Below are 57,671 nucleotides of genomic sequence, written 5' to 3'. Positions count from 1 at the left end.
CAAGGTAAATATAGTGAAGCTTTACAAGTTTTTACAGAGGTGTTTAATACTCAAAAGGTCAAGTTAGGACCTGATCATCCCGATGCTTTAATAACTTACCACAATATGGCAGCAGTACTTTACAAACAAGGTAACTATAGTGAGACTCTAAGAATTCTTCAGGAGATACTCAACATTGAGAAGGTTAAGTTGGGGCCTGGTCATCCTAGTACTGTATTAACTAGCTGTAATATTGAGATAGTATCAAAGCAACAGGCAGAAACCCGGCTATCAGAGGAAACGGATGATAACCATGAAACTCATCTAAAAGATCTCACACTGGAGAGATAGAATAAGCTATTAACAATAGCTGATAATTACCGCCGATTAAGGTTGAGTCTATGATCCTAGTAGTTTCCTCGGGATGGCTTTGTAGCATCGCTGTCTATAATAATTAATTTTTTACGAAAAAAAAGTTGTTGCATACCAAAAATATCTGTGTTACTTATAGTAAAATTTACATAATACGGTAATAAAAATGAGAGAAATCGATCAAGAATTATTTGATGCTGTAGAAGAAGGTAATCTCAGTAAGGTTCGAGAGTGTCTTAAGAAAGGGGCTGATATTGGCACTGAAGATGATTACGGTATAACGCCTGTGGACTTTGCTAAGCAAGAGGGGCACAGAGAAATAGTTGGATACCTGTTATTTAGTACGGCTAAGATGCTTAGTGAACAGGGTAAATATAATAAAGCTCAGCAAGCCTATCAAGAAGCCCTTGATATTCAAAAAGTTGTTTTAGGTCCTAACCATTCTGATACTTTAGATACTCGTCATAATATGGCAGTAGTGCTTGAAAAACAAGGTAAATACAGTGAGGCTCTGGAAATATATCAGACAGTGTTTGATATTCAAAAGAGAAAAGATGTTTTAGGTCCTAACCATCCTTATGCTTTAATGGTTCGTCATAATATGGCAGTAGTGCTTTCCAAACAAGGTAAATACAGTGAGGCATTTAACCTTTATCGGGAAGTATTTGAAAAAAGAAAAGATGTTCTAGGTCCTGATCATCCCGATACTTTAGATACTCGTCATAATATGGCAGTAGTGCTTGAAAAACAAGGTAAATACAGTGAGGCTCTGGAAATATATCAGACAGTGTTTGATATTCAAAAGAGAAAAGATGTTTTAGGTCCTAATCATCCTGATACTTTAATGACTCGTCATAATATGGCAAGCACACTTGATGATCAAGGTAAATACAGTGAGGCATTTAACCTTTATCAGGAAGTACTTGAAAAAAGAAGAGATGTTTTAGGTCCTAATCATCCTGGTACTTTAATGACTCGTGATAATATGGCAGGAGTGCTTGAAAAACAAGGTAAATACAGTAAGGCTCTGGAAATATATCAGACAGTGTTTGAAAAGAGAAGAGATGTTTTAGGTCCTGATCATCCTGATACTTTAAGGACTCGTCATGGTATAGCAGTAGTGCTGAAAAACCAAGGTAAGTACAGTGAAGCTCTGGAAATATATCAGACAGTGTTTGAAAAGAGAAGAGATGTTTTAGGTCCTAATCATCCCGATACTTTAAGTACTCGTCATAATATGGCAGCAGTGCTTTTCGAGCAAAATAAATATAGTAAGGCTTTAAGAATTTTTCGGGAAGTACTTGACATTCAAAAGGCTAAATTAGGTCTGAACCATCCTGATACTTTATTAACTAACCGTAACATTGATGTAGTATTAGGGAGACAGAAAAGACAAAGGGAACAAAATAGTGATAATTACAAACCAAGAGCGGCTTCGTCAAGTAGCAAGCCAAAAGAAGTACAGTCAACGGATAGAGAATATAGGGACGAGGTAATTGAAAAGGTTAATAGCGTATTGCGTTCTTACGTAGATCGACCGTATGAATCTTTAGACATCCTGAATACATTATTGGAAAAAGCAAAAAACCGTTTAGGTTCTCGAGATTACTGTGTTTTAGGTATTCGTCACAGTATTGCAGTAGTGCTTGTCAACGCATTGGGGATAAATGATGAGGCTTTAAAGATCTTACAGGAAATACTAATTATTCAAAAGGAGGAGTTAGGTTCTGATCACCCTAGTACTTTGATAACTAGCAGGAATATTGAAATAGTAAGAGAGAACATGAGTATAAGGAGCCAAAGGAAATTGCAAAGTCAGGACGATAAATGTCCTATACAATCAACAAACTCTAACAAAGCGCAACAAGAAAAGTTTTTGCATAGTATTTCTAACGCGAATGTAATACGAGTAAAACAAGGTCTATATTGGCCTTCTTTTGAAGAAAGGAACGTTAAAATTGATGGTAAGTGTGTTGCTATCACTCGTGGGTTATCTCAGGCTTTATTATCACAGAGTGGTAAATCATTTTTAAGTAATTTAAAAACTTCAGCTAAAATTTATGAGCGTATAGCACAGGGTAAGCAGATATCTAAAAGGGAAGAAAGGGAAGCTTTTGCCTTAAGTAGGTTACTTAATAACTTTGAAGGACAACAAGATTCTGCTACAAACAGTTTACCTTCAAAATTAATTCATACTCAGGGTTATAAGACATTCAGTGAGCTTTCGAGTTATATAGCCGGAATTAAAGGTGACTTTGCTATTCATTTAGTAACAAATAATCACGTTGTTGCAATTTATAGAGTTGGTGACAGCTATGCTTATTTTGACAGCAATGCAGCGTTTGTTTCTGAGATAAAAAATGTTGAACAGCTTATGAAGGTTGTAGAAAAAGGAATAAAGTCTGCTGGCTATGAAATGAGCGAAAAAGGCTTTCTTGTTGAACACTTTGACGTTGCTAAAGCTAACAGTCAGTTATCCAATGAAGACAAACAAATTTTAGCAAAAGAAATAAAAACAGAACGTCAACTTTTAGCGGAGCAAGATAGGAAATTTGGTCTTATTAAGATTAATGGTCAAGAGATATCCAGAGTACAGTTATACGATTTTGGCACTAAAATTAGGATGGAGGGTGGTGTACCATTACTTATCAGCGCTGATATGAATCTAAGCAGCAAAAAATTTCAAGAGCACCTAGATAGAAAAGAAGTGAGTATGACAGCTAGGGATTATCTTGATAGTTTAAAGAATGGTCAGAATATGGAAGAAGTAGTGCAAGCAACTAAAGTAATTCCTTTTATAGGTTCAAGACGTGAAATTGAAGAAGCAGAGAAAACACGTAGGCTAAAACAATCTTTATCAGAGTTGGCTAAAGGAGCGGTTAATCACGTACTTGCTACTGTTGCTCTTACTAGTGTTAGTCAGTCAGAAACAAAAACTGGTGGACCTGTATCTGGTTTAAGTGGCGTGACAGTGGACGAGCATCTGAATAGAGCGCATGGGCATTAAGCAATTTCTTTTTGGAGTTGTTTTATTTCATCCACTGAGAGGCTGGTGATTTCAGCAATAACATCTCAAAATAACATAGGAGAAATGCTTAATAAGCGAGGTAAATACGAAGAAGCATCGAGAATCTTTCAACATACACTTGATGAAAGAAAAGGCGTTTTAGGTTCTGATCATCCAGATACTTTGGAAGCCTTTCAGGAAGTGTTTGAAAAAAGAAGAGATGTGTTAGGACCTGACCATCCCAATACTTTATTGACTCTTCATAGTATGGCAGTAGTGCTTGACAACCAAAGTAAGTACAGTGAGGCTTTCAGAATGTTTCGTGGAGTGCAAAGTACACCCAAAGCCTCAAATGCGATTGTAGAGTTGTCTCTGGCGTTCATTTTTTCTTTAACATTCCTTAAAGTTTTAAAATGTAAAAAATTTGAATATTTTCTCAGAATTGTGTATGATTATTAAAGAATTTATAGATGTTGCACGATAAGAAAGTAAACACGAAGGCATAGCGGAAGGTGAAAAACAGGCTAAAGACCCATTGCCTGAGCAAACACTATTGATAGTTCACCAAGTTGATGTATTATAAGCGTTAGCATGTCTATAGCAGGTAATATATGAGCTCTATCAGCAGTCAAGAAAAACAAAATATTATAAGTCACTTAGAGGAAGTTAACCGCAAGTTACAAGGCGAACGTGTAAACTTCAATAACAAAAAAGAATCTATAATAGTGAAACGTCGCAAACCTGCTGTTGAAGGAACGTTAAAGCATTTGAAAAATTCTTCCACCACTAATTGCAATATTATGATTGATGCAGAGACTGGGTTTGGCAAGACTTATGACATAGGATTGTGGAGTTATGTATTGACTCAAGCAGGATTCCATCACCTTATTGCAGTACCTAGTGATAATTTGGTTAATCAAGCTAAAGAGATGATAGGTAGTGCATTTACTGTAGATATTAAGACACCCAAAACTATGCAGGAAATTAAAGATACGCTGAGAACTGCTGAGCCTACAACAATTATAGTAACGCATGATCTACTTTTACGACAAGAGAACGATCGGAAATTTAAAGGTCGAAATGGTGAAAAACCTAAATTGTGGGTAAGTATTGATGAAGCAGACAGCATTAACAGGAAACAAGATTTTGACAATGTATGCGAACTTGATGAGGAATATCCTACAACTTACCTAACTGCAACACCAAAAAGAAGAATTTTAAACAGATGTAGAAAAATTATCAGCCCTATTAGATCAAGCAGACGTTGCATCGCAAACGTTGTTAGAACAGAGGGTGTTATTACAAAGACTAATAGAAAAGAAAAATTTATTCAGGCGTTAGTAATCAATGTTGCCGTTTATTCTGTATCTTTGTATACGTTATTTCCTGTTGTAAGGAATCATGTTATTGCATGGACTACAAAAATTGGTCTTATTACAAATCATTGGTTGAATTCTTTCTTGATTTTCTTCTTAGCAGATATAGTTTCTTCGCTTATTTTTCATGTTGTAATAATAATACCGCTCTTGTTTTTGATTGGAAAGATTACTGGTGTAGGGGTAAAGGCATTATTCTCAAGATTTGCCGCTAATCTAGCCAATTTAGTTGATAAAGAAAAATCTAGTCCAGCACATGGATATGTTGAAGAGTGCGAGGAGATTTTTAACTATAATAAACTTGTTGATACTGATGACTTGTTAACATCGGTAAGGTGGAATATACAAAGCCCGATTGGAGAAAACGCTCTAATTTTAGTAGATGATATAGATAGTATAATAAATCTTAATTTTGCGTTACAAGGCAATGGTAGATCAGTAAGTAAAGGTAATAAAATATATGAGCATCTTAATGATAATTTAGTACGTGAAGATGGTAAAATATATACTCGTTATAAAGTTTACGATAAATTTAAACCTGAGGGAGCACTGTACCGAGATTACAGACTCCAGTTACGTCAATCAAACTTTATAAACTGCATCAAAAAGCAACACCCAGGTCTAACACAAGAGCAGATATCTGAGTTAAAAGAAAAAGTGGATTTTAGTAATACCGCTAAATATTTAAAGTACAGAGTAATGCATTCAATAATCGACCTTACGTTATCATATTTAACAAAGCACGACAATATTGCTTTGGATAAACAAAGAAGAGATAACCTAGATGAGTTAGTAAAAGATGTGAGAAGTAATGCTATCACTTCTAGCAATCACATTATAAATTTTTTAAAGGAAAGGGGGTTTAGTGAGCAATTTGCTATAGACAAACTTTTACCACAAATAAAGACAACTATTAAGGCATTAGCTCGAAGTAACGATAAGCAATATAGGCTGATAGTGGATAACTGGCACTTAAGTAAAGAGTTACATGATCTGATAGAAAAGGAAAACGGTACATTACATGATCTCAACGATTTCTGTGAAAAAAATAAATGTATTTTTGCAAGAATGGGGAAAAATAATCTTGGTATTGATGAGGGGAGACCTTTTTTTAGATTATACGACTATGAAATTACGCCTGGCAAAGATAAGTGTAAGGCTGACTATTGTAGTTATGATCAGAGTGACTTAAATGCATTAGCTAAGCATGCGTTAACAACAATTGTGGATGGATCAAAAGGTCGTGGATTTGATAGTGAGTATAATCATATTGCATCGATATTTGTAGATTCGACTAGTCAGTTTAATAACCCAGCTGAAGTTCTACAAAATCTTGGAAGAAATAGAGAATTCAATGTTAGTAGGCAACCGTGGTTTTTTGCAGCTGCAGGCAAAGGAGCTGAACTGTTTATAAACAAGGTTTTAGCAAAGTTAAACAATGCACCGCGGGATTTCTGTAAGAAGCTTTTATTTCCTGCTGCCAACAGATATAATAAGCTAATAAAGAGTAGAATGGGAGTTGAGCTCGGAGAAAAAATAGAGGCTTATATTAGTGAAAATATAGATGCATTGGGAAACATTGATGCACAAAAATTAAAGGACTTCTGTGAAGATAAAGTAAGTAAAGCATATGAAAAAGTGCATGATATAAATGATTTTGACACTAAAAAGACAGAAAAGGATTTACGTGAGATTTTAAAAAGTGCAGAAAAATATCTTTGCTCGTGTGAGGATAGGATAAAAAACAATGGAAAATTATCCCTTATGAACAGGGGAATTTTTTTTGCTACGAGTATCATATTCAAAGCTGTTTACTACATATGGTTTGCTTTCGATTATGTAATTTTTATGGTTAAATCATGTACTTTGAATGAAAAAAACGATGGACAAAATGTATTAACATATGCTCATATAATAAAAAACTATAGCCTTGAGACCGTATTAAGGTCTGAAAAAATCCTTTATAAAGCTTTTGAAGCAGCTGAAGACACTCATCAAGATTGCAAAAGCAAGTCTTACTATATTTCCAACCATTCTGAGTGTATGGAAAAAATAGTAGATCTTTTTCAAAATAAAATTTATATTAACGCACTAGATAAGTTGTTTTCTCCATTCTTGCTAAAGAAAGAAGGTGATAGCCATTTGTTAACAACGCTAAATGCAATTTATCCTGATGAAATAGGTAATGAAGAAAAGCGGGGGAAAATTATCAATTTCAAAAATGATTTAAAGGAATTAAAACGCGAAGAATTAGTAAGAAAATACTGTCAAGGCAATACTTACCAGGATACTAATCTTTGTAAAATTGTAAAATGGATAACCGATATTAACAAAGAGGTTACTAAGTGCCAAGCTTATTACCATAGCGTGAATGAATTGATTAATGTTGATGAGCCAAGGTTAAAAACTGATCACCATTTGTTTAATATCAGAGTTGTATATAGCCAAGAAACACTTAGCAAGTCTTACAATAGACTTCGTTCTGAACATCCTAAATTGTTATTTTTTGCAAGATTAAATTGTTTAGCAAGATATATTATCGTTGTGCTTTTATTCCCATACCTACTTGGGTTTGTTACTCCAATAGGTTCTACCGTAGTAAGTATAGCACTTGTAACATTAACCATTTGTTATCCAGAAAAGTTCAGGGAGTTTTTATTTGATGGCAATATTCAAAATGAATCGTGTTCTGCAGTTAATGAACTAGATCTATTTAGTAAACAAGATGAAGTCAAGTGTGTGAGAGAAGCAGCTAATATGGTTGCCGCTACTAATTTGTCTTCAATTTTGGTGCAGCAACAGTCCAGAAAAGGACAAGAAAGTTGTCAAGAATATTGCTAATGTGGAAAGTCAAGTTAAAAATGACTTGAATAAAAACGTCAAACCTCTTACTACTAAAGATATCCTTTCACCAAGTACTAAATTTGTTAATCCCATAGTAAAATCACTTAGTGGAAAGGTATATGAAGATGGAGGATTTAAATTTGTATACGGAGGATGAAGTACTAAGTTATAGAATATAGGCTATGTTAGTGGATTCACCCGCTTGACAGGTTGTTTTTTTACTATACACTACCTTTTGAATAAAGTTTTAATATTCTATCTTAGGAGTAGAGTGTGCCAGTGGATGTTTTAGGGCAAGATTCTTTTACTAGAGCTTGGAAAAAAGGATACAAAGGTTCTGATGAAGGGTTTTCGAATACGATTAAGGGGATTATTGATGCAAATTGGCAATATGTGTGTCACCATCCATTAAAAACAACTGCAGTTATTGTTGGTACAATTTCAGTTGCAGCACTCACAGCTGCTTACTTTACTAGTCCAGCTTATGCAGGTTTTGTTAATACAACAGCACAGTCATCTTATGCTGGTATGGTGGCAGGAGTTAAAGGATTATATGCACTTGCAATGACTAATCCTGTATTTACTGGTCTGCTAGCTGCTGCAATAGTGGTAACTATAGGTGCTCTTATATACATGAATTATAGTAAAGCAAGCCAAATTGAGGAAGTAAAGAAAAAAATACTTGCTGGTTATGGAGATGATGAAGGTAAGCTTGAGATTGATGGGGAGTGTGGTGCAACATATCTTACAGATATTCCAGGAGTTAATCCATTACGAGTCTTACGTGAAGTTGCAGGCACAGTTAAATTGCCAATGGAAAGGATTTAAACGTAAAGGTCTCTACCTATAGTGAGGAGGTATTTTGCTTCCATGTTAATATAGCGCAGAAGTATTTGAAACTTTATAGCGGTGTTAGGTTAACAGCTTAAAGAATTTTTGAAGAAATTGTCCTATATAGACTTTTGGGAACGTTTTACCGTACTGTATTCACAAAAAATTGGATAGCAGATTGTTTCACATCTTCAACTTTTTCGGTATCTATTCAGCCAATGGTGTCAACTTAAGTAAAAATGCCAGTGATTGTGTTCTCTCTATAGTTGCGATAAGGTAGAGCATTCCAAGCGCCATCATGGCTTTAGGCGAGTTTGCTGACGTAGGCTCTTAAGCTGACGCCACTGGCTGATCAGATACAAAAAACACATCAGGTAGCAATACTTACCCAAAAACATAAATCCTAAAAGGAAAAAATTGAAGCTAATAAAACCTACTTAAGACTGGTGTTTTTATTGATATTATCTCAAAAACAACCAGTCTTTCTGTAGACGAAGCATTTGTTACTTAGAAAGAAACAGACTAATGGTTTATAGACCTTTCTAGTTGATCACTTATCGTGATACCATTCAAATAAGACACAGGATTATTGTTTGCTTTATCAGTAGCTTCTAATGATTGACTTTTTTGCTGACCATCACTGGCAGTCAGTTCATTTCCTTTACTGGATAATTGACTGTTAGCTCTATCAACATCAAAGTGCTCAACAAGAAAGCCTTTTTTCCCTACTTTATGTTTAGCAGACTTTACCCCTTTTTTTACAACTTGCATAAGCTGGTCAACGCTTTTTAATCCGGAAACAAACGCTGTATTACAATCGAAATAAGCATAATTATCACCTGTTCTATAAATTGCAACAACGTGATTATTTGTTACTAAGTGAATAGCAAAATCACCCTTAACTCCAGTTATATAATTCGATAGATCACCAAGCGTTTTATAGCCCTTAGTGCAAATTAAGTTTGAAGGTAGACTGCTCATACGAGAATCTAACTGTTGTTTGAAACCATCAAACAATTTACTAAAAGCTAAAGCTTCTTTTTTAGATACCTGCTTACCTTGAGCTACATGTTCATAAAGCCTTGCTGAGGTGTTATTCGAAAGTAATTTGTGTTGATTAAGAAACAAACCCTGGGAAAATCCACGAGTAACAGCAGTACACTTACCATCCATTTTAATTCCTAGTTCCTCAAAAGAAGGCGAATAGAGGCTTTGTTTTACTGGTTGAATTGATGCATCCTGAAAATTATTTGATACGAATTGTGACAAGTGCAAATATGCTTCCTGTTGTTCTCGACAAAAGTCTATTTGATACATCCTTCTATACTGTTGTGTTACACGCGCACGTGAATAACCTGAAAGGTATGGGTGTCTCTTCGTACTCTCTCTTCCGCACTCACAACCTCTACATGACGATATCCAGAATCGAATCCAGCTATCGTTGCTCCTACCACTACCCCTACGACTCCTACCACTCCTCCAATCACTGGTAATCCCACTGTTGCAATTATTGCCCCTGCTATCGCCGATGTTCCTGCTATATTTCCTCCTCTAGACTGGCCTTGACCCATAAATCCTCCAAAAAATAACAATAGTTCTTTAACTTTACAATAATCATTACTAAATTATGTAAACTCATTATCTATAGCACAAATATTGTGATATGCAACAAATTTTTTCAAAATTGTAAGTTTAGCATTATGGAGAGAAATAGCAGAAAAGTTTGGTTTTAATGGGCTAATATAGTGAGAAGACCTATTTGGGTGCTTATTTTCGAGATATACATTTTAACTTGTAAAATTAGTTATTTTATTATGGATTGACAGCTTTCTAGTGATGGTGTATTAAGTGGCTAAGGTACGAGGCGCAATCTTGTACCATCAGAACTAGGTAAGTGTGAAAGAAGGAGGTTTTTATGATGGTCTTTTTTATAACACTACTGATTGTACTTCTTATTATTATTTTTGATAATACATTGAACTCTTAACAGAAGCTTCCCAAAAATATGGTCTTTCAAATAGCCTGAAGATCCTGTAAGTCGGTTGCTTGTTGTATTATATTAATTGGAACACCTACCTACTCAACTTACAATTTTCTTATTTTAAAAATGTATGGTATTAAGACTCCATAGACTTTAATAGAGGAAGATATGGCTTTAACGCTGGAACAGTGGAAAGAAATATTAAATGCAGTAGAATTCAACAATAACCCAGGCGATGTACTTGAACAGATAAAAGCGAAATTAAAAGAGCAATGCTTTGACACATATCAAAAGTGGAAACGAAAAGGCTTTGATGTGAACCACCTGTTCAACGTATTGTTGCATACACTACACTACCAAATTGATATGAGATGTACTTTGTTGCATATGGCCACTTAGATACAATTAAATGCCTTGTAGAACAAAAAAATGTTGATATCAATAAAGCGAACAGATACGGCCGCACTGCTTTACATTGGGCTGCTGAAAATGGTCAGTTAGATACAGTTCAATATCTTGTAGAACAAAAAGGAGCTGATATTAATCGAACAAATAACGATGGCTTAACAGCTTTACATTTTGCCGCTAAAAATAACCAATTAAATACAATTAAATATCTAGTAGAACAAAAAAGTGTTGATGTTAATCAAGTAGATAACTATGGCTTTACTGCTTTACACGTTGCTGCTTTAAATGGCCGTTTAGATACAGTTAAATACCTAGTAGAACAAAGAAATATTGATGTTAATCAAGTAGATAACCATGGTGATACTGCTTTACATTGGGCCGCTTCAAATGGCCACTTAGATGTAGTTAAATACCTAGTAGAGCAAAGAAAGGTTGATGTTGATCAAACAAATAACAATGACTTAACAGCTTTACATTTGGCTGCTCTATTAGATGAATTAGATATAGCAGAGTTTTTAATAGCACATGAAATTAAGCTAAAGGGTTCTGAGGCACAAAAGCCAGATTATCTAATAGAACATAGAAAAATTTCGGAATATTGGGATAAATGTCTAAATGAAGTGAAAAAAATGAAAGAAGAAAAAGTTGCTGGAGATGTGACGTTTTACAGTATTTTGCTAAGCAGTAGTATTGATAAGCTAGCATGCTATATGCGGAATGAACAATTCACCAAAGTATTAGAAAGAAGTGACTATCACAATAAATTTCCTATATACGGCAATGATCTAGACTATTTATTCAAAACAGCAAAACAAAGAGTAGAAGCTTTAAATATAGGTGAAATAGTCATTAAACACTTTGATGGCTTGAGTAAGGGAGGTTCTGCTCATTTACAGATTGCTGAGTATTTAAGTAATGAGGACTTAAAAAATTTGAGAAAAGCAGCAATACAAACTATGAATGAAGAAGATATATCTCAGTCCCTAGGAAGTGATGTACATGTAGAGTCTGTAGCGAAAAAACAAGGTATGCAAATGTAGATTTAGTAATTTAAGAAGTCTATACAGCTAGCTTAATTATGGAATTTATCTTGATTACCCTACTTCTACCACATCTAGACACGAACCAATTTGCTTAACTTTGCCACAACTTCAAACTTCTATTTTCACCAACAAGTTCTAGTAAATATATGGACTTTTTTAGATTTTTGAAGGAATAAATAGTCCAATTCTTTGTGACACTAATTATTCAGTGTGTTACTTAATTAAATTCTAGCGGATTACTACGTAAAGTATAAGAATATATGAACCTTGACTTTCTCCACTAAAATATTTATGGTTAAATTATATTCTAGGATAGAGGTAGCTATGTCTTTAACATTAGAACAGTGGAAGCAGGTACTAAATACATTAGAGCCCAATAACTCAAATAAGGGTACTATACTTGACCAAATAAAGGCAAAATTACAAAAACAACATCAAGGTATACATGAGGAGTGGGAAAAGGAAAGCTTTGATGAAAACTACCTGTTCAATGTATCGTTCACCATAAACAATTGTCAGAGTCGTGAAATGCTTACATTGTTGTAGTTGCTTCAAATGGCTACTCAGATACAGTTAAATACCTTGTAGATGAAAAAGGGGTTGATTTTAATCAAGCAAATATTAACGGCAAAACTGCTTTACATTGGGCTGCTTACAATGGCCACCTAGATACAGTTAGATACCTTATAGATGAAAAAGGGGTTGACGTTAATCAAGCAAATGTTAACAACGAAACTGCTTTACATTGCGCTGCTTACAACGGCCATTTAGATACAGTTAGAGACCTTATAGATAAAGGGGTTAATGTTAATAAAGCAAATATTAACGGCCACACTGCTTTACATTTTGCTGCTTTAAATGGCCACTTAGATACAGTTAAATACCTTGTAAAGAAAGGGGCTGATGTTAATATAGCAAATAATTACGGCTGCACTGCTTTACATTTAGCTGCTTTAAATGGCCACTTAGACATAGTTAAATATTTTGTAGGCGAAAAAAAGGTTGATGTTAATAAAGCAAACGCTAACGGCGGCACTATTTTACATTATGCTGCTTTTGGTGGCCATTTAGACATAGTTAAATACCTTGTAAAGAAAGGGGCTGATGTTAATAAAGCAAACGCTAACGGCGGCACTGCTTTACATTTAGCTGCTGGAAATGGTCACTTAGACATAGTTAAATTTATAAACGAAAAAAAAGAAGTTTCCTCTATATCAAATGTGCAACCACATAACCCACATAGTACAAAAGGTAGTAAGTTACATATTATAACCGCTTCCGCTGGCTTACTGTTAGGATTAGGCATAGCATATCTTGCAGGTGCTGCTGCTTTAACTCCTATTGTTGCTGCTATTGTGGTATTTGTTGTATCTGCAGTAGCTGGTGCATTGGTAGGTTATGGTATCGGAAAAGTTAGCCAAAAGCTCTTTGTTGAATCTGCCAATGAACATTCTAAACAAGAATTGAAGGTGTAATTCAAATTGTTGAGTGCATGCTGTAAGTTTTTACTCGTTTTAGCATACATTTGAGCATCCTTTTTCTAAAAACCTCAAAGCGGATGCAGCAAGATATTATCTGGTAATTGAGGCAAGAGGTTAAGAGAGTCTCCAAAGTATGTAGCTCCCATATCCGTAGTATATATGGGTTGATTATTAAATTTGAACTTTTCCAATATGCGTGTATTATGCTAATAAATCTTATTTTTTTAAACTTTATGAATGTAACTAAAAAAATGTCTCGCATAGACGATCCTACAATCGCATTTGAGGCTTTTTATATGCTTTTAATCATCTTTTTACAACTACCGCTGTAATGTGCCTAAAAATACCAGGAAATGAACCTTGCGAATTTGGTAGCATAAAAACCACCTTCATCGTAAAAAATTCGAAGTTTAACATTAACATTTAGGAGAAATTTCATGTTAATCTGTGTAGAGTGACCACTGGTAACAATAGCTATAAGGTTGTTGAAGGTAATAGTATGGAAAAATATACGTTTAAAATAGATAACAAAAATCTGCTTCATAAAAAGCTGCTTAAGCTTCCTACTCAATATTTCAAACTAAGTAGTGATGACGATGGATATACTCTCTATTCACATAACGGTACGAGTAAAGTGAGAGATTTTCACAGTATGAAATTAAAGTGGGAAAATAATCAAATAGTTTTAAAGGTTAAAGAAAAGGATGGAGGAGAGAAGGATTATATTATGGAGCAAGAAGCTATTATAGACAGAAACAGGAATGACACTATAAGCAAGCTCCAAACGCAAGGAACAATGCATACTGTAGTTGGAATATTCGAAAGTTTGCCAGGAGATAAGGTAAATTATTGTATCAGATTCTACGACAATATTAAAGATAGAAACTTTGGAGTACTAAACTTCATCAATTTTAATGATGAAAATGACCCAGTACTACAACATATCAAGAGCAAGAAAGGTGCACTTTACTTTACAATAGAAGGTGATAGCATCTATATGTCAGATAAAGATGGAAAATGCCTTCAAGAAGACATCTGCTATCAGTATCAATACACAAAAAATCCATGTGATGTGTTAGAAATAAGTGATATATCAACAATAATAGATAGCTTAGAGCCGAAATTTGCTTTGCAAAAGGGAGAAGAATTACAGGGTAATACTTATAAAGCAAATATCGCCTTGAATGATGAAGTAATAGCCACTCTACCAAAAATAGGTTACTACATGCTTGATGATCAATTAGTCATACGCAATCATGTTACGCAAGAGACAGTGGTCATTCCCAGCGATTTCCATTATTTAAAAGTTATCAAATTTGGCGATAATGATTACAAACTAACTTTTTGTAATGTTCTTGGTAATGAATTCTTTGAGTATAAAAAATATGATCCCCAGTACTCAAGCATTTCAGATGAATATAAATTCATAAGCTTAAGTTGCACAAAAAAAGAATACAATCCCAGTCTTGGGGAACTACTTAGCCATCGACCATCATTCTTTATTGCAGAAGGTTCTCTTGAACTAGGTTCAGATTCAGAGAAATATGCGGCTGCTGTGTTCGAATTAACACCTGCTGGGAAAGGCAGACAAATGGCCACATTAATCGATGAATTTGGCTATTTTAATCAAGATGACATGTTTATGCATTGTAACTACCATACAGGAAGTGAATATCAAATTTATGATCCTGCTGAAATTGATAAAGAATATAAGATAACAGACGCAGATAATGAGTTTTACCTAACAAAATAAACGATATGATCCTTCACACCATTCCGAGTGATACTTCTCTGTAAAAAACATCCTTGACTTTTTCTCTGGTAAAAAATAAGCAACAGTCCTATGCATTGCCCGGATTATGTAAAAAGTCTATTTTGATAATAGGCTGCTGCACACTTTCAACTTTTTCGAATTTGGTATTAGGCTTTAAAGTATTGTACAGTGCAAAACACATACAAACCAGCCCAACAATCCCGCCAACTACTGCTATAACGTGCATTTTCAGGATATACAATGTAAGACTATTCGCTAGTAACACCACACCAACTAAACCAGCTACGATTGCTCGCTTTTGTTGAGTTGCTTTTGGTAATGATTTTTCTTGTTCGTTAGTAGTACTATTATCAAAACATGGCTTTGTTTCAGCTAAAGAGAGGTTGTCAGAGGCGTTTGGTGTTTTATCTACAGGAGCAGTGAGTAAAGTGGCTTGGTCTTCTATTGTTGTTATATCACTATTTTCGCATGATTCAACTATGTTGGTTTCAATATTAACAGCAGCATCTGTTGTAGCATCAGGGGAAAGGGTTTGTTGTTCCATGGTTAGTTCTGCGTTAAGAACATCTCCTAAAGGTTTTTCGGATTCTTCTAAAAATTCCCTACCATTAGAAACACTTGATCCTTGTGTAGCAGTTTCTTTTGCAGCAGCGATATTCTTCAAATTTCTTAATTTTTTGACAATAGCTTTCCTTATTCTTTTTGGCATTTTCATTATATCTTCTCCTTTTATGTTAAAATTTGTTAATTGAGGAAATGGCAACAGGATTAGCTGCCTACCCCATAAGTTTGGTGTGCTTTTTTAGTCAAAGGTATTTTGCTGTTCTTTCGCTGTAAAATGGTTAGCTTACTCAAACAGCACTAACACGATTTGCCTCTTTTGGGATACAGAAATTTTCTAGGAATTGTTCTCTTAAACTCCAAGATATTTTGTTCAACATTGTAACCGGATCCTGGGACCCATTCTTTTTTTCACTGGATTCCAGTGTCAAGCACTGGAATGACACCTTCAGAGAGTGGAGCAGTGTCACATGTCGGAATAACAGGGTTGTGAATGTCATCCCTGTAGTTTAATAATGTCATCCCAGTGCTCCGACACTGGGATCCATTCTTTTTTTCACTGGATTCCAGCGTTACGCGCTGGAATGACAGGGTTTATGGTGTCATCCGAGTAGCGGATAACTGGGATCCATCCTTTTTTTCAACCTCCAGCTTTGCTACAACCGTATTACAGTTGTCTGTTTCGGTTCTTGTGTTTCATCCACTTTAGTACTAGGTTTGAGTGCATAACTATGTAATACCACCAGCTACCAACACAGATGCTGCGGCTACACCAACTATTGCTAACATAGGTAATTTGGTTGTATGCCCAAGCACAGCAGCAAGTAACAACCCAGCAGCAAGACCAACACCAACGGTAGCAGTGTACACTGGAGCTTTTGATTGTTCAGTTGATTGTTTTTTAGCTTCTAGTTCTTTATTTTTCTTCTGTAACTGCTGAACTTCAGTGTTTTTAGCTGCCAATTTTTTCTCTAACTCCTGAACTTTAGCATTTGATGGCTGCTGTTGTAGTTGTGCTATTTCCTGATTTTTAGCTTCCAGATCTGCCTGTAATTTTGTAACATCAGCATTTAATAGTTGCTGTATTAGTTCTGCTATTTCCGTATCTTTAGCTTTTAACTGCTTCTTTAACTCCTCAGTTTGAGTATTTAGTTCTTGTATTTTATTGTTTTGCTCTTGTAACTTAACTTGCAATTCTTGCTGTTTATCCTCAGCTTGTTGCTTTGCAGTTTCTAATTGTCTTGCTAGCTTCTGAAGCACGGGTCCAAAGTGCTTAAATATTTCTATTTCTCGCTTATTTGTTGTCTCGCTAAGACCCAACAGTTTTTTTACTTCTTCTACTTCTGTTGCTTTTTCCCAATTATTATCGCCATTGAGGGTACTAACTGATGTTACCACTTGATAAGCGATGTTTTCCTGATTACTGCCTATATAAATACGTAGCAACGTATTGTCTAGCATACAATACGTATAGTTACTCTTTTGATCGCTTGATGGTATTGTATATTCTTCAAGTTTTGGATCGTTTGTATGGATCTTTATCTGATTGTCGCTAACAAGCGATAGAGTACCCTTTAGTGTTCCGTTAAGCATAACAAACCTCAAATTTAAATGTATTACATAATGCCTTCATAATCTAAAGTCAAGTAGTATTTTTTTGACACAAAAATTTGTGGTAGCACATTTGTAAACGAAATTACTAAGTAGGCAGGTGAAACAGCAATAGAGCACATTAAAATTGCCGTAGCTGCTTAATTGTGTTAACTTAGAGCTTAAGATTGAGAAACATCATGTTAGAAGAAAAGTACAGCTTTAAAGAAGTTGAAGACAAATATAACATATTGTGGGAAAACAGCAAAGTTTATCAATGGAATGGTGAAAAGGATAATACTTTCACTATAGACACACCTCCGCCGACGATATCGGGGAAATTGCATATCGGCCATATATTTAGTTATTGCCACACGGATTTTATTGCAAGGTTTCAGCGCATGCTCGGGAAAGATATATTTTATCCAATTGGATTTGACGATAATGGACTTCCTACCGAAAGATTGGTTGAACAAACCTATAAAACCCGTGCAAAAGAGGTTGGCAGAGAGAAGTTTGTAGAGATGTGTCATGAAGTTATTGAAAAGTCAAAGCAAGAATTCAAGGAATTATTTAAATCAGTCGGTATCAGCTACGATTGGAGTTTGGAGTATCACACAATCAGCAAAGAAACTGTGACGCTTTCTCAAATGTCGTTTATCGATCTATATAATAAGGGGTATGCATACAGGAAAATGCAACCTATCCTTTGGGATCCGGTTGACAAAACTGCAATTGCGCAAGCAGAAATAGAAGATAAAGTTTTTGAATCATCTTTAAATACGATAGTTTTTTCCACCGAGGAAAACGAGCAGATCAAAATTGCAACTACACGTCCTGAGCTCCTTCCAGCATGTGTTGCAGTTTTCTGCCATCCAGAAGATGCGCGCTACACTCACTTGATTGGAAAAACAGCTACAGTAGCAATAACAGAGGAAAAAGTTCCAATTATAGCTGATGATAAGGTAAAAATAGATAAAGGCACCGGGCTTGTTATGTGCTGTACATTTGGTGACGAACTCGACATATATTGGCAACAAAAACACAACTTGCCGATGAAAATTGTCATCGATCAGGATGGAAGAATGAACCTGCGTGATGTCATTCCAGTGCGTGGTCAGAAAAAGGAAGAATGGATCCCAGTGTCAGCTACTCAGATGACAGGCGATATACTAAATGAAATAAGTGGCTTAAAGGTTAAAGAAGCAAGAAAGAGGATGATCGAAATCCTAACTGAAAGAGGACTTTTGATAGAGAGCACTAACATCTCTCATTCTGTTAAGTGTGCAGAAAGATCTGGTGCACCGCTTGAAATATTACCTACTTATCAATGGTTTATCAAGACCTTAGATCAAAAAGTTCAAGTATTAGATAAAGTAAAAGAGTGCAATTGGCATCCAAACAACATGCGTAAACGTATGGAAGTGTGGATAGAAGGGCTAAATTGGGACTGGTGCATTTCAAGACAGCGCTATTTTGGTGTGCCATTTCCGGCGTGGTATTCAAAACGCAAAGGAGAGGAGGGCAAAATCATCCTACCTGAAGTAAAGGACCTTCCTGTGGATCCGCTCAAAGACTTGCCAAAAGGGTATCGCAAAGAAGAGGTTACTCCAGATCAAGATGTGATGGATACTTGGGCTACAAGTGCGATCACTCCTCAATTAAATGCACTGGCAGTAAGCGGTGAATTTTGTTTGCCAGGTCATCGCTATGACAAGATATTTCCTGCAGACCTGCGCAGCCAAAGCCATGAGATAATAAGAACTTGGGCATTTTATACGATTTTAAAGGCACATTATCATGCAAATTCACTACCGTGGAAAAATATTATGATCAGCGGTTGGTGTTTGGCTGACGATAAAAAAAAGATGAGTAAATCAAAAGGTAACGTCATCACTCCTCATGTAATGCTTGATACCTATGGAGCTGATGTAGTGCGCTATTGGGCAGCAAATTCAAAGCTTGGAGTTGATACAGTCTACTCTGAGAATATATTCAGAATTGGCAAGCGCCTCGTTACAAAACTTTGGAATGCCAGCAAGTTTGTCTCCATGTTTATAGAAAAGCATCAAACTTTAAGCATAAATTCCGTCAGTGAGACGATGGATAAATGGATATTGTCTAAGTTGTACAAAGTTATAGAAAAAGCAACAAACAGCCTATTACAGTTTGAGTATTGCGAAGCTTTGGGTGCAGCAGAGGAATTTTTCTGGAAGGATTTTTGTGATAATTACTTGGAGCTCGCAAAAAAACGTGCATATGGCGATGGAATAAATAGTGAAGCAAGCTTGAGTGCAAAACAGAGTTTGGCATATGTATTAAATATTATTTTGCGATTATTTGCACCTTTTTTGCCATATATTACGGAAGAGATATACCATCAGTTGTATAGTTATAACTCCGTACATAATAAAAGTAATTGGCCAAGTAAGGAAGAACTTATCTATGATAAGCATTCTGAAGAAATGGGAGACAACCTCGTGCAGATATTAAACCTCGTGAGGAAAGTAAAGGCAGATAATAATGTATCAGTAAAACATTTGATAAAAAAATTGACGATAAAAGCAAACCTGCAAGAGAGTAAGCTGGACCAATCTGCGCAGAACGATCTACAAACGGTTTGCAATGCTGAAGTAATAAAGTGGAGTGAGGATTTACAATCAGGACTTGAATCTGAAAATGGGAAATTTTTTGTCAGTGCAGAGCTATAAAAAATAATTTTTCTTCATAGACAAGAGAATTTTAACGAGTATACGACATTATTAACTGTCTTTATGGTAAAAATAATGAGTAACTTGTTTAAAAAAGCCAATGCACCTTATCTTATAGCTAGTTCTTTAGCTACTCTTACATTAGTTTCATCTTTAGTGCTTGCGGTAACTTCTAATGTGCCTCTCCTTCTAATTCTCACTTTGACTACGTTATCTGTTTTAGTGGTTGCACTTTCGTATAAAATGATTAAAAATAACAAAAAAATAGAGAATGATAAAGATAAACCTACAAAAAAAGAGCAAGAGTTGGAAAATAAAATAACTTTAGCAAAAGGAGTGGGAGAATCTACAAATAAACAAGTGGAGAAATTAAATAGTCAGGTACATAAATTAACGCAAGAAAAGGAAGATTTAGATAAGAAAGCACAAAGGTTAGATTTGAAATTAAATGAGTTAGAAGCTCAAAAGGATGTCCTTTCTCAAGAAAAAGAACTCTTAGAGAAAAGGTTGGAAGCTAGAATAAACTATATAGGTGAATTACATAAAATGATAGAGAAATTAACAAATGAATTAGGTCACGAACAGCAAAAAAAAGAGTTACATCATAACCGACCAAAGAGGTTAGGTTGTTTTAGACTAGTGAAAGGCAGTCTGCCTATACTAAAAAGTAAACCTGTTAAAAAAAATGGATGTATAGTGGAATCAGAGAAGAAAATGAGCAATATTAAATATGAAGAACCAAAAAATAGAGAGTCAGATAAGAAAGAAGAAAAATTGCGAGTAGAATTAGATGAAAAAAAACGTGAGGTTGCAAAGCTCATAGAGCAAAATAGAGGTCTGTCTAAAAAGTTAAGAGATGCAGATGATCTTTTTAATCAGCAGTCTAAAGAGTTAGACGAGATAAATAAACGTTATGATGATAAGGTAAAAGAATTGAAAAACCTGCTTTTGAGTAACTCTCTTGAAAAGGAACAATGTAAGGAAGCTTTGCTAAAAAGGAAAAAAGAAGAAATGCATTTGATGCAAGAAACGATAGAATATGTGATAAATAACATAGAGGAATCGGTGAGAGGCAGTAAAGAGATTGTAGATAATGATAAAAAAGTGATATTAGAAATAATTCAAAAAATAGGGTTTGTATTGGCAGAAAAAGTTGCGCAATGTCTGCCAAATGACACTTTGTATGTAGAAGGTTCTGGATATAGTAATATGTATTCTACCCCAAGCAGCCAGTTTCGCAATACTCGAGTAAAATGTCTTGACAACAATCAAGAACGTAAAGGTATACAATGAACCCAATAGTATGTGCACTGGACACGCAGGATTTGAATGAAGCCATATCTTTGGCTAATGCCCTGCGTGACAAAGTTGGAATGATAAAGCTGGGGTTAGAGTTTTTTGCTGCTCATGGTCCTTCTGGGGTAAGAGAAATTGCAAAATGCAATATACCAATTTTCTTAGACCTGAAATTGCATGATATTCCAAACACTGTAGCTAAAACGGTTGAAGCAATAAAGGCTTTAGGTGTTGAAATACTAACACTGCATATCAGCGGTGGCACAAGAATGCTAAAGGAAGCTCTAAGTGTGGTGAAAAATACAAAAATGAAACTGATAGGGGTAACTGTGCTAACTAGTATGAGCGATGAAGATCTAGGCGAGCTTGGAATGACAAGAGAAACAAAATCACAGGTAATTTTGCTGGCAAAGCTTGCAGAAAAAGTTGGAATGCATGGAATAGTTTGCTCTGCATTAGAAGCTCAGGAAGTGCGTAAAGAGTGTGGTAAGGATTTTAAGATTATTACTCCGGGAATTCGTGTGGGCCCCAGCCATGATGACCAAAAAAGAACGGCAACGCCAAAAGAAGCGGTGAATTCAGGAGCCGATTATATCGTGATCGGTAGACCTATTACAAAAAATAGCAGTCCTGCAAATAGTGCAGAATTAATATTAAAATCACTTATTTAATTCGGCTAAAAAAAAATTTAAAAAAATTTCAAAAAAATGCTTGACATGAAAAAATAAATGTTATAGAGTAACATTATCTTTCATATTTCTCCTCACTTAACTAAGTTAAGTGTAAATATCAAATTAAACGTGTGGTGTTATTTAGGTAGCACCACATGTTTTTTTTGATTTATGTTTTCAATACATAGGTAATTGTAGTGTAAGGGTAGTTTCTATTAAGAGAGGTGCCAGCTACTCGGCTTACCACGCAAATAAATGCAATCAGTTGTGGGAAACACTGGTAGGTGTTTATCTTATTTTCATTTTATTTTATCTTCAAAGGGGGCTACTATGTCACTCACCGATATTACTTGTCGTATTAATGAATTGGCTTCATCATGGGAGCAATTCAAAACAATAAATGATCGCAGGCTCAAAGAAATTGAAAACAAAGGGCGCGCTGATTCTGCGACAATTGAGCAGATGTGCAAGATAAATAGTAATATTGATAATTGTAAAGAACGCTTAGATTTAATTGAAACTGCTGTTCAACGTCCAGAAATCAGTACAGATTTTAACACAAGTGATAAATATTTTTCTGATTATGTCCGCAAGGGAATAGAAAGAGGTTTATCGCAAAAAGCTCTCAGTGGAGATGATGGAGATATTGGGGGATATTTAGTTACTCCACATATCGTGAAACGCATAAACAAGCGTGTGACTGATTCATCTCCAATGCGGCAAATATGTTCCACTCAAAGAATCTCTACTGAAACATTAGACTATATTGTAGAAGACTGTGACTATGCTAGTGCAGGTTGGAGTGGTGAAACAGTAGATGATGAAGATGGTGGCAGTAAATCTAAGTATGATTTTGCAAAAGACACAGATACGCCTAAAATTCAAAAGATTTCCATCACAACTTATGAGTTATACGCTCAACCTCAAATATCGCAAAAGCTGCTTGATGATGCGTTTGTCGATGTTGAAAGCTGGCTAGTGGAAAAGATTGCCGAGACTTTTAGTAAGGAAGAAAACGAAGCCTTCATTAAAGGTGAGGGCGCTTTTCAACCCAAAGGAATTCTAGCTTATAAAGATGGAAACAGTTATAATAAAATAGAGCAAGTTAAGGCTGATAAACTTGATAGTGATGCGGTAATGATGTTGTATTACTCTCTGGATGAATATTATTTCAAAAATGCATCGTTTTTGATGAATAGAAGTACATTGAAAGATATTAGGCTGCTTAAATCTCAAACAGGTCAATATCTTTGGCAACCAAGTTTATCGTTGGAAGCCCCAGATACTTTAATGGGAATACCAGTATATCAATCTGCCGATATGCCACCTGCAACAAACAAGCTGCCGGTAATTGCAATAGCGGATTTTAAACAAGCTTATAAAATCGTAGATAGTAGAGGGATGAGAATACTGAGAGACCCTTATACGAATAAACCTTATGTTAGATTCTTTATCACGAGGCGTGTCGGTGGAGAGGTTGTGAATACCAGCGCTATTAAATTGTTCAAGGTTACAAGTTCAAGCAATAAGTAGAAACTTCTACAACATCATCTTCAGAACCGTTTCACGTCTTCTTGTACCGTACTCTTGAATTACATCCGGTATTAACACGGTACCTTGCTGGTGGACTCAAATCATAATGTTCATACAGCCACGTGCTTGACATCAGTAAATCTTATCTATGTTATCTTTACGGGAATTGATTATGAAAAAAATTCAGACTATAAGTGAGCTATACAATAGCATTTATGCAGCACTAAAAGCAGACTCTGGGCTGAGGAAGTATGTTACTAATGTTTATGATTACCTACCAAAGCAGGTCTCTATTCCTTACCTGAGATTGCGCATAGTAAGTTATAACAACTTGCATATGCTATCCAACTTTGCTATAAAGGCAAGATTTGCGTGCGATATATATACTTACAGTATAGGTAGTATGTTTGCTGCTATGGAGCGTACAGACTTGGTGCTTAAGAGCATTAAAAGTTTTGATAGTGAAACCATTTTAGAAAGTGGTTGTGCTATAGGTCAGCACAACGACATCTTACATTCAATTATTGGTTTTGATATTTTTATAAAAGGAGGCGATAATGAGCAAGTTACAGCTAAAAATTAAAGGTCATGACAATAATTTTGTTGTGCTGAATAATATACGGAATTTAAGGTTTACTTTGCGTAATAACAAAGAAGAAGTAAGAGACATTTCTTCTTTTGGCTGGAGGAAAGTGCTTGATTGTGCTGGAAACAGGCACATCACGATAAAAATTAATGGAATTTTAAATTCCGTACTTGCCGATGAATTATTACGTAATTCTGCTATACTAAACTCTAATAACGATTATGAGGTTAGTTTTAATGCTAAGGAAAAGATAAGGCTTAAATGTTCGGTTGAACTATATGAAAGGTATTACGACCCTGCTGCTTTCGATAGTTTTACCGTAGTTTTAGCTAGTGCAGAAGTTGTCAATACCTTTCATTAATGTTAATTTAATCTTTTCGTGTACAATAGTAGAATTTTAACTAAATTATGAATGATGATTATCTTTTTGAAAATGGCAGTGAAGAAAATAACGATGACAAACGAGAGAGGAATTTGCAGAATGAAAACCAGATAAAAGAGCAGCAGGAAAAGATAGAGCGGTATGTTCAAGACTATTTAGAAGCTTTTGAGGCTATTTTAAACCAAGTCGACGAAGAGATTGATAATCTAGATAGCTATGAAAGAACTATGCAAGTAAAACGAAGTATAGATAGGCTCATAGAGACCTTATATAGTCAGGCAGCATCCGAGGATATTGATGCAGAATTTGAAACCACAAAACACACTCGCGACAGATCAGAGTCCATGAAAAGAGTTGCAGAGAAGAGAAAAAAACAAATAATGGAAGAAGTGTTAAGCAGTATGTTTGCTCAACAACAAAAGGAGATGATGAACGCTAAGCACTTAAGTCACAGACACGAAACAACACCACATGACGAAGATGTGCTCAAAGCGAAGGCACGAATAAAGTCCTCAATCAAGGGAGTGTTGTTTTCAGTTATTGCTCATAGAATGGATCCAAGGAGGAGGGCAGGGGAAACTGCTGACAGTAATGAAAGGCAAGCTCGTATATATGGCAGGGAAGCGGTTGGTGGAGCTCTGAGTGCACTGCTAAAAACATTTTTAACTGCAGTTACTGCGGTTATCCGTGAAATTGCTAAGCCACTTCAGCACACGAACAAACAAGAAACATCTTTTGCAAAACAAGTTGAAGAAAGCAGAAACATAGACCCACATAAAGGTCGATCTATGTAGATTTTTGCGTGTAAGCTTAATCCACTTTTAACTCCTCGGCGTGTAAGCTACGTGGTAAAGATTCTAGTTCCTTTGCAATGCTTAATTCTTTGTTTTTGGTATGTATACCGAACTTATTGAACTCCCGAGCGGCAGGAAACACTCTTGCTTCGAGCGAGCCGGCAGTTTTATTGTAATGATCAACAGCACTTTTTAAGCTTTTACGCAAATTATCAAAATTTTCGCCCATTGTGCAAATGCGCTCATATAAAATGTGGCCTAGTTCACTGATTTTTTTTGCACTCTCGGCTATTATCTCTTGTTTCCACCCATATGCTATTGCCCTTAAGAGTGCTATTAAAGTGATTGGCGTTGCAATAATCACTTTTTTCTCTATTCCAATCTCTATCAATGCAGGTTCGTGCTCCAGTGCTGCGCTAAATACCCCTTCTCCTGTGAGAAAAAGAACCACGAGTTCTGGTGTATTTTCAAATTGATTCCAATACTCTTTTCTGCCTAGATCATTTATGTGTTTTTTTATTGCCAAGGAATGACTCTTTAATTTCTCTCTTTGTATCTGCAAGTCATTTTGTGACATAGCATCAAGATAAGAATCAAGTGGCACTTTAGCATCTATTATTATTTGCTTTCCAGATGGCATCTTAATTATCAGATCGGGGCGCAATAAATTATCCTCATTTTTATCAACTACTGACGGCTGAGTAAAAAAGTCGCAATATTCAATCATCCCCGCCATTTCCACTACTCTTTTTAACTGCATCTCACCCCATTTTCCCCTAACGTGGGGTTTTCTTAAAGCATTAGCAAGGCTGGAGGTTTGGTTCATTAACGCTCCAATTTGTTCTTTTAAACCTTCATAAGCTCCTACTCTCCTTTTTTCCAGCTCACGTATTTCATTATCGAATTTTTCTAATTTTTCTTTTATTGGGGTTACAACTTCGTTGATTGTTACTTGTCTTTTTTTGAAATCACTTTCTGTTTCTTTTAATTTGTTATCAATGACTTCTTTTGCTAAGTTTAGAAAATTATTGTTGTTTGTCTGCAAAGCATCAAGGGACAGCGCTTTAAAGGTGTTTACGAGTCTTTCCTCTGCTTTTGTTAGTAACTCTATTTCCTTTGTCTTTTCCTCACGTTCTTTTTGCAGAGTTACTTCAAGTTCTGCGTTTCTCACTTTTAGATCTACTATTTCTTCATCCTTGCTCAGTAAGATCTGTTTTGTTTCTTGAAGTTCACTCTCTAACTTACATAAATTAACTTCAAGATTTGCTGATCTTGTTTTTTCCTCGCTTAGTTTTTTATTTTTTTTTATGCTGATGTAGCAGCACAGCAGCAAAGAGAGAGAATTTAATCCAAGAAGTATAGAGTTGAAAAGCATCAGAACACAAAAAAAATCCTACTCATAATGCTATCTAATTTTTGTTCAAATAGGAAAGAAAAAAGGAGCACCTAAAGAGCTGCTCCTTTTTTGAAGGATTTTACAGAGATTATTCACTATGTACGTGTTGGTTACCGTTTACAGCTAGTGTTTCAGAATTAGTCATGTCTGGACTTGGTGTGTTACCATCTTCAACAGTCTTAGGAACTGTAATCGGATCTTTAGATATATGAGTTATAACAACAGGACTTCCACCTTCGCTTAAACCTAACACATTTCTCATATCTTTCAGTTCACTATATAAGATGTGATGATCATAGGGTGCTATTGAGCATACATTAAAGCTTGTATAAAATGCATTGCTGTTACAAATTCCTGCCTTCAGGATAACTTTGAATACACCTTTTTTACACTCGATGTATACATGATATTCTGATAGATTTTTATGGTCAATATCACTAAGAATTTTTGATATACTATTTTTCGCTACGTGTAGCACCAGATCTCTACTATCACCTTTTTTAATAACATCAAAAACACCAGGTTTATCTTGATCTTGTAGTAGATTACTCACTCTGTGGTCCGGGAGGCTACTTACTTGCTGACTAGTACTTTTTGCTTGACTCCCTTTGTTGTCAGAGCGCTGACTTGATGGGAAATTTCTCAAAATCCATGAAATGCCTGTGTGGTTAGCAATCCACTTGGAAAATTTTTTTATGCTTTTCCACATATTTTACTCCTAAATTTAATAATAAATTTATTTAATTATTACATATAAAGTTTAATATGTCAACTATTTTCTACTTTAAAGGTAAAATGTGGTATAGAAAAGTCAACTGGTTCTTTTTCTCTAGATTCCAGGTGCTGTCTTTACGTAGTCTCGTTGAAAACGTTGTGCTTTAGCATGGTTAAAGCACTGGGATCCTGGTAGGCTCAATGTTCATGCAGTTGTGGGCCTAAAGTGGTAGCTCATAAGTCTAATAAAAATTCACATATACAGGAAAGATTGGTAACATTACCTAAATAGAGATCGTCATTATAATTATGCCAAAACGTACAGATATGGAATCTATATTAGTAATAGGAGCAGGTCCAATAATTATAGGCCAGGCATGTGAGTTTGATTATTCAGGAACTCAAAGTTGTAAGGTATTAAAAAGCGAAGGTTATAAAGTCATTCTGGTAAATTCCAATCCTGCAACTATAATGACAGATCCCGAATTTTCTGATGCAACTTATATTGAACCTATACTACCTGAAATCATAGAAAAAATCATAATCAAAGAGAAGCCAGATGCGATATTGCCAACGATGGGTGGACAAACTGCTCTAAACTGTGCAATGAAGCTTGCAGATGATGGGGTATTGGATACATATAATGTAAAGCTAATTGGCGTAAATAGAGAGGCAATAAAAAAAGCGGAAGATAGAGAATTATTTCGCCAGTCTATGGATAAGATAGGACTAAAATATCCTAAAAGTATCATTATAAAAAATCACAGGCAAATAAAGGAAGCTCTAGATTATGTTGGATTACCCGCAATCATCCGTTCATCATTTACTCTTGGTGGTGCAGGCAGTGGTATAGCATACAATAAGGAGGAATTTTTCAACATTGCAGGGAATGCACTGAAAATTTCACCGATAAGTGAAGTTCAGATAGATGAATCAATTATCGGTTGGAAGGAATATGAGATGGAAGTCATTCGTGACTGTGAAGATAACTGTATAGTGGTCTGTTCAATAGAGAATGTTGATCCCATGGGAGTTCATACAGGTGATAGCATTACTGTTGCTCCTGCCTTAACTCTACGTGATGCAGAGTACCAACAAATGAGAAATGCATCTATAGCAGTGCTGAGAGAAATTGATGTTAGCGCAGGTGGTGCAAATGTTCAATTTGCAGTCAATCCTAAAGAAGATGGCAGCCTCGTTGTAATTGAAATGAATCCAAGGGTTTCTCGCTCTTCCGCGCTTGCCTCAAAAGCAACTGGCTATCCTATAGCAAAAGTTGCAACTAAGCTTGCTGTTGGCTATTCACTTGATGAGATACGCAACGATTGTGCTCCAATTATACCTGCTGCATTTGAACCAGTGGTTGATTATATAGTAACTAAGATTCCTCGTTTTGAGTTCGAAAAATTTAAGGGGACGGATTGTGAATTGTCAACTTCTATGAAATCAGTAGGAGAAGTGATGTCTATAGGCCGCACTTTTAATGAATCACTACAAAAAGCTTTTCGTTCACTTGAAACTGGTCTCACGGGACTTGATGAAGTGTTTTCTGAAGGCACAGATGTTGATCATATAAAATCCCAATTAGCAAAACTGTTACCAAATAGATTGCTGGTTGCTGCTGACGCGATGCGTCATGGCATAAGTATAGAAGAAATAAATTCGATTACAGGGTACGATTTGTGGTTTTTGCAAAATATACAGCAAATTATCTTAGCGGAACAGAAAATTAAAGAAACTGGTTTGCCTGAGACTGCACACGAGATATTAGAACTAAAAAAGATGGGGTTTTCGGATGCGAGGCTGGCAAAGCTAAGTAATGGATCTACCTCTGTCACTCCAGTTGAGATCCAAGAAAAAAATAGGTGGATTCCAGTGTCACGCACTGGAATGACACCAGAGCAAATTGAAGCAATAAGGAAAAAATTTGACATCCATCCAGTTTACAAACGCGTAGACACTTGTGCGGCTGAGTTTGAATCAAGCACTGCCTATATGTACGGCTGTTATGAGGGAGACGTTATAAATAAGGCAGAGTGCGAAGCAAACGTTTCTGACCGAAAGAAGGTTGTCATTTTAGGTAGTGGACCAAATCGTATTGGTCAGGGTATCGAGTTTGACTACGCATGCGTGCATGCAGCTTCTGCTGCTAAAGAGATGGGATGTGAAACAATAATAGTTAATTGTAATCCTGAAACTGTTTCAACTGATTATGATACTGCTGATCGTTTGTATTTTGCTCCGCTAACTGCAGAGGATGTACTTGAAATATTAAATAAAGAGCAGGAGAATGGCACACTAATGGGTGTCATAGTTCAAATAGGTGGTCAAACACCTTTAAAGTTAGCCAAAGTGCTAAATGAAAGAGGTTTTAATATCCTTGGCACATCTTTTGATTCTATAGATCTTGCTGAAGATCGTATGAGATTTAAAAACCTTGCTTTGCAACTTAATTTAAAACAACCTGAAAATTCTATCTGTCATTCAGTGGAAGAAGCGTTAACCAATGCAGAGAGAGTAGGGTTTCCATTAGTAGTTAGGCCATCTTATGTTTTGGGTGGTCAATCCATGTCGATTAAGTACGATATTGAGAGTTTTAAAGAATATGTACTTGGTCGAACTAAAATTTTTGAACATGGGTCGTTGCTGCTTGATAAGTTCTTGGTGAATGCAGTTGAGATTGACATTGACGCTGTATGCGATGGAGAAAAGGTCTTCATTGCGGCGATTATGGAGCATATTGAAGAAGCTGGTATCCATTCTGGCGATTCAACGTGCTCAATACCGACAAATACATTAACTGATGAAATCATACAAGAGATCAAGCTACAAACTGAAAGAGTAGCTCTTGAATTAAAGGTCAAAGGCCTGATAAACATTCAATTTGCCATTCAAGAAAATGACATATATATACTTGAGGTAAACTTAAGGGCCAGCCGTACGGTTCCTTTTATTTCCAAAGTAATCAATGTTCCTATTGCAAAGCTTGCTACTCAGGTGATTTTAGGCAAAAAATTAGACCAAGAAAAAAAATCTTTTGATCATTTTGCAGTCAAAGCTGCTGTTTTTCCATTTACCCGTTTTTCAGGAGTTGACACTCTACTTGGTCCTGAAATGAAGTCAACGGGAGAGGTGATGGGAATTGACTCGTCTTTCGAAGCTGCACTTGCAAAAGCGCATATGGCTGCAGGATATAAGCTGCCAACAGAAGGAAAAGCTCTGATTTCGGTAAAAGATGATGATAAAGAGTATATACTGCCCGTTGCACGAATGTTGAAAGAATTGGGTTTTGAGATATATGCTACCAAAGGCACAGCTTCATATCTGAACAATAATGGTATCGTTGCAAGACCTGTAAATAAGGTGAGAGAAGGCAGACCTCATATAGTTGATATACTCAAAGACGGAAAAATAAATCTAATAATTAATACCTCAAAAGGTGTCAAATCAGTCTCAGACAGCAAGGATATTCGCAGAACTGCTATTTCGCAAAATATAGCTTACAGTACCACAGCTTCTGGTAGCAAAGCGCTAGTGCTTGCAATTCAATATTTAAAGAATAGCAAGCTGGAAGTAAAGTCATTGCAGCAGATACAAAATGCTGCTTATGTGAACTAAAAATAGACTTTTGCATAGCTTTTAGCAGCGCAGATAAGGTAAGCCTTATTTTCATTTTTATACAGAATTAAAAATAAGAGATTTTTTATGTTCATCGAAAGGTGTCATTCCAGCGCGTGACGCTGGAATCCAGCCTTATTTTCATTTTTATACAAAATCGAAAATAAGAGGTTTTTTATTTTCATCCACGCAAATAGATAAAGCCTTATTTTCATTTTTATACAGAATCGAAAATTAAGTCTTATTTTCATTTTTGTACAGAATCGAAAATAAGAGGTTTCTTATTTTCATCAACGGGTGTCATTCCAGCGCGTGACGCTGGAATCCAGTAAAAAAAGTGGATCCCAGTGTCGGGGCACTGGGATGACATTATTAAGTGGCGCTGGGATGGCAGAAGAAGGGGCTACTCGGATAACATCTCAACCTGTCATTCCAGCGCGTGACGCTGGAATCTAGAAAAAAAAGAGTGGATCCCAATGTCAGCTACTAAGCCTTATTTTCACTTTTACGCAAAATCGAAAATAAGAGATTTTTTATGTTCATCCACGCAAATAGATAAGCCTTATTTTCATTTTTACGCAAAATCGAAAATAATGTATACTATAAAAATGGTGTGCTGGAATTGAATGATCGGATGACATCATTGGGCTACTCAGTGGCATCATGATGATATACTTTTCCAAGTTGATAAAAGGCAAATATGAATGAAAAGTATTTCCCTTGCTATAAGAAATCTGTTACAATTATCTTAAATTACTGGCTCTCATTCTCTGGCACGTTTTTCTTTAATAGTTAAATGGCTGTTTTACAATGAATTTTATCAGTAACTATAAGTTGTTGGTTGCCATGCAACAAGACTTGCTAAGGTCTAGGCTTTTTTAGGCTAGATTATGTGATTAAGCTGCTGACGTTAGCTATATGTAGGTAATGTAATATGAAAAGGACCCAATACAATAATTTAATTTCATCTTATGCCAGGGCGCTGTTTTATGTCTCAGAAGACAAACTGGATGCTATAAGAAAAGAAGTAGAATTTTTACTGGCTTTTTTTAAGGGTCAACGTGATATTCTCATATACTTATCCCATCCTACGATTTCTCTTGCACATAAAAAGGAAGTGATACTTTCGATAAATAGAGACTTGAGTGAAAACTTAGTAAAATTTATTATGGTTGTATCTGTAAACAGACGTTTTGATTTATTAATTCCTATATTAGAAAAATTCTTAAATTTTGTGAAAGAAAATAAAAATGAGTTAGAAATCACTATAAAATCAGCAGAGACTTTAAAGGAGTCAGATATAAAAATAATTGCTGAATCTTTGAGCTTTCTTGGTAAAATAATAAAAGTAAATAACGTAATTGACCCTACTATAATAGGTGGTTTTGTGGTGAAGTATGGTTTTAATTTGATTGATGCTTCGCTGAAGAGCTACTTAAATAAGTTAGTTGGTTTAAGTAGAATAGAAATGTTGAAAATAGGGAATTGTGTATGAAAAGCGGTATAAATGCTTCTGAGGTAGTAAACATAATACGGGAAAAGGTTGAGGCATTTGATAATCCTATAAAGAGAGAAAACATAGGTGAAGTGATTTCAGTAACCGATGGTATTGCACTGGTTTACGGGCTCGCAAAAGCAAAATTCGGTGAAAAAGTATTTTTTGCAAGTGGTGTAGAAGGCATAGTTCTTGATTTAGATCATGATATAGCTGGAATAGTGGTGCTTGGTAATGATCGTGACGTAAAAGAAGGGGAAATTGTAAGATGCAGTGGTGATGTTGTACAGGTGCCTGTAGGACATGAATTACTGGGAAGAGTTGTAAATGCACTGGGCCACCCTATAGACAACGGTGGAGAAATTAGAGCCAAAAACAAGATGGATATAGAATCTAAAGCACCAGGTATTATTGATCGCAAATCTGTACATGAACCTTTGCAGACCGGTATTAAGATTATAGATTTACTAATTCCAATAGGAAGAGGACAACGTGAATTAATTATTGGCGATAGACAAATTGGGAAAACTACCATTGCCCTCGATACTATCATCAATCAAAAGAAGATTAATGACGAGGTGGACGAAAATCAAAAAGTTTACTGCGTTTATGTTGCTATTGGACAAAAAATTTCAACGGTGGCAAAAGTAGTAAACAAGTTAAAAGAAAGTGGAGCATTAGAGTATACAACTGTAGTTGTGGCTAGCGCATCTGACTGCGCACCTATGCAATTTTTAGCGCCTTATGCTGGTTGCACTATTGGAGAATTTTTTCGTGATAATGGAATGCATTGCTTGGTGGTATACGATGATCTATCTAAGCACGCTGTAGCATACAGGCAAATGTCCTTATTGCTGAGACGTCCTCCTGGCCGTGAAGCTTATCCTGGGGATATATTCTATGTACATTCTCGGTTACTTGAAAGAGCTGCTAAAATGTCTGATGAAAAAGGGCAGGGGTCTTTGACTGCTTTGCCGATCATTGAAACTCAGGCCGGTGATGTATCTGCATATGTTCCAACTAATGTAATTTCAATTACTGATGGACAAATCTTTCTTGAGTCTGAATTATTTCACAAAGGATTTCGCCCTGCGGTGAATATAGGTTTGTCAGTTTCGCGGGTTGGTTCTGCTGCACAGCTAAAGTCTGTGAAAAAAGTTGCTGGCTCCATAAAGCTGAGTTTAGCTCAGTATAGAGAATTGGAAGACTTTGCAAAGTTTGGTTCTGATCTTGATGCTAGTGTTCAACTATCCTTAAATAAGGGTAAATACCTTGTTGAGTTATTAAAGCAAAGACAGCATTCACCTATACCAATAGAAGAGCAGGTGGTGCTGATGTACATCTTTTCTAATCTGTATGATCAATTAAGTAAGATACAAATAAGCAACGTCAGTAAATTCGAACATGATCTCATCAATTATCTTCATAATGCATATCCTGAAGTTTTAAAAAAGTTGTCAAATAGTATGGATGATGGTATAAAGAACGATATTTTTAATATCGTGAGTAATTTTGTTACTCAATTTAATTGCGTTTAGGTAGTAATTATGACTTCATCCGTTGTTAAGAAATTTCCTATAACAAAGGAAGGTTTTGAATATATGCAAGCCGAGCTTGAGAAACTAAAGGAAGAAAAACCTTCTGTTATACAAGCCATTTCTGATGCTCGTGACCACGGTGATTTGTCCGAAAATGCGGAATATCATGCTGCACGAGAAAGATTAGGCTTTATTGAGGGCCGTATAATGGAGCTAGAGAATAAGCTTTCGCATGCAGAAGTAATAGAAGTGAAAAATTTGTCTGGTGACTCAGTATTGTTTGGTGCAACCGTAACATTAAGCATGTTAAATGATGATGGTAGTGAAATAGAATATGTTTATAAAATTGTAGGTGAATACGAAGCTGATGTTTCAAAACAGTTGATATCTACTAGCTCACCTTTAGGTAGTGCTTTGATTGGCAAAAAAGTTGGCGAATATGTAGAAGTAGTGGTACCAAATGGAGAGAAATTGTATAAAATAGTTAAGATTGAATTTAAATAAATTATGGTACAGGTCAATTGTGCACCAATGAATCTATCTGGTATTTCTCCTGTAGAAGATGTACTAGAGGATGCTCGATCTGGTAAATTGTTCATTTTAGTTGATGACGAAAATAGAGAAAATGAAGGTGATTTGATTGTCTTAGCTGAAAAATTAGAGCCAAAACACATAACTTTTATGGTTAGGTATGGCACTGGCATTGTATTTTTAGCTATGACAAAACTTCATATGAGTAGACTAGGTCTTGAGTTTATGAGAAGAAGCAATGTGGACGAAAAGCTTACTCCCCACACTGCATTTACTACATCAATTGATGCACGCTATGGTATTACAACAGGTGTTTCTGCTAATGATAGAACGCGTACGATACTTACTGCTATTGACGAAAAGAGTACTAAGGATGATATTATCACTCCCGGTCATGTTTTTCCTATCATTGCAAACGATGGTGGGGTTTTAGCACGCAATGGTCATACTGAAGCGGGTGTTGAAGTAGCAAAGCTGGTCGGCTTTAATCACGCTGCTGTAGGGTGTGAGCTAGTTAACGATGATGGCTCTATGATGCGCTTGCCTCAGTTACTTAAATTTGCTGAACAACATAAGATTAAGTTAACTACTATCGATAGACTTATTAGCTACGTTAAAAAGTTAAGCTAGCGTTTATAAATTCGTATAATTTAGGTGTTAAAATGTAAAATTCCTAAAAATTATACAAGCACGTAATTTCCATGTCTAAAATTATTAAGTTTTTTACCTTGTTACTTTTTTTTATATATTGTAATAGCGCTTATTCTGTTAACATTATTAGAGATAGTGAAGTGGAAACAGTGGTGAAAGAACTGGCACATCCCTTATTTTCTGCTGCAGGTATTGATGGTGAACGAATAAAAGTTTTCATAATTAATGATAATTCAATCAATGCTTTTGTAATTGATAATAATAGCATTTTCATTCACTTGGGACTTTTGCAATATTCAACAGAACCTTACGTTCTACTTGGTATACTAGCACATGAGATTGCTCATATATCTGCTGGCCATGTATTACAGATGAGTGGTGCTGTTGGCTATTTTCACTCTATAGCAATGATTAGTTATGTGGTAGGACTGGTTTCTACTATTATCATTGATCCCCAGGTTGCTAGTGCAATTTTGCTAAGTGGTGTAGCGCTCAGCTCCAGGCTGTTTTTTAACTATTCTCAAGAGCAAGAGAGTGTAGCAGATAGCTATGCTTTGAGGTACCTGGATGAATCTGGTTATGATAATTCAGGTATGAAAGAGGTCTTCAGCTACTTTAAGAGTATTGAACACGAAAATGCTGAAAGGTATTTCCGCACTCACCCGCTTAGCGATAAGCGCATACTTGCTGTACGGAATTATAAAGTTAAGAACAATGTAAAACCGATTCTTGCGGATAAATTACTAAAGTTTAAGCGTATGGTTACTAAGCTAGATTCTTTCTTTTCCCCTATCCACGTGTTATCTAATAAATATGAAGATAATTCTGAGTATGTAAATGCTATAGTCCGCTATAGGCAAGGGAAAATGGAAGAAGCCATTACTACAATTGATTCATTAGTTCAAAAATCACGCGATGATCCATATCTATATGAACTAAAAGCAGAAATGCTATATAAGATTGGGAATCTAAACGAAGCAATAAAAATGTATGAAGAATCACTAAAGTATTTACCTGAGAAAAACAGCTATTTAGTAAAACTTGCATTATCCCATACTCTATTGTTGTGTGGCGATGTAAAAAAAGCAATTTTCTACCTAGAACAAACCGCAAGTATAGAACCAAATAGTGCTTTCGTCTGGAAGTATTTAAGTATCGCATATAAATATAATGCTGATACGGCAATGCACTATTTTGCTTTAACAAAAAAGGCTTGTATTGAAGGTAATTTAAAACAATTTATAAAGTATGCTGAGCTAGCTATTGAGACTTTACCAAAAGATAGCCCTTACTTGCTACAAATTGAAGACATGAAGCAATTCAATGGATGACAAAAAGCACTTTAGCATGCTGCTTTTTTATGGTTTCTTTGTCCCACAGCTTTTCAACATCTCTTCTACCTCAAGGCTCTTAGGCATAATATTCATTATAATCGTCTTGGCACCAAAAAATACGCCGCAAAACATACCTAAAGCGAAGAGAGCTGGCCAAGGCATTCTGCCAAATATTGCAAGTAAGGATGCACCGATTATTACTACGGTCATAAGTGGACCACCTATCCCCCAAATGTACCCAATAATATTGCATATTACTTCGGTCGTACTGTCCATTCCACTGCTAGCTTCAGAAGCAATTGGGCAACACGAGAAAAGTAACACCACATACAAAACGTTAAAAAATTTTCTTATTATAGAGCTCATTTTCTTGCCTCAATAATAAACTAGAGTGATAAAATTTATTTTACATATATACATTTTAAAGTAAAATTTATAGCTTGTCTACAAATAAGGTGTCACTGCATGAACAAACCGCCATTAATATTCAGCACATGACCTGTGATATACTTTGCCTCATCGCTCGCTAAAAACAAGACACCTGTTGCTACTTCTTCCACTGTTCCCATTCTTTTCATTGGAATATTATCTAATATTTTTTTCTTTTGCTCTTCAGCTAAAACTCCAGTCATTTTAGTATCTATAAACCCAGGAGCAATACAATTTACGGTTATATTGCGACTTGCAACTTCTTTTGCTATAGATTTGCTCATAGCTATTACTCCAGCTTTTGATGCTGCATAATTTGCTTGCCCAGCATTTCCTGTTAACGCTACTATTGAGGAAACATTTATAATCCTCCCCCAGTTATTCTTAATTAGTTTTCTGCACGCTTCTCTATTTAGCTTAAATGTGGAGCTCAAGTTAATATCAATCACTTTCTGCCATGCTTCATCTACCATTCTCAGCAGTAAACTATCTTGCGTAATGCCTGCATTGCATATAAGCCCGTCAAAGCCCTCCATTAACTCACTTGCTCTATTTACTAGCTGACTTACTTCCTCAGCATCTGACAAGTTACAAGGAAGTGCATACACGTTCTTTTCATGCTGTTTAGCAATTTCTTCAAGAGCCTCTTTTTTTGTGCCAGAAATGCATAAAGTCGCTCCGGCTGCGTACATAATCTTTACAATTGCTTGACCGATTCCGCCTGAAGCTCCAGTAACTAAGAATTTCCTGCCTTCTAATTGAAACATAATAACCTAATTTTTCTGATTACTAACAGAACATTGTCTGGTTGGCAATAGATTTTTTCGTAATATGGGCAGTTTTCATACCCACTAAGAACTTAAGTCAGGTCAAGATATAGCAAAATTGTTACTAAATGGTTTATTCTGATGTTCCACAATCTTAATATAGATGCTTAAACCATAGATTCCTTGTTTTTGTATGTTATCTTAATGCCAACGCAATTCACAGTAATGTATGATAAGTAAGTTAAAAAAACTTAGCTCTGGATTTTCTTTGACAGGTCTACTTGGTCATAGTGATAATATAAACATGAAAGGAGCAAAAAAGAAAAAGTATCCGAAGTTTTTAGATAAAACATTTGCATTAATTGATGCAGTGACAAGCTTTATTTTAAAACGCGAAGGTAATAACGTAAATGAGGTCCTGAGAGTAACATGGGGACCACTATTTTTTGGCCTGATAGTAATACTCATTTTTTTTGGAATAGGTGGTATTTGGTCAGCTATAGCTCCAATTGATGGGGCAGTGCATGCCAGTGGAGAAGTTATTGTATCTTCAAACAGGAAAATAGTTCAACATCTGGGTGGAGGAATAATAAGCAAAATTTTGGTCAAAGAGGGCCAAGCAGTTAAAAAAGATGAACCTTTAGTTTTGTTAAATGATGTTAATGAGAAGGCGAATTTAAGTATAATCAAAGAAAAGCTCTTGTCACTTTTGGCAACTGAAGCAAGACTTATTGCTATCAGGGCAGGCTTGGATAAAATTGAGTTTCCTGACGAAGTCAAAAAAGTATCTAACAGTGAGGTTGCAAATAAAGTAATGAGAAATCAGATAAAACTATTTGATTCTCAGCGCAAGAGTATATTAGGAAAGACTGACATACTCCAACAGCGTATAAAGCAGCTAAATGACGAGTTAGTGGGGCTGAATTCTCAATTGGATGCAGTTCTCAAACAATATGACTTAATAGCTGAGGAATTAGAAACAAAAAGGCAGCTTCTTAATAGTGGCCACATAGGCAAGCCTCACATCTTGGCTTTAGAAAAACAGTTTGCTGATATTGAAGGTAGAGTCGGTCATTACCGTGCTGCAATATCTCAAGTACAACAAAAGATTGGAGAAAATGAGTTAGAAATTATAAATGTGCAGAATGATGCTCAAGAAAGAGCAAACACTGAACTTAAGGAAATCAGTACATCTATTGCTGACTTAAGGGAGAGGTTTATGGTTGCAGAAGATGCATTAGCGCGCACAGTAATTAGATCACCCCAAGATGGAATAGTTACAGATATAAGGTACCATACAGAAGGTGGCGTTATACAATCTGGAGTGCCAATTATGAGCGTAGTACCATCGAATGATGATTTAATAATAGACGCTAAAATTCACACTAGAAATATAGAGGAGATAATATCGGCACAAAAAAAAGATAGCAATATAGTCTCTATTGACGGATTAAAAGGATTAAAAGTTAAAGTAAGACTGAATGCTTACAGTGCACGTCGTTTAAGTTTAATTAACGGTATCGTAAGCCATATTTCTCCTGATGCTCTTGATGATCCAAGATTAGGACGTTATTATTCAGTACGTGTAGTGATACCAAAGCCGGAGCTTGCTCAGTTTAAAAATGTATATTTATATCCTGGTATGCCAGCAGAGGTATACATAGTTACTCAATCTCGCACTCTCTTATCATTCCTGTTTACACCTATAATTGCAACAGTTGATAGGTCTTTTATAGAAAGATAGCTACTTGCTCAAGTTAAGATGCGTCTCTCCTAAAAATTTCTTACTATAATGCAGGAGGTCTTACATTAATTATTTTCTATAATATACAAACCTTATATGCTGCCATGAGTATTAAAAGTTAGTTAATAAAGTATAGTTTACAATATAATATAAAGTAGGTTTTTATTTATGAACAAATAGACATAAAGTTTAATAGTGTCTGTTACTGCTTTTAGGTGTGAGGCTAGAGGGTTATTAGCAGTAACAGACACTATTAAACTTATTATAGAATTTACTTAAAGTAAACACTCAACTTAAAATATTATAATATTTTAACTTAAAATAGATCTATGTAAACACTTTCTCCCTCAAATTAGTACTGTACCATTATACTTATTGAATGCTAAAAAATTATTAAACACCACTAATCTCTGTTGCATAGCACACTTATGTATACTATTATACAGTTAGTTTTACAGCAAACAAATATGGTGACGTTATTTGCATTATTGATAATGTTTTACTCGAATATCTCAGTTGCTTCTGCTCCTGCTTCTTGGCAATTTGGATTTCCTACACCTGCAACTGAGATAATGGAGGTTGTAGTTAAGTCACATTCGTTTGTAATGAGTGTGATGACTGCAATAATGCTTCTCGTATGGGCGCTGCTCGCTTATATAGTATTTCGCTTTCGTAAGAGCAAAGTGAAGAATGTAAGTAAAACAAATCATAATATACTTTTAGAAATTGTCTGGTTTGTTATACCAACAATTATTGTTGGTATATTGGCTTTTAAGAATGCTCAATTAATAAAACTGCAAGAAAAAGTACCAAAGGCTGACATCACACTAAAAGTTATTGGCCACCAGTGGTATTGGAGCTATCAATACCCAGAATATCAGGGTGTGTCGTTCGATAGTTATATTAAAGGAATAGATGACTTTACCGCAAAAGATTTGAAGTTACTTTCTGTTGACAATAACGTTGTTTTACCTATCGGTACTAATATTCGTTTACAGGTTACTGCAGGAGATGTAATACACAGTTGGGGAATACCAGCTTTCGGTGTAAAAATTGATGCAATACCTGGCAGATTAAACGAAGCGTGGTTTAATGTTAAAAACCCTGGTACTTACTATGGGCAATGTTATGAATTGTGTGGTCAAGGTCATGGATTTATGCCAATTGTTGTTGAGGCAGTAAGTAAAGAAGATTTCAACAAGTGGATCGAAAATAAAAAATGAGTGAGTTAAATTTGGAGTATAGATATGAGTGACGTACCAAAAGGTATAAGACGTTGGCTATTTTCTACTAATCATAAAGACATAGGGACACTGTACATTATTTTTTCCATATTAGCTGGAATCATTGGTGGATTGTTATCAATAGTCATTCGCACTCAGCTAATGCACATTAATATACTTAATAATAACTACCAGTTATATAACGTAATGGTTACGGGGCATGCTGTAATAATGGTGTTTTTTATGATCATGCCAGCCTTAATGGGAGGATTTGGTAATTGGTTTGTACCTCTTATGATTGGCGCACCAGATATGGCATTTCCTCGTATGAATAATTTGAGTTTTTGGTTGTTAGTATCATCTTTTATTTTGCTTGTTCTCTCAGTATTTGCTGGTGAAGGTCCTGGAACAGGATGGACTTTATATCCACCTCTGTCGCAAATTATGTCCCACCCAGGTGCAGGAGTTGACCTCGCTATATTTGCACTCCATATTGCTGGTATGTCAACAATTGTTGGAGCAATCAATTTTATAGTCACCATATTCAATATGCGTGCAAAAGGCATGTCATTAACCAAGATGCCACTATTTGTTTGGTCTGTTTTACTAACGGCGTTCATGCTAATTGTAGCTTTGCCAGTGCTTGCTGGTGCTATAACTATGCTGCTTACTGATCGCAATATTGGCACTTCCTTTTTCGATCCCGCTGGTGGTGGTGATCCTGTATTATTTCAACATCTGTTTTGGTTTTTTGGTCATCCAGAAGTTTACGTCATTATTTTTCCTGCATTTGGCATCATAAGCCAGGTCGTGTCAACTTTTTCTCATAGACCAGTATTTGGTTATATGGGTATGGTTTATGCAATGATAGGTATAGCAGTATTTGGCTTTATGGTTTGGGCTCATCACATGTTTACTGTTGGGCTTAGTGAAGATGCTGCCATATTTTTTAGCACTAGCACAATTTTCATTGGTGTTATAACTGGTGTCAAAGTCTTTAGCTGGATTGCAACTATGTGGGGTGGAGCGATTGAACTTAAAACCCCTATGTTATTTGCACTAGGTTTTATTTTCATGTTTGTTGGTGGTGGCATAACTGGAATAATTCTGTCTCAAGGTGGAATAGATAGGCTTTTGCACGACACTTACTATGTTGTTGCTCACTTTCACTATGTTATGTCGCTTGCTGCAATATTTGGAGCTTTTGCTGGTTTTTATTATTGGATAGGTAAAATGTCAGGTAGGCAATATAATGAATGCCTGGGAAAAATACATTTTTGGCTTACTTTTATTAGTACCAATATCACTTTTTTACCTCAGCATTTCCTAGGATTAGCTGGTATGCCAAGACGTATACCTGATTATCCTGATGCATTCATTCCTTGGAATTATGTATCTTCAATTGGTTCATACATGTCCTTCATTTCAGTTATGCTTTTTGTGTTCATAGTTATCCACCTTTTTAAATGGGGCAAGAAAGCTGGAAATAATCCTTGGGGAGGTGATACCTTAGAGTGGACAATATCTTCGCCACCACCTTTTCACACTTTCGAAAAACCGCCGGTGATCAAATAGAATGTATACAAGTGCCTTGTTAAATGTTGAATCAACAATACTGGACTTTTGGCATTTGCTGAAGCCAAGAATAATGTACCTTGTAGTATTTACTGCAGTTGCTGGAATGGTTGCTGCACCAGGTAGTATACATCCCTTTCTTGCGCTGGTATCTCTCGTATGTATTGCTCTTGGCTCGGGATCTGCAGGTGCAATAAATATGTGGTACGATAGAGACATAGATCTGCTCATGAAAAGGACAAAGAATCGTCCTATACCATCGGGTAGAGTCTCTGCGGCAAGTGCACTTGAATTTGGTATAACCCTTGGAATATTGTCAGTATTTATCATGGCAATAGCAGTGAACTACATTTCTGCTGTTCTGCTTGCAATTAGCATATTATTTTACGTCTTCATATATACAATTTGGCTTAAGAGACGCACTCCACAAAATATCGTTATCGGCGGTGCATCAGGCGCTTTTCCTCCAATGATTGGTTGGGCAGTTGTAACTAACTCTGTAAGTTGGGAAAGCTTTATCCTATTCTTAATAATTTTCATGTGGACTCCACCGCACTTTTGGGCCCTATCTTTAAACAAGTCTGATGACTATGCGAAAGCGTCGATTCCAATGTTTAATGTTGTTCATGGTCCAGAGAAAACAAGAAAACATATATTAATTTACAGTGTGTTGCTGGTATTAACCAGCTTAATTCCAGCACTATTTTTGAAAAAGGCTTTACTTTACTTAAGTATGGCAATCCTTGAGGGTTGCGTTTTTATTTGGTATGCTATATCTATTATTAAACTTAAGAACCACAGCTCACAGAAAAAAATGTTTTCTTATTCAATTTCTTATCTATTTTCTCTATTTGCTAGCGTTATTTTTTGCTCTATTGACTTATTTTAGCTATGAAAGAACAGCAGAAACGTAAAAACTATTTTTTATTCTTCCTTCTCATAGCATTTGTTGTTGTGCTTTTTTTTGTTTCTATAATAAAGTTCAAGGGTGCAGCTTAAACTGCCTTGCGCCTATGAGTTTCATTAAAATTGTGCTTTCATAGAAGCAACTATATACTTTATTAATTTATATAGTTAAAGATGGATAAAAAAGAAGTGACAATATACACAGATGGAGCATGTTCTGGTAACCCAGGAACAGGAGGATGGGCAGCGATCATATTATTTGAAAATCATAGAAAGGATATTCATGGTAGAGAAGAAAATACTACAAACAATAAAATGGAGTTAACAGCAGTGATCAATGGACTAAAGGTACTAAAATTTTCTTGTAATATAAATTTGTATACGGATAGTCTCTATGTTAAATATGGTATAACAGAATGGATAAATAAGTGGAAAGTGAACGGTTGGAAGACAAGTAACAAAAAATCAGTAAAAAATATGGAGTTATGGAAAGAATTGGATAACGTTGTTTCGCAGCACGAAATTAATTGGAAGTGGGTTAAAGCACATGATGGCGATAAGTACAATGAGGAAGCCGACAATTTAGCAAGAAAAGCAATAATCGATGCTTAAAAAAATCACTATATCATTTTCTATAGTTTTGTTATTCGTATTATGCTCCTTTATCTTGTTAAAAGGTGAGGACCCTTTAGAAATCAATATCAGTTACATCAATTTCTATGTAAAGAAAAAGGTATCGAAAATATTTGCCAATTCGAATGTCAACATGGAGAGCACTTCGATTATCTGGCAGAAAGATGGCAAAGATCCATATTTAGTTATTACAGATTTAAAAATAGCAAACTCTGACTTTACTATAAAAATCCCCAACCTTTTCGTACATTTCAAGTTAAGCTCCTTGCTTAAAACTAATGTAAAATTTTCCCAGGTTCTAGCTGATAACGTACATGTGCATATCAACAAGAAAGAACCTGACTCTAAAACAGTTGATGTTAATTTGAAAAGCTCCTTGAAGAAAGTGAGAAAATTCTTTTTTAATCTCAATGCAGATTCAAAGATTGAAATTACTAACATTGCCATTAGTAAAAGCACGGAAGATGAATTCTTTATTAATAGAGTATATGTAGGAAAGGGGGAAGACTTTAATGTTTTGGACATCCGCGTTCACACAAAAGATGAAAGAGGGTTTTTGGATGATTTGTCTATTACAATAAAAAATCGTAGTAATTTGCTCAATGTATATGGGACATTTTACAACCTAAAATTGGAACTATTTAATGAGTTTTCTACGTTAGTTAAAAATTATAATTTGGATAAAGACATAGGGTTCAAAGGAAACTTTTCAATGAGAATCAACGGCAAGGACGAAGTTGTAGATGGAAACATATACGTACTGAATACAGAGAACCACTTGAATAAAAACTTGTCCATAACTAACGTAAATGTAAATTTAACATATAACGATGGAGTCATCAGCGTAAAAAACTTCCATTTCAATCTAAATGGTACGTATCTCTCTTTGATGGGCAAAATGAACTTTAATACAAATAATGTTTTACTTAGGGTTAACATTAGTAAACTCGCCGCAAAGGATTTGTGCACTTATATACCAGATGGTGGCATCATAAACAACAAATTCAAGAAATGGTATTGTGATAATATTGATGGAGATATCGTAAATACAATTATAAGCTTCAACGGCAAAATCAATAGCTTAATTGATAATGATCTATCAGACATTATAATTGTTGCTAATATAGAAAACGGCAGCGTAAAATTTGACGAAGATTTTGAACAAGTGAAGGAGTTAAGTGGTGACTTGACTCTCAAAAATAACAATCTCAAAATTACTGTAAGTAGTGCTAAGTTTCAGAATTTCACTATTGATGGCGGCTATATTGAAATGAATTCTCTCGATAAGGAAAATTCAGTGCTAAATATTAATGGTCAAGCTGTGAGCGATGCTTATGGGTTATATGAGCCTATAAAATTTAAGCTAGATGATATCATTAAGGTTACAAGGGACAAGATAGGTGGAACGGCAAAATCTGTATTCAATTTTCGTATTTTTAATCTAAACGCTGATAGCAAAAAAACAGACTTTTTAGCTAAGTTTCATTCCAAGATTGACAATCTAGTTGTCTACGATGCAAGCCTTGGTAAGTATGATATTAAGCTTGATTTTGGCAAAGATTTCATTAATTTAAATGGAAGTGGTATGGTCAATAATACGCAGCTATTATTTGACCTCAAAAGTAGCAACAAAAATAAAAGTTTTGCCTGGAACTTAACCGGGGATTTGCCGGCTCAAATACTTAATTTCGATGGTGGCTATGTCAGCGCAAATGTAGAGTCAGTAATAGATCAAGATAAGACAGGGTATATTAATGGTAGTATAGATTTATCAGAACTTGAGCAACGTTCGAGCTACTTAGGGTGGAAAAATTATTTTGAGGATCATAATAAAGTTTTGTTTTCTACAAAGTTAAAAGGAGCAGGTGAGTTGCTAATAGATAGATTAGACGTTGTAGGAAATGACCTAGATATAAAATTCAGCGGAAAATTAGAAAATGGAGATTTATATCTAAACTCCAGCAATTTCAAACTACCCGATAATGACCTTAGCATGGAAATCAAATTAGGTAAGGAGAAAAATGCTATAACCATACATGGTGAGAAAATTAACTTAGGAGATACTTTGAGTTTACTTGGCAAAGATAGTAGTAGATTAAGCAACAATATAGAAGTTAATATGAACGTTGACAATGTCATTATGAAAGAAGGCATTATTATTAAAAATGCCAAGCTAAATTTAGCTTGTACTAAAGGTGATTGCAGAGGAAGTCAATTTACAGGGCAGTTTCTGGAAGATAATAGTAATATATTGGCAGAGTATAGTGGAATAGGTCTTGAAATATATGCGGATAATTCAGGTATGTTTTTGCGTTCTTTTGGCATTAGTAAATCAGTTAGAAATGGCAAATTATCTTTTTATCTATCTCCTCAGAGAGAAAGTGGGGAACATTATGGTATGTTATCCATTAGCAATTTCTATATCAAAGATGCTCCACTGCTCACTACTTTATTGTCGATGTCTTCGTTCCATGGTATTGTGAATGCCATAAAAAATGAAGGTGTATACTTTTACAAGTGTAACGCACCTTTTTTATACAAAGATGGCACTATTGAAATTGAAGAGTCTTGGCTTGAAGGAGCGGGATTAGGTATCAGTACTAGTGGTAAGCTTGATATTAAGGATTATAAATTCCAGGTTGAAGGACAAGTAATACCAGCATATTCAATCAACAAATCTCTATTAAAAATTCCTATAATTGGAAAACTTCTTACTGGTGGAAAGAGCAGGGGCATAATTTCAATAGACTATAAAGCAAGTGGTGATGATAAAAATAGTAACGTGTCTGTTAATCCCATCTCTTCGCTAACTCCAAGCATATTTAAGAGGTTATTGGGAGTATTTGACCGAGTTATGACAAGGACTAACGAAGCTATTATAAAAGGTCTAAAAGGTAGTTTAAAAAAGAAACTCAGCTAGATATGGCCAATTGCTCAACCAAATTTTGGTGTATCTGTTCAGGCAATGGCATCAACTTAAGAGCCTCCAGCAATTGGTATTAGCAAACTTTCTGTTCCTTTATTTTCCATAATATCTATTATGTAATTTTTAATACTAGAAAAACTATTTCCCAACCTTATAGAAAGCAGCACATCGAACCCCCAGATTAGCACTTAATATGAATTCTCAAAGTACTCATATCACATAAAACTATGTATTCCACTGGGTTATCAACATGGTTATCCACAATGTCGTGAATAACCCCAGAGCTATGTTTAAAAAGGAAAGTGGTGACATAAAGGAGTAATAAAATGTTAGGTAATTGATAGTACAAATTATCTTTTATCAATAAGAGGATCACATGAATGAAAATAATAATGTTAGCAGCAACCCTTCAACCGACCCACTTCTAGCATGGGTGGATGACAATTGTCAGGTTGTCAAGGCCCTACCAGAAAGTAACATAGAAGTTTATAATGGTAGCTGCAACCCTTTAGACTATCTAACCCCAGAACAACAAACGGCCTGTGATCGCTACAATGATCTAAAGCATCATCGTGACTATGTATTTAACTATCTATCCGCAGTAGATAATTCAGACAAAACGCACTGCCTTAATGCACTTAACGATGAGTTGGTCAGACTCCATCATGCCTGTCCAAACTTATTAATTCTTGATGATCCTATTATTAACATATAAATTATCCTTGAATCATTATCAAACAAGTTACAACTTGGTGATTCTGATAATAACTTGTAAGTGAATCAATGCATAGTATCTATTCAGCTTGTTGAATAGATACTCCTGTTGATTGAGATGTCAGAAGCAACCTTTTATACTCGTATATTCAGTTATCTGTCCTTTGCTTTCCTTTCAATATACCTACACACTAGAATGGATAACTCATATAGAATCAACATCGGTATGGCGAGTCCTACTTGACTCAATACGTCAGGTGGAGTTAAGATTGCAGCGATAATAAAAATTACCACTATTGCAATTCTGCGCTTATTCGACAAACTTTGCGCGGTAAGCAGCCCTACCCTAACCATTAATGTGAGTATGACCGGAATTTGAAATGCGGTGCCAAATGCAAACATGAATTGGAGAACAAGATCTAAATATTCACTAACCGATGGCATAAACTCTATTGGTATACCGAAAGATTTGCCGCTATGTTCAAAAGCAATAAAAAACTTCCAGGCTAAAGGAAATATATAGTAATAAACCACAGCAGCTCCCATTATGAACAAAACTGGTGTTGCAATTAAATATGGCAATAACACTGCCCTCTCGCTTTTATATAAGCCAGGTGCTAAAAACATATAGAATTGCCATGCAAACACGGGAAAAGAAAACAAAAGCGCGCTCATTAACGCAACTCGGAGATAGACAAAAAACGCCTCTGTTAAGTCTGTATAGATTAGAGAAAAATCATCACTATCCTTTGTAACTTCTATTAAAGGTGCAAGTAAGAACCGATATATGCTTTCTTTAAAGTAGTAGCAGAAACTAAAAACAATAAGAAAAAACAAAAAGCAAAAAATAACCCTTTTTCTGAGCTCTGCAAAGTGCTCATAAAAAGAAGCGTATTTGTTTGGATTTTTGTTCATACTCCATTATAGCACAATAATACTATATCTAACATCCTCAATGAGAAAGCCCATTCGTTATCGTACCATGCTGCAACTCTACAGATATCGCCCGTGACGTGGGTGCCTGCTAGATCTACAACTGCACTATAGAGGTTATGAACAAAGTCTATTGAAACTAAAGGTTCCTTGCATATGGAAAGCACATCGTTTGTTGAATTCTCGAATACTTCATTTATTTCTTCAGCCGTTGCTTTCTTATCGGTGGTAAATTTAAAATCAACCAGAGAAACATTGCTAACTGGAACTCTGATAGCAGTACCGTCTAGCTTTCCCTTCAATTCAGGAATGACACAACCAATCGTTTTTGCTGCTCCAGTTGTAGTTGGCACCATAGATAACCCACAAGCCCTTGCTCTGCGTAAGTCTCTATGATTGCCATCAAGAATATTTTGATCATTTGTATAGGCGTGTATAGTAGTCATAAAACCACTTTTTATACCTAAATTAGAGTGTAAAACCTGCACAATCGGAGCTAGGCAATTTGTAGTACAAGAACCTGCTGATATCACTTCATGCTCTTTCCTAAGCATAGTGTTATTTACACCATAAACTATAGTTACATCAGCATCTGAAACCGGAGCAGAGACAATCACTTTCTCCGCATTATGCCTCACTGCTTCTACACGTTTATTGAATGCACCAGTACATTCAAGTACTATATCAACATTCCAAGGAATATTTTCAGGGCTCCGTTCTCTATATAGAGAAAATTTTCTGCCATTTATAGAAATCCAATTTTCAGATTCGTTAAAATCAACATCGCCATTAAATTTACCATGAACAGAATCATACTTAATCAAATGTGCGTGCTGCTTGGCGCTGAGAGACCCGTTCACTGCTACGACTTCTATTTGTTTGCCATATTTCTCAACTTCAAAAATAGCACGTAATACACTTCTGCCTATTCTGCCAAGACCATTAATCCCTACACGAATTGTCATCTCTTTTCATTCAAAAACTTAATTATAAAAGATATTGTTCAGTATTTCATTCTATTCTTTTGACCACTGACTGGCAGTTTTAGTAGCTATGCAAAAGCAGGAAAATTTCTATCTATTTTTTGCCCTTTCTGCACGTTTACGTTCATTCGGATCGAGGAATTTCTTGCGTAAACGTATAGATTTTGGAGTTACTTCCACCAATTCGTCATCATCTATATATGCTATCATCTCTTCCAAAGTCATTATTTTTGGTGGAGTGAGCTTTATAGCCTCATCACTACCTGCAGCCCTTACGTTTGTTAATTGCTTACCCTTGAGTACATTTATCTCCAAATCATTGTCACGGCTATGCTGGCCAACAATCATGCCGCAATACACTTTGTCTTGTGGCTTAATAAACATGATTCCCCGATCTTGTAGATTGAAAATTGCATATGCCACAGCTTCACCTTTGTCTGTGGAAATTAATACTCCGTTGCGTCTTCCAGAAATTTGACCTTTATACGGAGCATAACTATGAAATAAACGGTTGATTATACCAGTACCACGAGAATCAGTTAAAAATTCTCCTTGATAACCGATTAATCCTCTTGATGGCACCAAGAACGTTAATCTAGTTCTGCCGCTACCAGAAGGCCTCATGTCAACTACTTCACCTTTGCGGAAGCTGAGTTTTTCCATGATAATTCCACTATACTCATCATCTACATCAACTACGACTTCCTCCATAGGCTCAAGTTTTTTGCCATCCTCTTCTTTGAACAGCACTCGAGGACGTGAAACAGAAAGCTCAAAACCTTCCCTTCTCATATTTTCAATTAAAACTCCAAGCTGTAGCTCACCGCGTCCACCTACTTCAAATGCCTCGCCACTTGGCGTCGGAGTTACAGTAATTGCAACATTTGTCTCTGCTTCTGCATATAAACGGTCCTTTATAACAGTTGAAGTAAGTTTTGTTCCCTCTTGCCCAGCAAAAGGTGAGTCATTAACGCTTATAGTAATTGCCATTGTTGGCGGATCAACCGGAGTTGAGTTTACTGCAGTTGTAACCTCTGGCGTTGCTATAGTATCTGAAACTGAAGCTTTCTCAAGCCCTGCAATAGCGATTATGTCGCCTGCAACAGCTTGCTCTACTGGAATACGTTTTAAGCCAGAAAATGAAAGCAACTTTGTCAGCCTTCCGCGCTCAACCACCTTACCATCAAGATCGAGTACCTTGAGGTCTGAATTGACTTTTGCAACTCCTTGATAAATTTTTCCCGTCAAGATTCTGCCAAGAAATTTATCAGACTCAAGTAGAGTGACCAGCATAGCAAAAGGTGCATTTTGGTCGTAAATAGAAGGTTTTATATAGTCTATAATCGTTGAAAATAATGGGCTTAAATCTTTTCTTTCGTCAGAAAGTTCTTTAACACACCAGCCATTTCTACCAGAAGCGTAAAGTACTGGAAAATCTAGCTGTTCGTTAGTTGCATCAAGGTTAAAAAACAATTCATATATTTCATTTAACACTTCATCGATTCTGCTATCTGGTCGATCAACTTTATTAATTATCACAATCGGCTTCAAATCTGCTTTCAGTGCTTTTGATAGCACGAACTTAGTCTGTGGCATGGGACCTTCTGCAGCATCAACTAGCAGCAACACGCCGTCTGCCATGCACAGCACCCTTTCCACTTCTCCACCAAAGTCCGCATGACCCGGTGTATCGATAATGTTAATCTTTTCATCATTCCACATTATTGATGTGCATTTTGCAAGTATTGTAATGCCACGTTCACGCTCTTGATCGCCGCTATCCATCACTCGTTCTTGAACGTCTTGGTTCTCACGAAACGTGCCACTTTGTTTTAACATGTTATCGAGTAAAGTAGTTTTCCCGTGGTCAACGTGTGCAATTATTGCAATATTACGGATCGATTTAAATTCATTCATTTCTTATCATTTCAAATTTAATTTAGTAATAAGTATACATGTAATATATCTGGAGTAAATAGACCTCTTACATAGTTTTTAGCGGCACATTGAAAAGCGAAAGAAAACATTTCCCTTAATGTTGTCTCATAAAACTGCCTTGGAGTGGATTCAACACATTAACTAGACCATGTAAAAGAGTACGAATGTCCATTTCACTACTTGCTTGATTATTTTCGGACTTTCGGAATTCACTTCTAAGCCTTTTAAGTACAGTTGTAAAATCTGACATAGTAAGCTTTATATCATCTTCATTTGCCTCTTCAGTTCGGTATATAACATGAAGCTTTACTTCATTCACCAAATGACTAATATCAGCTCCAGAAAAGCCCTTGGTTTTGTCTGCAAGATCTTTAAGATTTAACTCTTCTGTTGGTAAATCCTTTATATAAAATTTTAATATTTCTTTGCGTAAACCCTCATCTGGTAAAGGAATATGAATTTTTTTAGAGAAGCGGCCAGCTCTGAGTAATGCGCTATCTAAAGTTTCTATACGGTTAGTTGCGGCAATTACTACTATATCCTTATTATTTTTAAATCCATCCATCTCGGTTAGCAGTTGATTCAGAGTCTGATTTTGATCTCTACTTGCACTGTTATTGTCAGAAGAACGCTCTCCGCCAATGGCATCTATTTCATCTATAAAAATTACGCAAGGAGCATTTTGTTTCGCTTTTTTAAAAAGGTCACGTACATGACTTACACCGTGGCCTACATATTTCCCAACGAGTTCAGAACCTGAAATACTTATAAACGATCTATCAGTTTCACCTGCAATTGCACGAGCAAGAAGAGTTTTGCCAGTTCCAGGAGGACCATAAAAAATGTAGCCTGCTGGCGGCTTATACCGCAACTTTTTCATTTTTTCCTGCATTTTTTCTGATACGTTATTGCATATTGCTTTTAACTCTTTCTTTAACTCGTCTTTGATTACAATACTACTAAGTGTTATTTTTTCATCTTGATCAACTAGTTTTATTAAGTCTTTTACTTCTTGCTCATACCGATTATCAGGCAAATCCTTCTTCTTCTCCATTATAAAGAATCTATTTTCATGAGTTAATTTTACCGGATTAGCTGATTTTTCTTTATTCTCTTCCTCAGTATTTGTTATACTTAAAGCTTGCACTTCTTTGGTATCGTCTATTTTAGCACTAGGTTCACATACTCTGTATGTAATATACCTAACGATAAATGCGAACACAAGCACAGCCGCACCTATTACATATAATACCTCTGGCGCAACTATAGTGGCTGCAATTATACCAGGTACTTTCATATCAATCACAAAAGTTGATATTACTACTGTAGCACCCAATGTTACCATTAAGTAAAAAGCAATATTACTTCTAGTGGTTGCTTTTTTCAGCTTCTTTAAGTATCCAGATCCATTTGGATATTTAGATGTATAAATCTCTACTGGAGTTTTACCATTACGATTCTTTAACCAAGGATCAACATTCTTTCCTATCAGAGTTAGTATTACTTCTTCACTACAACTATCAGCAGCATAGTGCAAAAGATTGTTTCTTTGACTATCTATTATATCAGTACCTTTTTCTCTATCTAAGAAAGACTTTACTATGCAATCTGCTACCTCGGTACGTTTTTCTGTAGGAGCTTCTTCTAAGAGAGTACTTATATCTCTTTTGTTAATATGTGTTTCTTCTTTTATCAAAAGCCTCACTAGCTCGATATGAGCGTTTTTAACAGCTAAACATAAAGGGTTATTACCGTAACCCAGATTAACATTTGCCCCTTTTCTCATTAGAAGCTCCGCTATTTCCTTGTAACCCTTCATAGCAGCTAACTGCAAAGGAGTGAATTTATCAAGATAGCTTTTGGCTCCGTAATCAACATCGATCCCTTCTACTTCTAATAGAGCCTTTACTAAATTTGTAGAGCAAATTGCAGTAGCTATGTACAGTAAAGTAACTTTGTTTTTACCTCTATCAGGATAACCACTTTGTACGGTAAACAGATGATTTATGTCAAATTGATCCTCCTTCCAATTTTGATATGCAACTTTACTTTTCTCTTTTAACTTATCTTGTATTTTTTTTACTACATTGCTTCCACTTAAGTCACTTTCATTATTTATTGAAGCTAATATATCCCCTAATCCTAACTTATTGCCCATAAACTTTCAAATAAATATTTGATTAAGTATTACGTACTCTAGAAAAAAGTCAAGATTTATATATTTCTTTACATCATATATAAAATTATCAATAGATGATTTACCAAGTTTTATTGGTAATGAAACAAATGAAAAAGAGCTCTTTTTGCCTATAATTGAGGGGTTTAAACTCGATACCGGTGTACAAAATAGCAAGCCTCCAGTTAGAAGCCTGCCATTTCTTGTCGATTACTTTATATCAATTTTTTTGATGTGCTTTTCAGACTTAGGTATACTTATATTAAGGACCCCATCTGAAAAATTAGCAGATATTTTATCTTGGTCTACATTTGCTGGAAGTTGAACAGATCTATAGAAAGAGCCATAATACCTCTCACGATGGTAGTATTGTTTATCCTCTGATTTATTATCGTATTTTTTTTCACCTTTCACTATTAGGTTGTCACCAGACATACTAATGTCCACATCTTCTTTAGAAATACCTGGCAATTCTAAAGATAAGCGATAATCCTTTTCTGTTTCATAAAAGTCACAAGCTGGTAATATACCACCACCTCTTCTGGAAGATTCTGGACTCAATCCCATAAAGAAGCTATCAAACATATCATCAACAGCTTTTTGTAAACCCCTTATGCTAAAATTATCGCGGTTATTATTTTTATTTGAATGAACTATGTTACTCATACTACACCTCCTTATCGTTATTTATACTTTACATAATCATTCTATTTACTAATTTCAATACTTTGTCCTATAGTTAAAATAACCTCTGTTCCTAGAATTTTTTGCCTCAAATTGTGGAAAGTATTAAAAAATCAGCCACATTACGCCGTATTTGATATGTTTTATTCTAACAATTTTGCTTGTTCAATCATTTTTCTGCTGCTCCGTTGAACCAATACGCTAAAAATGTTTTCTTAGTTCTTTGATAACAAAAAACACGGAAGTCAAAAATTTATGTTGATTTTACTATATTTAGTATTAGTATAATTGGCATAATCATAAGTATGGTAAAGCAAATGAAAGTTAATTTATCTAAAAAGAATAGTGAGAGAGTCTTATCTAGTACGAAATGGATTGCTAACGCTGGCCAAAACTATCTTGCATCGCTGAATGATAGTACTAAACCAATTAGTTCCTGGAAAAAACTAATCAATGCTGTTTTACTTGTTCCAATCATCATACCTACTGCTGCAACAGTGGCATCGATTATTTGCACCTACTTCTTTTTGAACGCTGTTAGTATTCAAAAAGACGATACCAAACTATCTAAAACAGCAAAATTCATCGCTCGAATATTAATCTATGTTATTGCTGCTATAATTTTAATTCCTTGTATTATGTCAAATATAGTAGCTTCATTGATACCTGCACTTATTTTTTATTGGATCAATAGAGATTTCTTTAATCAAAGAGATATGAATATAGAAGTAAATGAAGTTAAGGCAACAAGTAAAGAAGAGTACAACAAGTGCATCAAAGAAGAAGTTAGTAAATTAGAGCAGCAGGACGATGCAGATCAAGGTCAGCCAGATATAAAAGTAATATCTCAAGTAATAAAAGGTGAGCAGGCTATAGACCGGACTGTTGTAGCAAGGATTGCAGATGACGATATCGAAGACGGCAAAGGAATGATACGAACAACTGCAAATGACCAAAATGTAGCTATGAAGGGAATTATTGCTGGAAATCTTTCTAGTCAAAAAGAGGGCTTTGCTGCTGGTTTTGGCTTGCAATGTAGCCTTGTTGAAGATGGTGTAGATCTTCAATTTGGTTTTAATGCACGTACTGGAACTGACAAAAAGCAGGCAATTGAATGCCTAAAGAAAAGTGAATCAGCACGAACTTTACTCTCTGGCGATGGTGGCATATTGTCTATAGAGCAATACAATAGCGCACAACAGAAATAGGACCTGCGGCCTCGTAGTGATAGTGAGGCTTTATGAACTATACGCTCAAACCAGGACTCCCTGCGCATTACCATCTACTTTTGTTTCATCTACTTTGGTGTGAGGTTTTGACAGCATATATGTGGTGCCACCAACTGCTAGTGCTGCTATTGTAACTGCAGCTACTGCTATCATTATGGGCATCAACTCAACTGCAATCATCCCGGTTGCAAAAAGTGCCACTGCTACAGCAGTACTAAGTGCTGCAGTTACACAGCCGGCAAAAACCCCTTTTGTAGCTGCTGGACCTGTTTTTTTGCTTAGTTTTTTAAGCTGTTTTTCTTCTGCTGCCTTCAAAAGCTCCTTTATATCATTATTTTCAGCTAAGTCTCTCGGGGTTTGACCTTCATTATTTTTCGCATTAACATCAGCTCCTCTTTCTACTAGAACTTTTATAATTCTTTCACTTCGATAACGTGAAATGGCCAAATGTAAAGGGGTATTTCCATCTTTATCTACCGCTTTAACATTTGCTCCTGCCTCTATTAGAGTTTTTGCTGTCCCTTCATCCTGAGCATAATGCAAGGGAGTGCGTTCATTTTCATTTACCGCATTAACATCAGCCCCTTTTCTTATCAGAGCTTTTACAATTTCTTCATCGTGATAACGTAAAGCAGCCAAATGTAAAGGGGTACTTCCATTTTTATTTACCACTTTAACATTAGCTTTGTTTTTTATTAGAGCATTTACTATGTCTATGCGACCATGTTTAGCAGCTAAATGTAAAGGAGTACACCTATCTTGATTTTCTGCATTAACATCAGCCCCTTTTCCTATCAGAGCGTTTACAGTTTCTTCATCGCTATAATATGAAGCAACCAGATGTAAAGGGGTATTCCCATCTTTATCTACCACATTAACATCAGCTCCTCTTTCTATGAGCATATTTAAGACTTCTTCATTGTTCCAATCTGAGGCAGCTAAAAGTAGAGGAGTTTTGTTATCTTTATCCATTGCATTAACAATAATGCCTTTTGCTTTCAGTAGAGCACTTATTGCTCCTTCACTGCCAACCCGAGCAGCACAATGCAAAGGGGTTTCATCATCTTGATTTTTTACATTAACATAAATGCCTTCCGCTTTTAACAGAGCACATATTGCTTTCCCACTGTCGTAGTGAGCAGCTATATGCAAAGGAGTACATTTCCTACAACTTTCTGCATTGACATTTATTTTTTCTGCACTCAATAAAGCCTTTATTACCTTTTCACTATTAAATTCGGCAGCTACGTGTAAAGGAGTCCACTGAGATAATCTACCCTCTACCGCATTAACATTAATTTCTTCTACTTTTGATAGAGCATTTGCCACATTTTCTAGGTTATCGCGGGCAACTAAGTGTAATAACGTATATTCATGCTCAGGATCTTTAAATAACAATGGAAGATCGGACTTAAAAACAGTGTGAAACAGATGATTTACATTAAACTCAGCTTTTTCCCAATTTTCATACTCATCTCTGCTTTTTTCTTCTAATTTCTTTGCTATCTTTTCAATTACGTTATTTTTACTTAAATCTGCTTCTTTATCGATTGCACTTAATATTTCTTGCCACTGCTCATATTTCATTGTCATAACTCTACCTCTGACTTTAAATAATATTTTAATTATTACAGATCACAACAAAAAGTCAACTCATCTAATTTTTATTAGTCAGCACACTAACTATGAAACAGTCTATGTTACCATCAAAAACGGAGTTTATATTGCCCACTTCATGTCCGGTTCTTAAATCCTTCACCATTTGATATGGATGCATAACATATGACCTGATTTGATTGCCCCAGCCTATATCGCATTTTTTGCCATACTCTTGGGCCATCTCCCGCTCCTTTTTTTCCAGCTCAATTTGGTATAAACGTCCTTTGAGTAACTTTAATGCCTCGTGCTTATTTTGATGTTGGGAACGGCTGTTTTGGCACTGAACTATAACACCCGTTGGGATATGCGTAATGCGCACCGCGCTTTCAGTTTTGTTTACATGCTGACCGCCTGCTCCAGAAGCGCGGTAGGTATCAATCTTTAAATCCTTTTCATCCACAGCAATATCAATTGAATCTTCGATCACTGGTGTCACTCCTATGCTCGCAAAACTGGTATGACGTTTGCTATTTGCATCAAATGGTGATATTCTAACCAGCCTGTGAATGCCACTTTCGCTTTTTGCCCATCCATAAGCTTTTTCTCCGATAACCTTTATCGTTGCAGATTTTATACCAACTGATTCTCCTTCTAATTTTTCTACAACTTCAACTTTAAAGTTGTGATAGATTTCTGCCCACCTTACGTACATGCG

Annotated in this window: 48 protein-coding genes and 1 pseudogene (2 of these 49 cut by a window edge); 34 read left to right on the top strand and 15 right to left on the bottom strand. The window is 35.6% G+C overall.

Annotation, left to right across the window (positions count from 1 at the left end; translation table 11 throughout):
- The 5 genes from HF196_RS04940 to HF196_RS04920 form a co-directional block, all read left to right on the top strand.
- On the top strand, positions 1-330 hold the 3' portion of the coding sequence (locus tag HF196_RS04940) for a tetratricopeptide repeat protein (protein ID WP_168456071.1). Its footprint begins 99 nt before the window's first position; the window shows 330 of its 429 coding nt (coding positions 100-429); its start codon lies off the left edge, out of view; it ends in the stop codon at positions 328-330.
- A 187-nt stretch (positions 331-517) separates the two neighbouring features.
- The gene (locus HF196_RS04935; protein WP_168456070.1) at positions 518-3,358 is read left to right on the top strand and encodes a tetratricopeptide repeat protein; all 2,841 of its coding nucleotides are present in this window, start codon (positions 518-520) and stop codon (positions 3,356-3,358) included.
- A 45-nt stretch (positions 3,359-3,403) separates the two neighbouring features.
- On the top strand, positions 3,404-3,817 hold the full coding sequence (locus HF196_RS04930; RefSeq protein WP_168456069.1) for a tetratricopeptide repeat protein: 414 nt from the start codon (positions 3,404-3,406) through the stop codon (positions 3,815-3,817).
- Positions 3,818-3,969: 152 nt separating this feature from the next.
- Positions 3,970-7,575 carry a DEAD/DEAH box helicase family protein gene (locus HF196_RS04925; RefSeq protein ID WP_168456068.1) on the top strand — a complete coding sequence of 1,202 codons (3,606 nt, stop codon included), beginning with the start codon at positions 3,970-3,972 and terminating at the stop codon, positions 7,573-7,575.
- 282 nt (positions 7,576-7,857) lie between these two features.
- Positions 7,858-8,406 (top strand): hypothetical protein, encoded by a 549-nt coding sequence (locus HF196_RS04920; protein WP_168456067.1) that lies wholly within the window; start codon positions 7,858-7,860, stop codon positions 8,404-8,406.
- Between the two features lie 525 nt (positions 8,407-8,931).
- Here HF196_RS04920 and HF196_RS04915 read toward each other — a convergent pair.
- A complete protein-coding gene (locus HF196_RS04915; RefSeq protein ID WP_168456066.1) occupies positions 8,932-9,726 on the bottom strand; it encodes a hypothetical protein in 795 nt (264 codons plus the stop codon).
- 17 nt (positions 9,727-9,743) lie between these two features.
- A complete protein-coding gene (locus tag HF196_RS04910; RefSeq protein WP_168456065.1) occupies positions 9,744-9,980 on the bottom strand; it encodes a hypothetical protein in 237 nt (78 codons plus the stop codon).
- Positions 9,981-10,558: 578 nt separating this feature from the next.
- Here HF196_RS04910 and HF196_RS04905 point away from each other — a divergent pair.
- The 6 genes and pseudogenes from HF196_RS04905 (at position 10,559) to HF196_RS04885 (ending at position 15,075) form a co-directional block, all read left to right on the top strand.
- Positions 10,559-10,789: a hypothetical protein gene (locus HF196_RS04905; protein WP_168456064.1), complete on the top strand. Its 231-nt coding sequence runs from the start codon at positions 10,559-10,561 to the stop codon at positions 10,787-10,789.
- A complete protein-coding gene (locus tag HF196_RS04900) occupies positions 10,762-11,838 on the top strand; it encodes an ankyrin repeat domain-containing protein (RefSeq protein ID WP_168456063.1) in 1,077 nt (358 codons plus the stop codon). The genes HF196_RS04905 and HF196_RS04900 overlap by 28 nt, the downstream gene beginning before the upstream one ends.
- A gap of 327 nt (positions 11,839-12,165) precedes the next feature.
- Positions 12,166-12,387, top strand: coding sequence for a hypothetical protein (locus HF196_RS04895; protein WP_168456062.1), 222 nt, complete (start codon positions 12,166-12,168; stop codon positions 12,385-12,387).
- Positions 12,378-13,028, top strand: a pseudogene (locus HF196_RS06120) (ankyrin repeat domain-containing protein); the annotation flags it as partial. The gene HF196_RS04895 and the pseudogene HF196_RS06120, both read left to right, overlap by 10 nt.
- A 33-nt stretch (positions 13,029-13,061) precedes the next feature.
- A complete protein-coding gene (locus HF196_RS05945) occupies positions 13,062-13,316 on the top strand; it encodes a hypothetical protein (RefSeq protein ID WP_246198544.1) in 255 nt (84 codons plus the stop codon).
- A gap of 505 nt (positions 13,317-13,821) precedes the next feature.
- The gene (locus HF196_RS04885; protein ID WP_246198542.1) at positions 13,822-15,075 is read left to right on the top strand and encodes a hypothetical protein; all 1,254 of its coding nucleotides are present in this window, start codon (positions 13,822-13,824) and stop codon (positions 15,073-15,075) included.
- Between the two features lie 88 nt (positions 15,076-15,163).
- Here HF196_RS04885 and HF196_RS05940 read toward each other — a convergent pair whose 3' ends face one another.
- Positions 15,164-15,805, bottom strand: coding sequence for a hypothetical protein (locus tag HF196_RS05940; RefSeq protein ID WP_168455264.1), 642 nt, complete (start codon positions 15,803-15,805; stop codon positions 15,164-15,166).
- A 581-nt stretch (positions 15,806-16,386) separates the two neighbouring features.
- Positions 16,387-17,250 (bottom strand): hypothetical protein, encoded by an 864-nt coding sequence (locus HF196_RS04875; protein ID WP_168456061.1) that lies wholly within the window; start codon positions 17,248-17,250, stop codon positions 16,387-16,389.
- A gap of 197 nt (positions 17,251-17,447) precedes the next feature.
- Here HF196_RS04875 and HF196_RS04870 point away from each other — a divergent pair, with 197 nt between their 5' ends.
- The 7 genes from HF196_RS04870 to HF196_RS04840 all read left to right on the top strand — a co-directional run bounded on the left by HF196_RS04870 (position 17,448) and on the right by HF196_RS04840 (position 25,220).
- Complete coding sequence (locus HF196_RS04870; protein WP_168456060.1) at positions 17,448-19,958, top strand: valine--tRNA ligase; 2,511 nt, start codon at positions 17,448-17,450, stop codon at positions 19,956-19,958.
- Positions 19,959-20,021: 63 nt separating this feature from the next.
- Entirely contained in the window at positions 20,022-21,251 is a 1,230-nt protein-coding gene (locus tag HF196_RS04865) for a coiled-coil domain-containing protein (RefSeq protein WP_168456059.1), read from the top strand.
- A complete protein-coding gene (gene pyrF, locus HF196_RS04860; protein WP_168456058.1) occupies positions 21,248-21,925 on the top strand; it encodes an orotidine-5'-phosphate decarboxylase in 678 nt (225 codons plus the stop codon). Before HF196_RS04865 ends, pyrF begins: the two co-directional genes overlap by 4 nt.
- Before the next feature lie 330 nt (positions 21,926-22,255).
- Entirely contained in the window at positions 22,256-23,458 is a 1,203-nt protein-coding gene (locus tag HF196_RS04855; RefSeq protein WP_168456057.1) for a phage major capsid protein, read from the top strand.
- A gap of 172 nt (positions 23,459-23,630) precedes the next feature.
- On the top strand, positions 23,631-24,041 hold the full coding sequence (locus HF196_RS04850; RefSeq protein ID WP_168456056.1) for a DUF3168 domain-containing protein: 411 nt from the start codon (positions 23,631-23,633) through the stop codon (positions 24,039-24,041).
- On the top strand, positions 24,016-24,405 hold the full coding sequence (locus HF196_RS04845) for a phage tail tube protein (RefSeq protein ID WP_168456055.1): 390 nt from the start codon (positions 24,016-24,018) through the stop codon (positions 24,403-24,405). The genes HF196_RS04850 and HF196_RS04845 overlap by 26 nt, the downstream gene beginning before the upstream one ends.
- 47 nt (positions 24,406-24,452) lie before the next feature.
- Positions 24,453-25,220 (top strand): hypothetical protein, encoded by a 768-nt coding sequence (locus HF196_RS04840; protein WP_168456054.1) that lies wholly within the window; start codon positions 24,453-24,455, stop codon positions 25,218-25,220.
- A 16-nt stretch (positions 25,221-25,236) separates the two neighbouring features.
- Here HF196_RS04840 and rmuC read toward each other — a convergent pair whose 3' ends face one another.
- A complete protein-coding gene (gene rmuC / locus HF196_RS04835; protein WP_168456053.1) occupies positions 25,237-26,595 on the bottom strand; it encodes a DNA recombination protein RmuC in 1,359 nt (452 codons plus the stop codon).
- Positions 26,596-26,704: 109 nt separating this feature from the next.
- On the bottom strand, positions 26,705-27,325 hold the full coding sequence (locus HF196_RS04830) for a hypothetical protein (protein WP_168456052.1): 621 nt from the start codon (positions 27,323-27,325) through the stop codon (positions 26,705-26,707).
- A 314-nt stretch (positions 27,326-27,639) separates the two neighbouring features.
- Between HF196_RS04830 and carB the strand changes: the two genes are divergently transcribed.
- The 8 genes from carB (at position 27,640) to HF196_RS04790 (ending at position 36,494) form a co-directional block, all read left to right on the top strand.
- The gene (gene carB, locus HF196_RS04825; RefSeq protein ID WP_168456051.1) at positions 27,640-30,948 is read left to right on the top strand and encodes a carbamoyl-phosphate synthase large subunit; all 3,309 of its coding nucleotides are present in this window, start codon (positions 27,640-27,642) and stop codon (positions 30,946-30,948) included.
- Between the two features lie 297 nt (positions 30,949-31,245).
- Positions 31,246-31,404: a hypothetical protein gene (locus HF196_RS04820; protein WP_168456050.1), complete on the top strand. Its 159-nt coding sequence runs from the start codon at positions 31,246-31,248 to the stop codon at positions 31,402-31,404.
- A gap of 20 nt (positions 31,405-31,424) precedes the next feature.
- Positions 31,425-31,574: a hypothetical protein gene (locus HF196_RS04815; RefSeq protein WP_168456049.1), complete on the top strand. Its 150-nt coding sequence runs from the start codon at positions 31,425-31,427 to the stop codon at positions 31,572-31,574.
- 308 nt (positions 31,575-31,882) lie between these two features.
- Positions 31,883-32,443: an ATP synthase F1 subunit delta gene (gene atpH / locus HF196_RS04810; RefSeq protein ID WP_168456048.1), complete on the top strand. Its 561-nt coding sequence runs from the start codon at positions 31,883-31,885 to the stop codon at positions 32,441-32,443.
- Positions 32,440-33,981 (top strand): F0F1 ATP synthase subunit alpha, encoded by a 1,542-nt coding sequence (gene atpA / locus HF196_RS04805; protein ID WP_168456047.1) that lies wholly within the window; start codon positions 32,440-32,442, stop codon positions 33,979-33,981. Before atpH ends, atpA begins: the two co-directional genes overlap by 4 nt.
- Before the next feature lie 9 nt (positions 33,982-33,990).
- Complete coding sequence (gene greA / locus HF196_RS04800; RefSeq protein ID WP_168456046.1) at positions 33,991-34,485, top strand: transcription elongation factor GreA; 495 nt, start codon at positions 33,991-33,993, stop codon at positions 34,483-34,485.
- A gap of 3 nt (positions 34,486-34,488) precedes the next feature.
- Entirely contained in the window at positions 34,489-35,142 is a 654-nt protein-coding gene (ribB, locus tag HF196_RS04795; protein WP_168456045.1) for a 3,4-dihydroxy-2-butanone-4-phosphate synthase, read from the top strand.
- Positions 35,143-35,222: 80 nt separating this feature from the next.
- On the top strand, positions 35,223-36,494 hold the full coding sequence (locus HF196_RS04790) for a M48 family metalloprotease (RefSeq protein WP_369799952.1): 1,272 nt from the start codon (positions 35,223-35,225) through the stop codon (positions 36,492-36,494).
- Positions 36,495-36,521: 27 nt separating this feature from the next.
- On the opposite strand, the gene HF196_RS04785 is transcribed toward HF196_RS04790, so the two are convergent.
- Together HF196_RS04785 and fabG are read right to left on the bottom strand one after the other, a co-directional pair.
- Positions 36,522-36,863 carry a TrbC/VirB2 family protein gene (locus tag HF196_RS04785; RefSeq protein ID WP_168456043.1) on the bottom strand — a complete coding sequence of 114 codons (342 nt, stop codon included), beginning with the start codon at positions 36,861-36,863 and terminating at the stop codon, positions 36,522-36,524.
- A gap of 92 nt (positions 36,864-36,955) precedes the next feature.
- A complete protein-coding gene (gene fabG / locus HF196_RS04780; protein ID WP_168456042.1) occupies positions 36,956-37,693 on the bottom strand; it encodes a 3-oxoacyl-[acyl-carrier-protein] reductase in 738 nt (245 codons plus the stop codon).
- A gap of 229 nt (positions 37,694-37,922) precedes the next feature.
- On the opposite strand from fabG, the gene HF196_RS04775 reads away from it, so the two are divergent.
- From HF196_RS04775 to HF196_RS04745, 7 genes are all read left to right on the top strand, one after another.
- Entirely contained in the window at positions 37,923-39,437 is a 1,515-nt protein-coding gene (locus HF196_RS04775) for an HlyD family type I secretion periplasmic adaptor subunit (protein WP_174855518.1), read from the top strand.
- 467 nt (positions 39,438-39,904) lie between these two features.
- Positions 39,905-40,660, top strand: coding sequence for a cytochrome c oxidase subunit II (gene coxB, locus HF196_RS04770; RefSeq protein WP_168456300.1), 756 nt, complete (start codon positions 39,905-39,907; stop codon positions 40,658-40,660).
- A gap of 24 nt (positions 40,661-40,684) precedes the next feature.
- Entirely contained in the window at positions 40,685-42,235 is a 1,551-nt protein-coding gene (gene ctaD / locus HF196_RS04765) for a cytochrome c oxidase subunit I (RefSeq protein WP_168456041.1), read from the top strand.
- 1 nt (position 42,236) lies between these two features.
- Complete coding sequence (locus HF196_RS04760) at positions 42,237-43,124, top strand: heme o synthase (protein ID WP_168456040.1); 888 nt, start codon at positions 42,237-42,239, stop codon at positions 43,122-43,124.
- A gap of 191 nt (positions 43,125-43,315) precedes the next feature.
- Positions 43,316-43,753, top strand: a complete 438-nt coding sequence (gene rnhA, locus HF196_RS04755) for a ribonuclease HI (RefSeq protein WP_168456039.1) — start codon at positions 43,316-43,318, stop codon at positions 43,751-43,753.
- Complete coding sequence (locus HF196_RS04750; protein ID WP_168456038.1) at positions 43,746-46,694, top strand: YhdP family protein; 2,949 nt, start codon at positions 43,746-43,748, stop codon at positions 46,692-46,694. Before rnhA ends, HF196_RS04750 begins: the two co-directional genes overlap by 8 nt.
- Positions 46,695-47,076: 382 nt before the next feature.
- The gene (locus HF196_RS04745; RefSeq protein WP_168456037.1) at positions 47,077-47,415 is read left to right on the top strand and encodes a hypothetical protein; all 339 of its coding nucleotides are present in this window, start codon (positions 47,077-47,079) and stop codon (positions 47,413-47,415) included.
- Positions 47,416-47,567: 152 nt separating this feature from the next.
- Here the strand turns inward: HF196_RS04745 and tatC are convergent, their stop codons facing one another.
- From tatC to HF196_RS04720, 5 genes are all read right to left on the bottom strand, one after another.
- A complete protein-coding gene (gene tatC / locus HF196_RS04740; RefSeq protein ID WP_168456036.1) occupies positions 47,568-48,329 on the bottom strand; it encodes a twin-arginine translocase subunit TatC in 762 nt (253 codons plus the stop codon).
- Positions 48,326-49,312, bottom strand: a complete 987-nt coding sequence (gene gap / locus HF196_RS04735; RefSeq protein ID WP_168456035.1) for a type I glyceraldehyde-3-phosphate dehydrogenase — start codon at positions 49,310-49,312, stop codon at positions 48,326-48,328. Before gap ends, tatC begins: the two co-directional genes overlap by 4 nt.
- 108 nt (positions 49,313-49,420) lie before the next feature.
- Positions 49,421-51,247, bottom strand: a complete 1,827-nt coding sequence (gene typA, locus HF196_RS04730; protein ID WP_168456034.1) for a translational GTPase TypA — start codon at positions 51,245-51,247, stop codon at positions 49,421-49,423.
- Between the two features lie 115 nt (positions 51,248-51,362).
- Positions 51,363-53,426 carry an AAA family ATPase gene (locus HF196_RS04725; protein ID WP_168456033.1) on the bottom strand — a complete coding sequence of 688 codons (2,064 nt, stop codon included), beginning with the start codon at positions 53,424-53,426 and terminating at the stop codon, positions 51,363-51,365.
- A 228-nt stretch (positions 53,427-53,654) separates the two neighbouring features.
- Positions 53,655-54,110, bottom strand: coding sequence for an Hsp20/alpha crystallin family protein (locus tag HF196_RS04720; RefSeq protein WP_168456032.1), 456 nt, complete (start codon positions 54,108-54,110; stop codon positions 53,655-53,657).
- A 335-nt stretch (positions 54,111-54,445) separates the two neighbouring features.
- Between HF196_RS04720 and HF196_RS05935 the strand changes: the two genes are divergently transcribed.
- A complete protein-coding gene (locus HF196_RS05935; protein ID WP_246198540.1) occupies positions 54,446-55,336 on the top strand; it encodes a hypothetical protein in 891 nt (296 codons plus the stop codon).
- A 45-nt stretch (positions 55,337-55,381) separates the two neighbouring features.
- On the opposite strand, the gene HF196_RS04710 is transcribed toward HF196_RS05935, so the two are convergent.
- Both HF196_RS04710 and prfB read right to left on the bottom strand, forming a co-directional pair.
- A complete protein-coding gene (locus tag HF196_RS04710) occupies positions 55,382-56,950 on the bottom strand; it encodes an ankyrin repeat domain-containing protein (RefSeq protein ID WP_168456031.1) in 1,569 nt (522 codons plus the stop codon).
- 64 nt (positions 56,951-57,014) lie between these two features.
- The gene (gene prfB / locus HF196_RS04705) for a peptide chain release factor 2 (RefSeq protein ID WP_179958992.1) occupies positions 57,015-57,671 on the bottom strand; it runs 448 nt beyond the window's last position. Within the gene, positions 57,015-57,671 belong to an annotated coding region that runs on past the window's edge; the region does not span the whole gene.

Source organism: Wolbachia endosymbiont of Ctenocephalides felis wCfeJ, from assembly GCF_012277315.1.
In the GTDB taxonomy this organism is placed as follows: Bacteria; Pseudomonadota; Alphaproteobacteria; order Rickettsiales; family Anaplasmataceae; genus Wolbachia.
This window is presented reverse-complemented; position numbering and strand designations above follow the sequence as displayed.

Bases quoted from the DNA above. Each gene is read 5' to 3' on its own strand.
- HF196_RS04850 (WP_168456056.1), top strand. From the start codon at position 23,631: ATGAAAAAAATTCAGACTATAAGTGAGCTATACAATAGCATTTATGCA.
- HF196_RS04775 (WP_174855518.1), top strand. From the start codon at position 37,923: ATGATAAGTAAGTTAAAAAAACTTAGCTCTGGATTTTCTTTGACAGGT.
- HF196_RS04830 (WP_168456052.1), bottom strand. From the start codon at position 27,325: ATGTGGAAAAGCATAAAAAAATTTTCCAAGTGGATTGCTAACCACACA.
- HF196_RS05935 (WP_246198540.1), top strand. From the start codon at position 54,446: ATGAAAGTTAATTTATCTAAAAAGAATAGTGAGAGAGTCTTATCTAGT.
- tatC (WP_168456036.1), bottom strand. From the start codon at position 48,329: ATGAACAAAAATCCAAACAAATACGCTTCTTTTTATGAGCACTTTGCA.
- HF196_RS04845 (WP_168456055.1), top strand. From the start codon at position 24,016: ATGAGCAAGTTACAGCTAAAAATTAAAGGTCATGACAATAATTTTGTT.
- HF196_RS04870 (WP_168456060.1), top strand. From the start codon at position 17,448: ATGTTAGAAGAAAAGTACAGCTTTAAAGAAGTTGAAGACAAATATAAC.
- HF196_RS04750 (WP_168456038.1), top strand. From the start codon at position 43,746: ATGCTTAAAAAAATCACTATATCATTTTCTATAGTTTTGTTATTCGTA.
- rnhA (WP_168456039.1), top strand. From the start codon at position 43,316: ATGGATAAAAAAGAAGTGACAATATACACAGATGGAGCATGTTCTGGT.
- HF196_RS04815 (WP_168456049.1), top strand. From the start codon at position 31,425: ATGTCAGCTACTAAGCCTTATTTTCACTTTTACGCAAAATCGAAAATA.
- HF196_RS04865 (WP_168456059.1), top strand. From the start codon at position 20,022: ATGGTAAAAATAATGAGTAACTTGTTTAAAAAAGCCAATGCACCTTAT.
- HF196_RS04760 (WP_168456040.1), top strand. From the start codon at position 42,237: ATGTATACAAGTGCCTTGTTAAATGTTGAATCAACAATACTGGACTTT.
- HF196_RS04745 (WP_168456037.1), top strand. From the start codon at position 47,077: ATGAATGAAAATAATAATGTTAGCAGCAACCCTTCAACCGACCCACTT.
- gap (WP_168456035.1), bottom strand. From the start codon at position 49,312: ATGACAATTCGTGTAGGGATTAATGGTCTTGGCAGAATAGGCAGAAGT.
- HF196_RS04885 (WP_246198542.1), top strand. From the start codon at position 13,822: ATGGAAAAATATACGTTTAAAATAGATAACAAAAATCTGCTTCATAAA.
- HF196_RS04935 (WP_168456070.1), top strand. From the start codon at position 518: ATGAGAGAAATCGATCAAGAATTATTTGATGCTGTAGAAGAAGGTAAT.
- HF196_RS04895 (WP_168456062.1), top strand. From the start codon at position 12,166: ATGTCTTTAACATTAGAACAGTGGAAGCAGGTACTAAATACATTAGAG.
- atpA (WP_168456047.1), top strand. From the start codon at position 32,440: ATGAAAAGCGGTATAAATGCTTCTGAGGTAGTAAACATAATACGGGAA.
- coxB (WP_168456300.1), top strand. From the start codon at position 39,905: ATGGTGACGTTATTTGCATTATTGATAATGTTTTACTCGAATATCTCA.
- HF196_RS04840 (WP_168456054.1), top strand. From the start codon at position 24,453: ATGAATGATGATTATCTTTTTGAAAATGGCAGTGAAGAAAATAACGAT.
- HF196_RS04855 (WP_168456057.1), top strand. From the start codon at position 22,256: ATGTCACTCACCGATATTACTTGTCGTATTAATGAATTGGCTTCATCA.
- ribB (WP_168456045.1), top strand. From the start codon at position 34,489: ATGGTACAGGTCAATTGTGCACCAATGAATCTATCTGGTATTTCTCCT.
- typA (WP_168456034.1), bottom strand. From the start codon at position 51,247: ATGAATGAATTTAAATCGATCCGTAATATTGCAATAATTGCACACGTT.
- pyrF (WP_168456058.1), top strand. From the start codon at position 21,248: ATGAACCCAATAGTATGTGCACTGGACACGCAGGATTTGAATGAAGCC.
- greA (WP_168456046.1), top strand. From the start codon at position 33,991: ATGACTTCATCCGTTGTTAAGAAATTTCCTATAACAAAGGAAGGTTTT.
- fabG (WP_168456042.1), bottom strand. From the start codon at position 37,693: ATGTTTCAATTAGAAGGCAGGAAATTCTTAGTTACTGGAGCTTCAGGC.
- HF196_RS05940 (WP_168455264.1), bottom strand. From the start codon at position 15,805: ATGCCAAAAAGAATAAGGAAAGCTATTGTCAAAAAATTAAGAAATTTG.
- rmuC (WP_168456053.1), bottom strand. From the start codon at position 26,595: ATGCTTTTCAACTCTATACTTCTTGGATTAAATTCTCTCTCTTTGCTG.
- HF196_RS04785 (WP_168456043.1), bottom strand. From the start codon at position 36,863: ATGAGCTCTATAATAAGAAAATTTTTTAACGTTTTGTATGTGGTGTTA.
- HF196_RS04720 (WP_168456032.1), bottom strand. From the start codon at position 54,110: ATGAGTAACATAGTTCATTCAAATAAAAATAATAACCGCGATAATTTT.
- HF196_RS04915 (WP_168456066.1), bottom strand. From the start codon at position 9,726: ATGTATCAAATAGACTTTTGTCGAGAACAACAGGAAGCATATTTGCAC.
- carB (WP_168456051.1), top strand. From the start codon at position 27,640: ATGCCAAAACGTACAGATATGGAATCTATATTAGTAATAGGAGCAGGT.
- ctaD (WP_168456041.1), top strand. From the start codon at position 40,685: ATGAGTGACGTACCAAAAGGTATAAGACGTTGGCTATTTTCTACTAAT.
- HF196_RS04875 (WP_168456061.1), bottom strand. From the start codon at position 17,250: ATGCTTAACGGAACACTAAAGGGTACTCTATCGCTTGTTAGCGACAAT.
- HF196_RS04900 (WP_168456063.1), top strand. From the start codon at position 10,762: ATGTACTTTGTTGCATATGGCCACTTAGATACAATTAAATGCCTTGTA.
- HF196_RS04725 (WP_168456033.1), bottom strand. From the start codon at position 53,426: ATGGGCAATAAGTTAGGATTAGGGGATATATTAGCTTCAATAAATAAT.
- HF196_RS04710 (WP_168456031.1), bottom strand. From the start codon at position 56,950: ATGACAATGAAATATGAGCAGTGGCAAGAAATATTAAGTGCAATCGAT.
- HF196_RS04910 (WP_168456065.1), bottom strand. From the start codon at position 9,980: ATGGGTCAAGGCCAGTCTAGAGGAGGAAATATAGCAGGAACATCGGCG.
- atpH (WP_168456048.1), top strand. From the start codon at position 31,883: ATGAAAAGGACCCAATACAATAATTTAATTTCATCTTATGCCAGGGCG.
- HF196_RS04925 (WP_168456068.1), top strand. From the start codon at position 3,970: ATGAGCTCTATCAGCAGTCAAGAAAAACAAAATATTATAAGTCACTTA.
- HF196_RS04905 (WP_168456064.1), top strand. From the start codon at position 10,559: ATGGCTTTAACGCTGGAACAGTGGAAAGAAATATTAAATGCAGTAGAA.